Below are 55,617 nucleotides of genomic sequence, written 5' to 3' on the forward strand. Positions count from 1 at the left end.
GGTCGACCACTTCCAGCACAGCAGAGTCCCGCTGATCGCCTTCGACACGGACGGCGATCTGGCGGTCAGCAATCTACGCGACGCCGACGAGCCGCTCGCCCTCCTGCTCGGGGCCGAGAAGACGGGCACGTCGCGGTCGTTCGAGAGCATCGCCAGCAGCACCGTGTCGATCCCCCTCAACCCGGACGCGGAGTCGCTGAACGTCTCGGTCTGCGCCGGGATCGCCCTGTACGAGCGGTCCTCCTGGAACCTCCCCGCACGAAGCCGCTCGCCACGCCCTGCGGGGGACAGCCGGCGAGGCATCGCCAGGCACAGCGGCCGACCCGTCCGGTCGGGACACCGAGGCCGCCCCGGCCGGTAACCGGCGAGCGGCCCCGCCATGATCCGTAATTCGGCGGTCTGCCCTCGAACGCACGGCCGACGCCACGAACAACTCGATGGCGCTGTCTCCTTCGGCGACCCGCTTCGCGAACTCGGAAACAATCATTGACGTCGGTGGGAAGGCGACCATCTCGATCGCACGGGCCGCCGACAGAACGTGCCTCCTGTACGGGGAGCCTCGATGGCACCGGCGTCGCCGAGGACCTCGAATCCAGTCGACACTCGCCAATTTGATCCCGAGGTCAGCACGCTGACAGCATCGTGGGCGTGACGTGGAATATCGGGGTGTTGACCGTCGCGGACCTTCCGCAGTGCCTCGCTTTGGCACAGGAGCGGGGGTGGCCTGCCGAGGAAGGAAAGTGGCGTCTGCTGTTCGAACTGGGCACCGTGTGGGGTGCCCGGGATGACAGTGGGGATGTGGTCGGCACGGCGATCGTGACCCGTTATGGGACCTCGCTAGCGGTACTCAGCATGGTGCTGGTCGCCTCGCGACACGGCGGCCAGGGACTGGGCCGACAGCTCGTGACCCAGGCCCTGGCGACAACCCGCACGCGGACAGCAGCACTGTTCGCGACCGAAGCGGGCCGTCCCTTGTACGAGAAGTTCGGTTTCACTGCCGTCGAGGATTTGCACACATACGTCGGAAGCGTCCCCGGCCATGCGACGGCGTGCTCCCGGCCGGCCACGCCGGAGGATGTCCCAGCGATCGCGGCACTCGACGCCGCGATCGTGGGCGCCCCGCGCGGGGAGCTGGTGCAACGGCTATTGTCGTTCGCCACCCGACTGCACGTGGTGGAGCTCGACGACGACATTGTCGGGTATGGCGCGGCGTGGCGGAACCTCGGCCAGCTGATGATCGGGCCGGTGGTGGCGGCGGATCGTCGGGCTGCGGCGACGCTGATTGGTGATCTTGCCCATGGTTCGGGAGGGTCCGTTCGGGTCGATCTGCTCGATCACGAAAGAGAGTTGCGTGACTGGGTGGAGAGCGCCGGAGCCACGCTGCGAGGCAGCACCACGCTGATGGTCTCCGGATCGTCAGCGTTTCCGGGAGATCGCGGCCGATGGTTCAGCCCAGTGATGCAGGCGCTCGCCTAGTGTCCTGAGTCGTTAATTCGGCGGCAGATAGTAGGCTGTCGGTATGGCTGGTCGTCCGCGTGGTGTGGTGGAACTGACTGATGACGAGCGTGCGTGTCTGAGCCGGTGGGCGCGGCGGGGTAAGTCGTCGCAGGCGTTGGTGCTGCGGTCGAAGATCGTGTTGTTGTGCGCCGACGGCCTGGTGAACACGCACGTCGCGCAGCGGCTTGGGGTGTCGCGGGACATGGTAGGCAAGTGGCGTAGTCGGTTCCTGGCGCGTCGGTTGGAGGGCCTTGTTGACGAGCCTCGGCCCGGGGCGCCTCGTCGGATCAGCGACGACCGGGTCGAGGAGGTGATCGTCAAAACCCTCGAACAGCAGCCGGCCAATCAGGACAGTCACTGGTCGACCCGGTCTATGGCGCGCGAGACCGGGCTGTCACAGACGGCGGTGTCGCGGATCTGGCGGGCATTCGGTCTCAAGCCGCATCTGGTCGACACCTGGAAGTTGTCGGCTGACCCGATGTTCGTGGAGAAGGTCCGTGACGTGGTGGGCCTGTACCTGGATCCGCCGGTCAAGGCGATGGTGCTGTGCGTCGACGAGAAATCGCAGATGCAGGCCTTGGAGCGGACCCGGCCGATGCTGCCGATGATGCCCACCGTCCCCGCGCGGCAGACCCACGACTACGTCCGTCACGGCGTGGCCAGCCTGTTCGCCGCGTTCGACCCGGCAACAGGCAAGGTCATCGGCCAGTTGCACCGCCGGCACCGCCATCAGGAGTTCCTGAAGTTCCTGAAGGTCATCGACGCCAACACCCCCGCCGACGTGGACCTGCACCTGGTGCTGGACAACTACGCCACCCACAAGACCCCGGCCGTGCACCGCTGGCTGGCCGCGCACCCCCGCTTCCACCTGCACTTCACCCCGACATCAGCATCCTGGCTCAACCTCGTAGAGCGCTGGTTCGCCGAACTGACCAACCGCAAACTCCGCCGGTCAAGCCACCGCAGCCTCGCCGACCTCGAAACCGACGTACAGACCTGGATCGAGGCATGGAACACCGACCCGAAACCGTTCGTCTGGACCAGAACCGCAGACGAGATCCTCAACAGCCTCGCCACATACTGTGGTCGAACTAACGACTCAGGACACTAGGTTCTTTCTTGCGAATCTTGGTGGTCGAGGGTGGCCTGGAAGCTGGTCGCGAGCTTGCTGTCCCCTATGGATGCCAAGCGGTCGATGTCCGGCTGTCGGGCTGAGGTGTCCGGGCGATGAGGTCGTAGGGCTCGCGCGCGACGTGGCGTTGGGACGCGTATCGCGAGGCGGCTGGCTGGCCGAAGGAGGGAAACTTCCATTCTCTACGCCACTCCTTCGCCACCACGTTGATGAGCGACGGCGTCGAGCCCCAGGAGGTGCAGAAGGCGCTCCGGCATGCCGACCTGCGAATCACCTTGGAGACCTACGTGCACTGGCTGCCGAAGAAGGACCAGCCGCGTGGCCTGGTCGGTGACCTCCTGCGGAACTCCGGCAGTGCCGGGCAGAGTAGCTACCGAGCCCAAGATCGGAGTTAGGTTGCGACCTGGCTGTGCCCGATGATCTTCAGCTTGCGTTTTCGCAGCTCAGGAGTGGCTTGGAGTGGCCGGAGGTACCACCATACGAACCACAGTGCGACGATTGTCGGTGATCCGCTTCCACTCAGGATGGTCGGTCCAAGGGCGTCAGGCCGATGATCCTCGGGCGGCCGCCGTCAGGACGCGGCGAGCAGTCGGATCTCGCAGCGGATACCGCTGGCCTTGGCGAGCCGACCATCACCGGTCACGAGTGGGCAGGCCATCAACTCCGCCGCCGCGACGTAAGCCGCGTCGTACGCCGTGACATTGCCCCGCATCTGCCACATCCGGTCCACCAGCATCGCGACGCCAACCTCGTCGATGGCCAACGAAGGCAGGGTGTCGATCGCCTCCTGAGCCCGGGCAAGGCCGAGCTTCCCACCGAGGACCTTGCCTCTGATCACGGACATGACCTCGACCAGAAGATGACTCGGCGCGGCCCAGTGCGGATCTCCGGTCAGTTCCGCCCGCGCCGCGTCCCCGGCCGGCCCATCATCGACCAGAGCGTCGGCCAGAACTGACGCATCCACGACGATCACGCGGCGCTTCCCCACGGTCCGCGCTGCTCCCGCTGGTCGTTCAACTCTGCGGCGCTCTCCCCCAGCAGAGAGCGAGCACCGTCGGATCGGCCGGCGAAGCGATCAAGGGCCGCCGTGTTGCGCAGCCGTCGAGCCTGCGTCTCCACCAGTTCCAGCAGGTATGCCTGGAGTGACTGCCCGCGCGCCCTGGCCTGGGCTGCCAGGGCGTCTCGCACTTCTTCCGGCACGTCCCGAATCTGGAGAGCAACCATGCATTCATTATGCATGCAGCATCGCTCGCTCGTCAGGAAAGACTCGGACCCTCGATCAACTGGTTCGCATGACGACTGCGGTACGGCCAAGAGCCGCAGGTCCGAGAAGTGTGTGGGCCGGAGGTACCACCATGCGAACCACTTCGCCACGATCACCGGCGATCCGCTCCGCTACGCCCACGCCGCTCCTGAGCCTAATCAACAGTTCAAAGTCAGACATCGGAGCATCTGACGAGCAGCACGGGCAGGCGTGTACATGCTCGACCGTGTCGTGGACGACGCCGAGGAAGTGGTGGTCACTCGCCACTGCCGGGAGGCCGCGGTCATCATCTCGCTGCGCGAGTACGAGTCGCTGAAGGAGACGGCCTACCTGATGGCCAGCCCCGCCAACGCGCGCCGCCAAAATGAAGCCGTCGAAGAGCTACGTAACGACGGCGGGGACGCACGACCTGACCGACCCCGACCCCAGTTCAGGCGAGGCCTCGGCGGCGTGAAAGTCCAGTTCGCCGGACGAGGCTGGGAAGCCTATCTGACCTGGCAACGAGATCGCCAGATGCTCAGCCGAGTGAACGCCTTGATCGAGGACATCCGATGCAACCTGACTTGGGCCAAGATCGGTTGATTCGGTGGTTGGTAGGCCTGTGACCTGCGGTGGCGTGTCGGGAGGCATGCACTAAACGGGGTCGGTTCTATCGTGGGTGGTCGTGGCGTACGTGCGGACGGTGAAGACGGCGTCCGGGGCGCGGGCGGTGCAGATCGTGCACTCCCAGCACCGCGGGTCGCGGGACATCGAGCACTGTCAGGATTCAAGTGGCTGGTCTGGGACTGGCTGGTCAGACTGGCTTCGGGTCTGCTGCACCAGTAGGTGACATCTGAGTTGGCTTGCCCTGTGGGCGGGCTGGAAGGATGTCGCTGTGCCCAAGCCCTACCCCCGAGAGTTCCGTGATGACGTCGTGCGGGTGGCCCGTGACCGCGAGCCAGGCGTGACGGTCGAGCAGATCGCGAAGGACTTCGGGGTCCACCCGATGACGTTGTTCAAGTGGCTGCGTCAGGCCGACATCAACGCCGGCGCGAAGCCCGGCACGCCCAGTGGCGAGTCAGCCGAGCTGCGCGAGGCCCGCAAACGGATCCGCTTGCTGGAGCAGGAGAACGAGGTCCTGCGTCGGGCCGCGGCGTATCTGTCGCAGGCGCATCTGCCGGGAAAAGGCTCTACCCGCTCGTGAGCGAGCTGGCCGCCGACGGGATCCCCGTCGCGGTGACGTGCCGGGTATTGAACATCGCTCGTCAGCCCTACTATCGGTGGCTCGGCCGGCCCGTCGGTGACGCCGAACTCGTCGCCGCTCATCGCGCGAATGCCCTGGTCGATGCCCACCGCGATGACCCGGAGTTCGGGTACCGGTTCCTGGTCGATGAGGCCCGCGCCGCCGGACAGGCGATGGCGGAGCGCACCGGGTGGAAGATCTGCTCGGACAATGGCTGGTGGAGCGCCTTCGGTAAGCGCAAGAAGCGCGGCAAGGGTGGCAAGGTCGGTCCACCGGTTCACGACGACCTCGTGCAACGGGACTTCACCGCCGACGGCCCGAACCGGTTGTGGCTGGCCGACATCACCGAACACCGCACCGGCGAGGGCAAGCTCTACTTGTGCGCGATCAAGGACGTGTGGTCGAGGCGGATCGTCGGCTACTCCATCGACTCACGGATGAAGTCCCGGCTGGCCGTCAACGCGTTGCACAACGCTGTAGCCCGACGCGGCCGGGTGGCCGGCTGCGTGCTGCACACCGACCGTGGGTCGCAGTTTCGCAGCCGAAAATTCGTCCACGCCCTGCACCAGCATCACCTGACCTGAGTTGTAGCGTTCTGGCGATCTTGTGATCACGGGTGCCGCTGACCTCGGCGTTTGCCGGCGGATTGGCGCCGATGTGGTCACTAACGCGGCTTGGCGGCGTGGGTAGTCTCGCGGGGTGGGCGCTTTCGTGCGGCGGGTGAAGACCGCCTCCGGAGCGACCGCGGTCCAGATCGTGCACAAGCGAGGCCGGCGGGTGCTGAGCATCGAGCACATCGGCTCGGCCCATACCGACGACGAGTTGGCGCTGCTGCTGCAGGTCGCTGAGGAACGCCTGCATGGTGGGCAGTTTGCCCTGGACCTGGACGGCGTCGGCACCGGTGCGGGCGGGGCGTCGGCGGTGGTCGAGGGCACGTCCTCGCTGATCTTGTGGGATGTCCTGAACAGCCTCTACGACGACCTCGGCCTGGATCGCCTCGGCGATGAGGCGTTTCGGGCGTTGGTTCTGGGCCGGGTGATCGAGCCGACCAGCAAGGCCGACACCGTGCGTGTGTTGACCGAGATCGGGATCGCCTCGCCGCATCGGGTGACGTTCATGCGCTGCCTCAAGCGGGTGGTCGAGCGGGACTACCGGGCCGTGATCGCGCAGGCCTGTCACCGGCACGCCACCCGCGGCGGCGGGCTGGCGGTCGTGCTCTACGACGTGACCACCCTGCACTTCGAGGTCGAACGCGAAGACCAGCTGCGCAAGGTCGGGATGAGCAAGGAACGCCGCGTCGACCCGCAGGTCACCGTCGGGCTGCTCACCACCGCCAACGGGTTCCCGCTGGAGATAGACCTGTTCGCCGGCAACAAAGCCGAGACCAAAACCCTGATCCCGGTGCTGACCCGATTCCGCGACCGCCACCAGGCCGACGACCTGGTCGTGGTGGCCGACGCCGGGATGCTGTCCGCGGCCAACCTGCTGGCCTTGGAAGACAACGGATTCCGGTTCATCGTCGGCTCCAAGACCAGCAAAATCCCCTACGAACTTGAGGCCCACGTCGAGCGGCACGGCAACCACCTGCCCGACGGCGCGACGATCGAGACCACCCGGCGCATGGGCACCGGGACCAAGGCCCGCGACCGGCGGGTGGTCTACCAGTACACGTTCACACGAGCCCAGCACGACAACCGCGCGATCAACGCCATGGTCGAACGCGCCGAAAAGGTCGCCGCTGGCGAACGACCGCTGAAGAAGGACCGCTTCGTCACCTTCACCGACAGCACCACCAGCGTGAACTGGGACCTCGTCGAACGCGCCCGATCCCTGATCGGGATCAAGGGCTACGTCACCAACATCGACCCCACCGTGATGGACGGTGCGGCCGTCGTGGCCGCCTACCACGACCTCTACCAGGTCGAACGTTCCTTCCGGATGACCAAGTCCGACCTGGCCGCACGACCGGTCTTCCACCGCCTCGAAGACAGCATCCAGGCCCACCTGACCGTCGTGCTCGCCGCCCTGGCCATCTCCCGCGAAGCCCAAGCACGCTCCGGGCTGAGTATCAACAAGATCCTCAAGACCCTGCGGCCCCTCCGCTCAGCCACCGTCACCATCGGCACCCAGCAAGTGACCGCCCAGCCACGCATCACCGCCGAGACCCGAACCCTCCTGACCACCCTCGGCTGGAGTGGTCACTAAATCGCTACAACTCAGGCCTGACCGGATCGATGGGCAGAGTCGGCGCCTCCCTCTTAACCGGCTAATCTTCGAGTTTCCCCTGGTCAGAGACACGCCGACGTTCTGGGGATTCCGGCAGGTTGCGGTCATTGCCGGTACATCTGTGTCTCATGAGCGAGGGCGGGCTGCGGCTCGAGGAACGAGATGACGGCTGGGTGCTGGCGGGGTCGGGCGCCGCGGCGTTCGCGTTGGTGGACGAGTATCTGGCGTATCTGGGCGACCGGAACTATTCACCGAAGACGGTCCGAGCCTACGGGTACGACCTGTTGGCGTTTTGCCGCTGGTTGGCCGGCGAGGACATGACGTTGACTGCGGTGGACACGGACGTGCTGTTGAAGTTCCTGCGGGCCTGTCGCGATGCCCGGGTGCCGGGGCGGCCAGGTCCGAACGTCGTGGCGTTGAGCGGGCGCAGGCTGGACAGGTATGCGCCGGCGACGATCAACCGCCGGCTGGCGGCGGTCTCCGGGCTGTTCGCGTTCCGGGCCATGCGCAACCCCGATGCGGCGAACCCGGTGCCGAAAGGACGTGAGGCGCGGTGGGTGGCGTCCGGGGAACGCACGGGGATGCTCGCGCACACCGTGCGCCGGCCGACGCGCCGCTCGGTGCTGCGGCTTCGCCAACCGCGCCGGCTGCCCCGGCCGCTGGACCAGGGACAGGCCGCCGAACTGCTGGCGAGCTTCCACACGTGGCGGGACCGGGCGATCGCCGGACTGATGCTCTACTGCGGGCTGCGCTCTGCCGAGGTTCTCGCGTTGGGCATTGTCGATGTGGACATCGGCGGCCGGTGGCTGCAGGTCGTCGGCAAGGGCGAGCGGGAACGGCGGGTGCCGCTGGATACCGACGTCGCCTCGGTGATCCAGGTCTACCTCCTCGCGGAGCGGCCGGAGACCGCCAGCGGCAGGCTGTTCATCGTGGCCAAGGGCCCCAACCGGGGCCGGGCGCTGACCGCGGCGGGACTGCGCACGATCTTCCGCTACCACCGCGGCATCTCCGAGATCACCGGCGGTCATCCGCATGCGCTGCGGCACACCTTCGGCACCGCGTTGGCCGAGGCTGGCGTCGACCTCGCGGTGATGCAGGCCCTACTCGGTCACGCCCATGTCGATACCACTGCCCGGTATATCCATCTGGCTCCCGCCCACGTGAAAGCCGAATTCGATGCCGCCCGTGACCGCATGCGCGCCCGCCCGTGACGCTGACGGCAACGCGCATCGCCACCGCGATGGCAATGCGAACGCCGCCTACCTGGAGTATCTGGAAGCCACAAGCCGCGGGAATGCTGCGTACTACCGTGCGGCCCGGGCGTTCTTTCGGCGGTGGCCCTGGCCGCAGGACTGGGCAGGCGAGCCGCTGGAGGTTCGGCTGTCGGCGAACTCGTCGACCCGGCCGCTGATCACGTTCCTGATGCTGCACCGCGGGCTGCGGCCCGGCTACGACTATCTGCTGGAGCGCAAGCTGTCCAGCATCTGGCGGGAGATCAAGGAGTCACCGATCGGCGTCGACCTGGACCGGTTCCTGACCGCCGCCGCCGAGTTGGGGTTCACCGAACGGGTCCGGTTCGCCACCGGCTCGCAGGTGCCGGCCCGCCTGCTGATCCAGACCGGCCGGAGACTGAACCAACTCACCGTGGACGATCTGGCCAAGTTCGCCACCGCATGCCGCGATCGCCAGGCCCGCACCGGCACCGACCACAAGCACTACCTCGCCGCGCTGAGCAACACCCAGCGAGTCCTGTTCCACATGGGCATCGCGGCCGACCTGCCCCGCTGCGGCGGGCCGATACCGTTGACCAAACGGCTGTCCGAGGTGGCGGCGCCGATCCGGGCGACGCTGATCGCCTACCTGGAACGCAAACGCGCAACCTGCGTCGCCAAGACGGTGTCGGCCCTGGCCACCCGGCTCAAGCACTTCGGTGTCTTCGTCACCGGCATCGACCCGGACCTGCCCAGCATCGCGTCGCTGCAGCGGTGCCAGCACATCGAGCCTTACCTGACCTTCCTCGTTGATGCCCGCAACACCAAAACCGGCGAGGTCATCACGGTCGCCGACCGGGCCCGACGGGTGCTGGCCCTGACGACCTTCCTGACCGACATCACCGAATGGGGCTGGCCCGAAGCGCCGCCTCGCAAACTGGTGTTCCGCGACGACATTCCCAAGCTGCCGCAGCCCCTGCCCCGCTACCTGCCCATCGACGCCGACCGGCGGCTCACCGACGCGCTGCGCGAGCACCCCGGCAACGAACTTGCCGCCTACGCCCTGCGGCTGCAACGGGCCTGCGGACTACGCATCGGGGAACTACTCGACCTCGAGCTGAACTGCGTGCACGAAGTCCCCGGCCAGGGCAGCTGGCTCAAAGTCCCACTCGGCAAACTCGAGACCGAACGCATGGTCCCGCTCGATGAGGAGATCCTCGACCTCATCGACCACATCACCGAGATTCGGTCGCCAGGCCGGCCACTGCCGCACCCCCGCTACCGCCGCCTGGCGCAGTTCCTGTTCACCCACCACGGGCGGCGCCTCGGCCAGCAAGCCCTCCGCACCGAACTCGACCGGGCCACCCAGACCGCCGGTCTCGGGCACATCACCTCCCACCAACTGCGGCACACCTACGCCACTGCCCTGGTCAACGCCGGAGTGTCCCTGCAGGCGCTGATGGCCCTGCTCGGTCACGTCTCCGCCGAGATGAGCCTGCGCTACGGCCGGCTATTCGACGCCACCGTCCGCGACGAATACGAACGCGCGCTCACCCTCGCCAAGCAGCAGGCCCGCACCCCCGCCACCAGCCGCACCAGCCTGCCGCTGGCCGATATCACCAGCGGCGCCAACTGGAAGACCACCCCGCTGGTCAAGTCCCGCCTGGCTAGCGGCTTCTGCCTGCGAGCTCCGGCCCAGGGCGCCTGCACCTACGCCAACATCTGCGAACACTGCCCCAGCTTCCACACCGAAACCAGCTCGCTGCCCATCCTCGCCGCCCAACGCGTCGACGCCGCGGCGCTGGCCACCGACGCCGAACAGCGCGGCTGGATCAGCGAAGCCGAACGGCACCGCAAACTCATCGCCCGACTCGACACCCTGATCAGCCAGGCGCAAGCCGGATGAGCAACACCGAGGACCTCAACCGCGTCGAGCGGGCCTGCGCCGACCTGCGCCGCGACGGGCAGCCGGTCACCTTCACCGCCGTCGCCGCGCACACCGGCCTGGCCCGCACCACCCTCTACCGCAACCCCCCGCTGCGAGCCGTCATCGACCACCACCGACACCAGGCCACCAACACCGGCACCCTCACCGCCATCACCGACGAGTTGGCCACCCTACGCGCCGCCGTCGGCGCCATCGCCGCCCGAGTACGACGCCACGAAGAACAACTCCGCCGAATCAACACCCGAGAACCGACCTGAAAGCGTTAACCGGCCAAACACCCAAGACCAAGATCATTAGCCGGATAAGCCGGCGACAACGCCGCCATGGAATCGTTCTTCGGGTTGCTGCAGAACAACGTCCTCGACCGGCGGACCTGGACCACCCGCCAGCAGCTCAGGACCGCGATCGTGACCTGGATCGAGCGGACCTACCACCGCCGCCGACGACACTCTCTGTCCCGGTTAACCCCTATCGAGTACGAGACCATCATGACCCCACCGGCCAGTCAGGCCGCCTGACTGAAACTGTCACCAATCGGTGCAGCAGACCCTGATGAGCCCCAGCGACGTGATCTCCAACTACCACGACCTGTGGCACATCGAGCAGTCCTTCCGCATGTCCAAAACCGATCTCGCCGCCCGACCCATGTTCCACCACACGAGGGCCGCCATCGAAGCGCACCTGACCATCGTCTTCACCGCCCTGGCCGTCACTCGCGAAGCCCAAACCCGCACCGGACTCGCGATCCGCAACGTCCTGCGCCAACTGCGCCCACTACGCTCCGCGACCCTCACGATCAACGGCGCCATCCAGACGTTCCCACCCGAGATCAACCCCGAACAACAAGCCATCCTCGACGCCCTCACCCAAGCAAACCTCAGGCACTAACCGAATGACCGAACTCAGGAGGGAGAACGGAAGCGGTGGCTCCCCATCCGCTCATACGTCAATGTGCATCCGGGCGTACATGTCAGCAGCTCCGGATGCGATCTTCGTTGGTGCAGCAAGTTGAACAGTCTGCCGGGGTCGCACGAGTGCGGTGACAGTAGAGGCCAGGGTGGGAGCCGCCGCTGCTATGAAGCAGATGGGCAGCGGAACCTGCCCCAGGAGTAGGCCCGCAGTCGTGGCCTGTCGCACTGGTCCAGTCGGGAGATGGCGGCCTACATCACCCGCACGGAGCGGGTGTCGGTCTCGTATCCATGGGTGGCCAAGCTGTGGCGCGAGCATGGCCTCAAGCCGCACCGCTCTGGCACGTTCAAGCTCAGTGAGCCTATCCGAGCAAGGATTTGAGAGGGTGGTTCGGAAGCGTATGTCCGGACTGGGTTTGACCGCTCATTAGGGGCCTTGGTGGTCGGGGTTACGTCGACGGTGGGGTCAGGGTGAACAGTCCGGCCTCGGGTTCGGTGAGGATCTGGCGGGTGACGAGGCGTTTGAGCTTGGCGCGGAGGTTCTCGGTGTCCTTCGCGGTGGTGCCGGTGCCCAGGGCCTGGCAGATGTCCTTGGCGCGCATCGGTGTGGTGGCGGTGTGGAACACGGTGAGGATCTGTTGGTAGGCGGGGCTGGCGATGGTCGGGTCAGCGGGTGGTGCCGCGTCGAGTGGGTCGCCGAGGCTCAGGAGCGTTTTGCGGGTGATGGCGAGTTCGGTGACTTCGGTCTCGGCCGTGGTGAGCTGTTCGTTGAGGGTGGCGATTTGGGCGCGGAGCCGTTCGACGGTGAGGCCGGCGGCGGTTTCGCGTTCGGTGAGCAGGGTCAGTAGCGACGGCGGGGTCACCGCTGCTGGCCTGTGTCGCGCCAGGACGTGGTGGCGGTGCCGGTGAGCCGGCGGATGAGGTTCGCTGTGGAGGCCCACCAGGTGCGGGACACCGCGGAGGCGGGTCGGCTCTCGTACTCGCGGACCAGGCGGCGGTGCAGCATCAGGGTGCCGTGGGTCTGCTCCACCACCCACCGGCGTTTCACCGGCACGAACCCGGCCGTCGTGTCGGACCGAAGGACCTGCTCGACGTCGATATTTCGGATGGCGCCGTGGATCTGCACGTCGTCTTTGAACCCGGCATCGACCCACGCCTTGGTAACCGTCGGGGTGTGCGCTACCACGTTGTCCAGCAGTTTCACACCGATCGTGTTGTCGGTGACCGACGCGGCGGTGACCACCACCGCGATGATCAACCCGAGGGCGTCGACCGCGAGGCCTCGCTTGCGCCCCGGGACCTTCTTCGCCGCGTCCTTGCCGGTCGTGGCGGCCGGGACGTGGTTGGCCGCCCGGATCGACTGGGTGTCCAGCGCCACCGCGGTCGGATCCTCCCGGCGGCCGGCCCGCTCCCGCGCCTGACAGCGCAGCAGATCGTGGATCACCTGGTCGGTGCCATCATCACGCCACAGGGCGAAGTAGTAGTAGGTGGCCGACTTCGGCGGCAGGTCGTGTGGCAGGTANGCCCACTGACACCCGGTCCGGTTCTGGTAGAAGATCGCGTTCACGATCTCCCGCAACTCGTAGCGGCCCTGATGCCCCGACACCGACGGATGCCGGTCCTTCCACGCCTGCAGAAACGGCCCGACCACCGCCCACTGATCATCGGTCAGGTCACTCGGATACGCCGCACGTCCATTCATGATCAGCCCAACGCGGCCGGGCCTCCCCGGTTACGACTACGGCTCACATTCACATGCCAACCCAAACCCACAAGGGACGAAAGCTACCGAACCACCCTCTGACTACTAACGGCAGGCGGCCCACTGCCAGATTGCCGCCAGGCAGTCACTACCGGCAACCGGCGTCCCGCACGCGGTCAGCACCAGGATCAGCACGAGGGAATTCCGCCGGCCAAGCGGATCATGCGGATCAGGCACCAGGGCGAGCCGCGCCACCCGCGACGACGCCACCTGGTGCGGGTCGGTGACCGCGGCTTCCTCTACCTGGCCACCGTCATCGACCTGAATTCCCGGCGCCTCGCGGGCTGGGCGATCGCCGACCATATGCGCACCAACCTGGTCATCGACGCCCTCCACGCCGCCCGTTCATTCAACGTTGCCGATCAATCCACCGAGCCCGTCACGCAGGCCAGTGGTTTCGTTCCTTCAAACGCGAAACCTCCAAGGCCGCCGCGCCTTGCCGACGAATGCGAGGAACACTCATCGCGTCCCGCTGGCTGCACCGCTACAACACCGTCCGACGCCACTCCCGGCTCCACCAGCAGTCCCTGATCACTACGAGAGGAACGCCGACCGGCGCAGGCTACGCTACCCCCGCCGCATAAGCCCCGTGTCCAGGATCAGGGGTCAAGCCCGCGCCTGATCAGCAACAAACCGACCACCGCCCGGCATGGGCTCACCCGCCTGAAGATCCACCGACATGAGCGCTCGAACCACGCTACTTGATCGCAATGATTGCGAGAAGGAATCCCAGCCGGGCAAGCGCTTGGACGCCGGTGGTCCCTGGCGTCACGGGGACCTTCTCGACGACAATTCGCTGGTAGTGCTTGTAAAGCACTTCCTGCTGAACCTCGTCGATAGTCGGCAGTACCCAAAACATCGCGACGGCAGCACCTGGCTTGAGGTGCGACGCCGCCGCAACAAGAAAGGAAACATTCTCATCGACTAAGGTTGTCACGTCCATTGCATAGGTGTCGAAGAAGACCCCGTCGACCTCCGCGAGGAGGCTCGTCTGGTTTTGCCAGTAGTCCTGCACAGGCCGGATATCAGCGTCGGGACACTCAGCTCGCCATTGCGTCAGGCGGCCGAACATGTCCGGGTGGGGCTCGATGATAGTATGACGCTCAATCTTTTGCCTTTGGAGAGCATTCGCAGAAATGCCCATTCCGAAGCCAACCTCAAGGATTCTAGTCCGCTTGACCGTTGCACATAAAATTTCCGCCATTCGATACATCAGCGGAGTTTCCCACCGCTTCATTACCTTATAGCAGTCATCGACGACAAGTTGATCGGCTTCAAGTCGTGAGGGAAGGCCATGCCAGCCCGAGTCGGGTTTCATACCAGCAACATAGCATTCGAAACAGCCTACCGCGAGGCCGAATCTCGCGCCAACCCGGATACCGACAGCAACGTCTCCTATCGACAGCCCATCCGCAAGGTGGACGCCGGCTCGAAAAGTCTATTCAAACAATCCAAAAATACCTGAATCACAGAACATGAGCAAGACAATATCACACTAAAGCCGCCAACACCACAGTTTCAATATAATGCCTTCCGAGTGCTTGAATTGACCACTATTTATCTACATTAGTCAAACTTCCGACTTCGCCGTCTCGAGGTTCCTCGCGGTAAACAATACCGGTCACACACCCGAGCCCGCCCGCCGCTCTGATCAGCTGCGGGCAGGGAGTTGTCGCTACGACTTCAACTCCATTGTCAGCAAACCACTGGGCAACGCTAGGCGCTCCGTCAACCATAATGACCCGCCTTGGCCCCAGGACAACGAAATTCATCGCCTGATCCCGAGTGACCGAGGGAACTTCAGACACGTGAACGACGCGAACACCATGCTCAGCGAGCACGTCGGGCACTCGGCGGTTGGTCAATTCGGTGCGTACCATGGCCAAATCGTGATCGACAAGCTGCAGGACACCCAAAAGATGCTGGATCCCAGCAGGAACTGGCACTTCAATAACGGTGACATTCTGCCGACCCAGGATCGCCCGAACCTGCTTCACCCCTTCCACGTTGGTGCGACTACCCGACCCGACGAGAACCAGGTCGGGGCGGAGCCACAAGGCGTCCGCTCCCTCGAATGTCCCGAATCCGCTAATCGTGGCAAGGACGGGAATACCCGCCCGAGCAAGATCAACAGCCACGCCGAACTCTTCGCCTGCGCGGGGGATGCTGGCCATCCGTGCCACCACGGCACCCTCGGGCGTCATGAAGAACTGGTCACGAACGAAGCATGAATTATAGAGAGTCAAGCCAGTTCTACTAGGCTGCAACTCTCGAATGATAACCTCAACATCGAATTCTTCCAAAACTCGCACGAATCCGATTAGCTCTGCACGAAGCCGCCCAAAATTGACGGGACCTAGATATTGCACTTCGTTCCAGCTGCCAGGGATGGGCCAGTCCGGCGAAGGTAGACCAATCATGGCGGTTCGTAAGACGCCAAATTCACCGACGTTGCCAGAAGTCCTCCACAGCCGACCCTCGCGAACATCTCCGGCAAGGTCGTTCTTTCGGGGCTGCCAGCCCGCTCCTTGATACGCGGCGGACGAGCCAACTTTCATTACAACCACTCCAACGTTGGCCTGCTACCGTACCCGAGAGCGCCAGCAACGTCTTGGGTCTCTTCCTCCTCGATAGCAGCAGCGATCCGCTCTGCGTTCGCCCGCCATCGTCCCGGACGGGGTGGCGCGGTGGCCATGACTACCGGCAGTTCACCGACCTCCGAAGCCATGGGTGAATCTACTCCTGCGAATTTCATGACCCGGTGTACCAAGGCGCGTTGCCGGCCCGAGCTGACATGTAAATCTTCTGCACGCACCTGAAGCCAAGTACCCGCCCCCTCAGCCTTCGCAGCGAGAATATGCTGGTGCGCCTGACGCCACTGGAAGGAACACACTCGAGGAAGCGAAGTCGCGGTGTTCGCATACCACTGAGGAGGCAGGTCAAAATTCCACCAGCCCTGACCCCACGGGAGATGCGAGTACCCCTCGATATTCATTGCGTAATTACGGTCGATTTGATGGGAAAAGAATCCACGGCTCAGCCAGCCATCCATCAACCCGTTGATAGAAGCAGCAGGATTTCGTGTTAAATGAACAAATCGCAACTCAGATGCTGGAAAGAGTCTGCGTATCAAGTTGATCCGGTAGACATCCAGAGACGCCTTGAGGAGCAGTGGCCTCCGTTGCGAAGATGCTAGGGCCGGTCTGGCCGGGAATGCCCTGGGAACTAGGAAAGGTGGCTCTTCGACAAGTGTGAAGCCGGCAGATGGAGGCCCGACTGGTTCCGGTTCGGCAGGAAACCAGCGGCTGATTACGTTAGCCGGCAAGTCGTAGTACCAGGGGTCAACGGCATACCCGATATCGCGAAGTTCCCGAATGATCGCCATGAGTAGTGCAACCGGATCATGACAACTTCCCTGCCGGTACACCTGGCGCCTTGCCGCCTCCAGCACTAGGTCCGGATCATCTGCAAGCATCGGCCACTGGGCCAGAAGCCGGCTGACAAAATGATAGGCGACAAGGTTGGCAGTCAGCACGCCAGAGATGGGACCAGTACATTCGGTTGCCAACGCTGAGAGCAGGCCATCGAGGTCGGCTCCTGGCCCGATCGATCCATCATGGGCTAATGGGTCGTCAGGTAGACCGAACCCGTGCAACTTGTACAGATACACATGCTCCCCAGGCAAGCACCAAAACACTTTCGTGGCGCGCAAGGCACTGAATAGCGCACTGCTTCCACCCCTGGAGGAAGATAGAATCACCACTACGACAGGAAAGTCATTGATTCGTTGCGAATCATCAATTTCACATAACTTCGCAATGCGCTTCCTGGCATCTCGCACGCTATCGAACGTCTTGAATGAAGCCGACTGCACCCCAGCCTTGTCCATAAGCCCCCCCGTGCGATAACCATGAACACCGCCGCCAGATTATGCAGATAATTTGACACCCTGTCAAGGCTTGCGATAGAGCAAGGCAGCGACTAGCATGCATCGATGAGTGGTCATACGGGGAGGCCTCAACTCGATCTGCAATAGGAGTGCACCCTCCTTGGGCACGCTGACTAGTCCAACCTGGGCGTGCCGAATGTCCACCTGGTTCCGGCGATATCGCGGTAGGCACCCTCGGGTATCCTGCCGCATCGCATATCCGAACCGTGGTCGACCCAGAGGGGAGGGAAGATGAACAAGATGGAGGCTCTGTCGGTCGAGCAGCTTGAGGTGCTCAAGACCGAACTCGAGAAGGCGCGCAAGGCGCGCACCGAGGCAACGCAGTCCGCCGGCGACAAGGTGTTCGCGGTGTACAGCAGGTGACAGTGAACTCCAGGGTGCCGAGCCTTGGCTCGGCACCCTGGAGCCTAACTCTGCGTCTTCTTGTCAGCATCGCGGGGGAGAGTATGATCTTCACAGCCTTAGGCCACAACAGCTTTATCATCTCGCATGACGAGAGTTCGCTACTCATCGACCCACTACTACAAACAGGTTTTGGTGATGAATATTCACCAAAACCCATTAAAATGTACCCGCCGCGCTCCATTGATGCTAGCGCACTGCAAAACGTCGATGCAATACTCATCAGCCATGAGCACTTCGACCATTTCAATCTCGCTTCGCTCAACTTGCTCCCGCGATCGATTCCGGTACTCGTCGGCGTAACAATGATTTCCGCTGTGGTGTCCGCTATCGAGTCCCTCGGCTTCACCGTCACCCGGGTGCCATTCGAAGAGCGACTACTGGTCGGTGCACTAAGCATCTGCCTGTACCCGCCGACTCCCGACACCGTGCATTGGGAAAAGCGAGTGACCCAGCTAATCGTCACCGATAGTGATGGGGTATCCCTACTTGTTGGCATTGATGCGATGGTCGGCGAGGCCATCATCGAGGCCGCGACCACCAATCTTGCAAGCGCAGTTGTGGTGTCCAATAACGCACAAATTACACCACCCGGCGTGATGGGCACCCTAACCAACTTCGGCGAGGCTGCGGATAGCACCCCCCAGGTTGCTGCACTGTCGATTGTCGATGCACTGCTGACCTACCTGGCCGGCAGTCCCGAATTACAGGCGCGCCCAATCCTCATAAGTGGCGGAGGGTTTCAAAAAGACTATGAGGAGATGGGTCCCTTCCCCTTCTCAGATCAAGATGAAATTGCCCGCCTAACCCGGGAGCTGACTGGCCGCGATGATGTGTTCGGCCCACTTCCGGGTGAAGTGCTTGAGGTGACCAAGGACGGTGTGCAGCCCGCCGGTCGAGTGAAGTGGATACACCTCGACAGGGAGGCTCTGGCGACTGCACAGCGCGGGCGTGATGAGTTCATCACATCTGGTCAACCCATCACGCGCCGGCCCTTGCTGCCGCCGGTGGACGATCCTGATGCGGCGCTTAAAAAGGTGGAGAACGAGCTCAACGCGTTCGCTCAGGCTGTTCTTATGTCCAAGTTGAGCGCGGAGATGCTAGAACGCTGGCACCCCGCCACGGGCTGCTTCTTCATACGCGTGGTGGACGAAGGAACATCGACTGTAGTCGACTACTCGCTAGATCTTGTCACCTCAGCGTTCGTGCGCAATGACCAGTTCATCCACCTCGACGACTTTTCCCTCGCCCAGACGTCCCCCTTCGGCTTCATCATCTCCCTGGGCGACTTCGTGGGCCTCATTGACGGCACAATCCAAATATGGGACCTGGCAGGGCTCGCGGTGAACACCTGGTTTAGAAATTCGCGAACTGAGGCAGTCATGCCTCTCATGTACAGCTGGTTCGGTGAACAGGCGGCACCGCATCTCGCGAACCGCCTCTTCCGCTTGCAACTCAACATGCTCGGCGTAAAGGCTTAGGGGAAACGAGGATGCTGAAAGCGACACTGCTTGGACACCAGTCCTGGGCCATCGCCGATGACAGCACAGCCCTACTGGTTGATCCAGTGATCACACGCACCTTCGGTAACTCTGAACTAGTGCGCTTCGAGATCTGGCCGCCCAGAGAGGTGATCTTAGACCAGATTCCTGACCTAGCAGCCATCGTAATCACTAACGAGCACCTGGACCACTTCCACCTGGAATCACTCGCGTTGCTGCGGGACCGCGTTTCTCAACTCTACGTTGCGCATCTATTCCCGGCTGTCGCCGAAGAGGCCGCGCGGCAGCTCGGCTTCGAGGTATGTCGTCTTCCGACCGATACTGAGGTATCTATCGGCACACTGAAATTGACGTTTCTGCCACCAGACTTCGCGCAGATACCGACCTGGGAATCTCGCTGCAGCAGCCCGCGAATCACAACGTCCGACCGGACCCAACAGGTGGTAGTACAGTCAGATACCCTGCTGAAGCCAGACGCGGCCCTGACGGCAAGCATCGTCATTGCAACGCACAATGGACAGCTCCGTCCCACTGGATGGAAAGGGGGCCTTGACAACGCGATTGAGAGTTCCCGGTCAACGGAATTGGACATCCTGCGGGAACTGGCCGTCTCGTATCTTGCGCCGTTCGAAAGGACAGGGTTAGTAACCTTTTCCGGAGGGTCCTACCGGCACTTGCCGCGGCGGCACGCCCCTTTCGAAATGTCCGACTTTGCCGTTCTAGCGGACAAACTCAACAGCTTGTCGTTCGGCCATCGGTTTCATGGGCTCCATCCCGGTGAGACGCTAGCCGCCGACGGAACGCTGTCGACGGTTAGCTGGATCGCACCCGCAAAGCCGTTGGTAAGCGATGGCACTTTCACCGATCGCCTCCCGGGCGATCTGAGCATTGGGCCGATAGTAGCGTCGACGGAACCCGCAGAAGATGTCCTTAACGTTGTCCTCACCGGTCTGTCCGGCCTTGACCGACTGATTGCGGCAACGGACTTCGGCCAACGTATCGTCGATGTAAACCACTGGATGGGCGCGAATGTCGCAGGCGATGAGCGCTTTGTCATCCACCTTAGGCAGCCTGACGGAAAGGATATTGCCTGTTTCTATGACATCAACGAGGCCCGGTTCCTAAGGCCTATCCCTTCTCCCTCGGTCGTCCAATTGGCGCTTAGTGTACCGTTCGGAATGAGCTGCTGGGTGCAGGACCTCGCCAAGGTGTTTGACGGAACCATCCAAATCTGGGAGCTTGCCACGACAGCGGCGTTGCAATGGTATCCGGGCGAGTCACGCTACAGTCCAATTGGGTTCCTATTCGAGGCATTGTCCGAGCCGCTCCGCCCTGCACTCACCCGAGTCACCTACGAACGAGTTCTGCGGCGCTGCTCCATGAATGCTACCCCGGCATGACTCCAGGGGCCGTCTTCATTGTAGGGCCACCGTGCGCCGGTAAGACCACCTATGCGAAGAACCTCGCCCAGGAGAACGGCATAGAGGTGTTGTCCACGGACGAGCTCAAGCACCTCTACTACCCTCGGTGGGACTTTGACCAACGCATCGCTGACGCAGCCTGGTCGGTATCGGGGGCGCATGGTCTTGCTGCCTATCTGGCTCCGTTCGAGCGACGGATGGCTGACTTCTGCATACGCCTGGCACCGCATCAGGTGGTGGTCGACATAGGCGGTCCCGTTGGGTTGGGACTTCCAGAGGATCTCGCCCGCTCGCGGGCTACCTGCCTGCTTCCACGGAAGACACGGGTACTCTTTGAGCGTGCACGTCGCCGCGCCGATCAGGACTCGTGGTTACGAGACTGGCACCAGCGCGGAGGTTCGGAACTTGTCCTCGCCTGGTACCAGCAATTTGCCTCTCGCTCCTGGCACCGAGTCCTCAGCACTTTTGGGGACCCCACATGACTGACTCGTCAGAGATACCCGAAAGATGGCCAGATCCAGCTGAATTGGTGCGAATCGACCGCATCCAGGTCTGGGAGATAGGCCTGCGCCTGGTATATCGAAGCCGAACGGCCACTGCCTACCGCCAGGCGCAACCGCACCTGACGAGCGACGAGAAAGAGGGACCGTGACCTCGGATGGCTACGCGACCTACCTCGGTCTGCACGGTTGGCTCATATCTTCACGGCAGCAGATTCTGGTCAATCCGGTGTTCTGGGGGGTGGCTGGACATGCAAAGGTGGGCTTCCGGTTCCAAGCGGGCCCGGTTGACCCCAGACAGCTAACACAAAGGATCGATGCAGTAGTCCTCACTGGAGACTCTTACCTGCATCTACACCTTCCGTCTCTAGACCTCTTGCCCAGAAGCGTGCCGATCTATGCCGCGTCACACATCAGCCACGCCGCCACCGATGCTGTGGAACTACTCGGCTTCGCGGTCCACCGCCCAGCGGTGGGCCGCACCTGGCAAGTGGGTCAGATTCCGATCGCCTTTAACGCTCCAGTCGGGGACAGCCAGGCGTTCCGCACCACCCCCATTAAGGTCGCCAACGTCCTTACGTTCGATGGTGCTGTCCCTGGGCTGGCCGCACCGAGCACCACACAGTCGACTTCGTCCGGTCCCTGCGTCTTGTCCAGGGTATTACTTCCGGGGGCACCTGCTGTAACTGAAGATAGCCTTATAGCTACGAGCCCTGTAGACATCTTCTGCGAAGATGCAATGCTGGCAGGCGAGGCGCTATCAAATGATAGTGCCGGCATTCGGCCAGGCGACCGTGTCTGGCTACCGGACGGCAGAGTGGAGCGGCTACCACGTAGCACTTCCGGCGGTGCGGCTACTGTGGCGCGGAATCGGGCTGAGCGCACTCCCAAGCAGCTCGCTGCGCCTTTCACTACCGATCGCGAAGCGATCACTGCGCTGCAGCATTGTCGCGCCTTCCTGCCGGCTTTCGGTCGAGAACTGTCCCGGCTTCTACCGGAGTTTGCCTCCGCCGCGAACAAGTGTCCAGCCGACGGTATCTTCCTGACCAACTTCCTACTTGGTCCGCGTGGATATCCTTTTCAATTCTCGTTCGATGCCACAAGGATGGACTTTCTGCCGGTGCGCCGCCGACCACTCCACGCCACCACCTCCTACCGTTTCGGCATGACTTGCCACCTTAATGACTTCATGGCGGCGCTGGGCGGCCATCTAGCGGTAGGCGATCTCGCTGCAGCCGGCATGTCGGCGTGGGGCCCCGTTCCACTGGTCGCGCATCATCTCGTCGAGCCATTGTCGGCTTGGTCACGGCCGGAACTGACATGGCGACACTTAGCGGCGACGGCCAACGAACTCATGGAGCATCGCGGGTTGGCCGCTCTTCTCGAAGAAGAGGTGGTGGGGCAGTGACCCTGATGCGCGGAATCCGCTCCGTACTGGTATTTGTTCCTGATCCGGCGGCAGCAGCGTTATTTTGGGCTGGCATGCTTGGCCATCCAGAAGTAATACGGACTCCATCGGTGGCAGTTGTTCAAATAGGTGAGGTCGAATTGATCTTCCGCCTCCCAGATGATCGCAACAATCCGGGCGGTTCGCCGGTTGTATATTGGACCGTCGATGATTTCGCCCGAGCCCGAGAGCATATCAGTGAGTGGGGATGCATTGAACTTCACTATCCACTGATGGCAACAGGGGACACGGTGATCACCCAGTTCCTGGATCCGTTTGGCGTGACCTTTGGCATCGAAGGCCCTGCGAGCACTGCAGGCACCCGGTTGGAGTAGCAGCAATGAAGATTCTTGAGCCGTTGCGACACAAAGATTTTCGCGCGGCGTGGCTGGGACAGACGATCAACATCTTCGGCGACGCGGTCTTCGGGGTCGCTATCGCGCTGTTCCTGCTACCACGGCCCGATGCTGCTCGCGCTATCAGTCTGGTGCTGGCGATGGTCGCCCTCGGCGGCGTGGTGTCCGTTCTCGTTGGCGGCGTCCTCGCTGACCGCCGCCGCCGCACCATCATGATCATAGTCTCCGACCTGATACGGCTTGCGGCCCTCGCGGCGATCCTCATTGCCGGCCCACAGGCTCCTTTGCCCACCTTGCTCGCCTCGGCGCTCGTGATGGGTCTTGGTCTCGGACTATACCGGCCTGCATACGGGGCGCTACTTCCGTCACTACTCCCGCCCGAGCTCATCCCACCGGGCAACGCGCTACGCGCGATGTCGAACCGCATCGCCGCAGTAGCCGGAGCCGCAGCCGCAGGGGCCATGATTGCTGCGACATCGGCGCGGACCACGCTCATCATTGACCTGGCGACCTTCTTGATCAGTATCGGCACGTTGCTGGTGATTCGCGATGCCGCACCTCAGCCGGGCCAACCGCAGGCGAGCGTCTGGCAAGACTTCCTCGAAGGACTGCAACATGTGCGAACCAGACCCTGGATGTCGTCCATCATGATTCAGGGTACGGTTCAGTTGGCATTAGTCAATGGCCCGATATTCATACTCCTACCCTTAGTGCTCGGCACCGGAAGTGAGCGGCTATATGGTCTGGTGGTAGCGGCAGAAGCCGCTGGCTCACTTATCGGGGCCACTGCGGCCGGCACCCGGCGCCCACGTCGACCCGGCTACGCGGCGATGCTCTGCCTGTTAGCTCAGCTACCCCAACTCGTAGGCTTGGCATTGGGCGCCTCCAGCCTTCTCATGGTGCCTCTCTCGTTTATCGCAGGCGCTGGTCTTGGCGGTTTCGCAGTGCTGTGGCTCAGTGCGCTGCAATCCTCGACCCCGAAGGAGAAGCTCGGGCGCGTCATGTCGGTCGATTCCCTGGCCAACACCTCATTCACGCCTATCGGTCTTGCCCTCGCCGGGTGGCTCTTCACGGTCGCGGGCCCGACCGTACTCGCTACCATCGCAGCCGTAGTACTCGCACTCTCCGTCGTCGCTGTCCTTCCCATTAAGGGTGTAGCGGATCTAGGTAGCCCAGCCACGCCTCGCTCAAGGAAAGAGGCCACTGTCGACGCCTCGGCCGCCTCGTGACCGCCGGCTACATCGTCTGCGCCACGCCGCGCAGCGGCAGCGGCCTGCTGTGCGATGCGCTCCGTAGCACTGGTGTCGGCGGGGACCCACAGGAATGGTATGCACGCGGTATGATCCACCACTGGCTGGGTGAATGGGGGATCAGAGGGGCCAGTTCGACGTGGGAGGAACCCGTCATGGCCGAAGGAGGCGACTACGCCTCCAGAGTACGAACCGCTGCCACCATCGGTGGAGTATTTAGCATGAAAATTCATTGGAACCAATGGGAACTATTCGGCAATACGCCTCTTTTGCCGAGCTTGGAAAGCGTGTGCGGTACGGCCGGAGAGCTGCCGCCAGCCGTACTGATCCGCCGGTTCGGCCTGGTGGAACAGGCCGTTTCGGGACAGATAGCACAGGCGACAAAAGTATTCCTCCGACGACGGGGGCAACCAGCTCGGCGGTCACTAGACTTCGCGCATGTCCCACCGGCCGGAGTTTTCTATGACTACTCTTTCATCCTTGACCAAATCATTCACATTCTTGAACACGAAGCCAGGTGGGCGCAATTCCTAAAGGAGTGTCGGATTCCTTGCCATGAAGTATGGTACGAAGATCTTGTAACCAACATTTCGAGGACTTGCGCTGACGTTATGAGCTTTCTAGGTATCAATGGCGGCATGCCCCCGAAACCCGAACTCGAACGGCAGGCTGACGACACTAATAGTTACCTGATTGATCGGTTTCGGCGCGACTTCACTCGCTCGGATGCCGCTCATATGTTGCCACAAGAAGCGCTCAAAAGATTAGGAATGTAGGGGAAGTCCAACTGCGGACAACAGCTCACTGAAATGACCTCAGTAGGGATCCGGCGTTCGCGGCGAAGGTCTATGACATCGTCGGTTTGTATCTGGACCCGCCTGGTGGGGCGGTGGTGCTCAGTCTCGACGAGAAGACCCAGATCCAGGCCCTCGACCGGACGCAGCCGCTGTTGCCGATCGAGTTCGATGCCGCCGAGAAGCGCACCCACGACTACGTCCGGCATGGCACCACGAACCTGTTCGCCGCGTTCAACGTCGCCACTGGCAAGGTCATCGGCGAGTGTCGGCCGTCGCGTAACGGGGCGCAGTTCCTGGCCTTCCTGAAGAAGGCGGTCGCCCCGCACCGTGGGCGTGACGTGCATGTGGTGTTGGACAATCTGTCCACCCACACCACCCCAGAGGTCCAGGCCTGGCTGGACGCGAACCCGCACGTGCACTTCCACTTCACCCCCAAGGGCTCCAGCTGGATGAACCAGATCGAGACCTGGTTCGGCATCGCCACCCGGCAGGCCATTCAGCGCGGCACCTTCTCCTCCGTGCAGGTCCTGATCCGCACCATCCGCGACTACATCGCGGCCTGGAACGCCAACCCCCGCCCGTTCCAGTGGACAGCGACCGCCGACGAAATCCTCGCCAAGGTCCATCTTGTACAGAAAGCCATGCCTCTGCGAGTCGACTACGTGATGGTTGCCGTCAGGGCGATGGTGACGGTGACCAGTGCGGCAACCAGTATCACACGTGCTGGTAGGCGCTTTCGTTGTCTCGGTGCTGTCGCGTAGAGCGGAGTCATGGGGAGAGTTCCTCATCGTCGGTCTGGGTGCGGCTGAGCGATTGACCTCTGCTGGGCCGGCTGCTGGGTCAGCTCGTCCTGGTGTATGGCGGCAGGAGTTGCAGGAGGTCGCGGACGGTGGGGTACCGGGGCACGGTCGCCGGCCGCGGCGGGGTGTCCGCCGGCTGCGGGGAGATCCAGAGCAGGGTTAGACCGGCTGCCCGGGCGCCTTGAACATCGGCCTGCCAGCTGTCACCGAGGTGGAGGCACCGGGTGGGGGCCACGTTCAGGGCCCGGCTGCACAGGAGGAAGGGCCTGGCGTCGGGTTTTGCGAGTCCGCTTTTCCGGGCCGCAGATGACGGCGGTGACGAACTCGGCGAGACCGGATCCGTTTAGCTTCTCCCGGATCGAGGCGAGTGGTCCGTTGCTGGAGACCGCGAGCGGCACGCGGTCGGCCAGCGTCCGCGGGAGGTCGCGTAGTTCCGGGTCCGGCTCGATCATGGCGAGCTGGGCGGCGGCGCAGGCGCGTACCAGCCGGTCGAGGTCGGTGTCGTCGAGCGTGACGCCGATGATCCGCAGCGCCGTGTGCCAGACGCCTCGGCGCAGGTCGTGCAGGCTGTAGGTGCCCGTGTCGGCGGGGTGTTTCCAGAAGACGCCGAACGCGGTGTGGTACTTGCCCGGGGTGCAGGTCGTGCATGGTGATCGGGAACGGCCCGAAGACCTGAAGCGGTTGGCCGAGCATGGTCCGTGGGAAGCCGTCATCGACACGATCGGCTACGTCCCGTCTCAGGTCCTGACCGCTGCGACCGCGCTGGCCCCGGTCGTCGGCGCTACGTGTACGTGTCCTCGGTCAACGTCTACACCGGCTGGCCGGACGAGCCCCTGGACGACGAATCACCGCTGTTCGACTGCCCACCCGACGCTGATGCGACCTTCGGGGCCGATCTTGGATATGCCGGCCAGTACGGGGCGCTCAAAGCTGGATGCGAGAACGCTGTCGTCCAAGCCGTCGGCCAGGAGCGGGCCGTCGTCCTGCGTCCCGGCGTGATTCTCGGCCCGAACGAATACGTTGGCCGCCTGACCTGGTGGCTGACCCGCGCCGCCCGTGGCGGCCAACTCCTGGCGCCCGGCCCAGCGGAGCGGCCTTGAGTTGCTGCGGGTCTAAGGGGGGGTACCTCCAGCGCGATCAGAGGAAGACGATCACCGCTTCTATATTTCCCTAACGGCATGTTGACATTAACGGATGTCAGCGACAGGGACATACCGGCGCCCGCAAGCCGAAGAGATTGACGAAGACGTACCGCCAGCGCCGCGACACCCGACCAGGGTGCGGGCCCACCTCGCCGTCTCGTTGTCTGGGCTCGTAGGCCGAGAGGGGGAAACATGATCAAAACCCATTGGTACAGGACTGGCTACCACCGGGACGGAGCGGGACGGAGGGGATGCCCGTCGCACGAGCACCCACCGAGCACCCAACCGTCCACTAGGGACGACAAAGCAAAGGCGCCTGACCCCTGTTCTTGCAGGTCAAGCGCCTTACGACCTTGCGCGCCCGAAGGGATTCGAACCCCTAACCTTCTGATCCGTAGGTCGATCAACTTCATGTTAGCCAGTCCCACTGAATAGTGAAGGGTGCCTATCAGACCAGGTAGGCACCCTTCTTCATGCCGACCGGTCCCACCGGCTGACGGCCGGTCCAGAGACATCCGGGCTCACACCGGGCTCACCATCCAGGGGTGAGGCGGGGAGCAAGAAGCCACATAGAAGACCGCCCGCAATACATCGTCACTGCGGGGCCGGCAGTACGGGCCCTGTGGACGCGCAACCCCGGCTACCGGGTGAGGAAGGCCGGGGGTTTCGTTGTGCGTGTAGCGCCTCAGCGGGCTACTCCCTCTTGGTCAAGATGGTGTGAGAACACCCTGTGTGAGTGGGGTGGCGGGCCTGCTGAGGGCGGGGATCGGAGATCCTTGTGTACGTGTCCACTTCTTCTGGCAAGCAGCCGGTGTCCGGCGACGGGGTTGATCCGGCGCCGAAGCCGTCGCGGCGGGTTTTCAGCCCGGAGTACAAACGTGCGATGGTCGCCGAGTACGAGAACGCCGCGAACGGGGAGAAAGGCGCGATCCTGCGACGGGAAGGTTTGTACTCGTCGCACATCATCGAGTGGGCACGGGCTCGGGATGCCGGGCAACTCGGACAGGTAGGGACTCCGGTCACGGGTTCCGGTGCTGCGGCGGGGTCGCGGGTGAAGAAGTCCGCGGAGCAGGTGGAGTTGGAGAAGCTGCGCCGGCAGAACGAGAAGCTGCAGGCGGATCTGAAGAAGACCCGTATGGCGTTGGACATCATGGGAAAAGCGCACGCGCTCTTGGAAGAACTCTCCGAGAGCGCGGACAACGACAACCCGCCGAAGAGATCCTGACCGCCGTGTTCGGGCAGTTACGCGGCGCGGATATCTCGGTGCAGCGGGCGTGCGCGTTGACCGGGACCTCGCGGGCGACGTACTACCGGCGGGTGAAGCCGGTCGGTCCACGGCACGGGCCGTGGCTGCCCCGGACCCCGCCACCGCAGGCACTCAGCCCGGCCGAACGCGGCCGGGTGCTGGCGGTGCTGAACTCGCCGGTCTACGCCGACCTGGCGATCCCGCAGGTCTGGGCGAGGGAACTGGATGCGGGCCGCTACCACTGCTCGATATCCACGATGTATCGCATCGCCCGTGCGGCCGGGCAGAGCCGGGAACGACGTCGACTGGCGGCCTATCCACCCCGGGTACGTCCGGAACTGGTCGCGACGGGGCCGGGTCAGGTGTGGTCCTGGGACATCACCGCGTTGAAAGGACCTGTCACAGGCCTCTGGTACCGGTGCTACGTCGTTATCGACATCTACTCGCGCTATGTTGTCGGGTGGCTCGTCGCGGCCGGGGAGGACGCGGTCGTGGCCCGCGACTTCCTGGCCGATGCGATCAGCCGTAACGGGGTCGAGCCGCACACCATCCACGCCGACCGTGGCGGCGTCATGGTGTCGAAGCCGGTATCGCAGATGCTCGTCGACCTCGGTGTCCTACGGTCGCATTCCCGACCTCGGACCTCGAATGACAACCCGTATTCCGAAGCCCAGTTCAAAACCATGAAGTATGTGCCGGACTTCCCGGAAAAGTTCGGGTCCCTCGCTGACGCGAAAGCTTTCTGCGACGGCTTCTTCACCGCCTACAACCATGAACACCGACATTCCGGGATCGGCTGGCACACCCCGGCGTCGGTGCACTACGGCACCGCCGAGCAGATCCGTGAGCGACGGCAGGACACCCTCGACGCGGCCCACGCCGCCCACCCGGACCGGTTCAACCGCAGGCCCCGCGCACCGAAACTGCCCGACCACGCCTGGATCAACAAGCCAACCCAGCAGGAACCAACCGTCTCAGTTTGACTTGACAACTACCGAAGGGCTGGCCTACCACCGATCCGGCTGCACGACCTCCGTCACGGTGCGGCAACGATCGCGCTCGCGGCCGGGGTCGACCGGAAGGTGGTGCAAGAGATGCTGGGCCACTCGTCCGCAGCCCTAACCTCGGACACATACACCTCGGTCCTGCCAGAGGTGGCGCACGATGCGGCGGAAGCCGCCGCGCGTCTGGTGCCCAGGCAGAAGCGCTCCCGGGCTCACCCGGGCTCACGCGAACCCAACAGTTCGACCAGTACCGATGGATGTGTCGCCTGAGGCGGTGGAAGCGTCCACCGCCTCATGGCATGGCAATACACCCCCGGGCTCACCTTGGGCTCACATCGGCCCCATTGATCGATGACCCTGGAAGAAGAAGATCGGTGACAACTCCAGAAACCCCAGTTCAAGGGGCCTTTCTTGGTGGTGGGCCGCCTGGGACTCGAACCCAGAACCTAAGGATTAAAAGCACTCTCGCTCCTAGCGCTGTGGCGACCAGCGAAAACGCAGGTCGACGACTATCGGTTTCGAGCGAATACTCCTCTGTCTGCTACAGCGCTAGCACCTGACTCACGCAGGCCGCCTGCGGCCTGATCGCCGGGTTCGGCGATACGGCTCCAGGTACTGCTGCAAGAAGGTCTCGATGGCAGTGCGATCCTTCACAGACAGCGGCGAGCTCTCCGCCAAGAGGTTGTCTAGCTCACGCGCCAAGGGGTGGCCGAGCACTTCTGGTGGCTCTGGCGTGGCATCCAGCCCTAGGTCCTCCGCCTCGACGCGACCCGCGAGCACGAGAAGCTCCCTTAGCGGAGCGCCGATAACAGGAGCCAGCCGCTGCAAGCTGCGCACGCTGGGCTGCTCGGAGCCGTTGAACCACTTGCTGTAGACGCTCGGTTTGATGCCCGTGGCACGGGCAAGGTCCGCGACACTCTCGATGCCGGTGTCTGCGTTGGCAGCATGCTGTAGCACGTACGCCCGTAGAGCCGCCCCGGCTTCTGACCCCCAAGTGGTGCTCACATGAACGCACCCTAAGTCATTTCGCGCGCGAAAGCGAGAGGCGGCCCTACTGGGCACCGGATGTCGGTCTAGCGGCATCACGATGAGTTCATGCATGCACGGGATCCTATCCCAAGATTTCGAGCACGAAAGTCACCCGAACGGATGACGGCATGGAGATTGCGTGCGTGCGATTTTACCGCTAGCTTGTGTTTCGTGCTCGAAACACAAGCTAGCCAGCGAACGTCCCGCCCTCGGGTTGTGCTCCGCCTCGACGAACTTGACCGCATCACTACCGCGCTCGGCTACGACACCGACGCAGCCCGCGCTGCCTTCCTAGGCATAAGTCCGGCCGCTCTCAGCAAGATCCGCAACGGTCACCACCTGCCATCGGCGGACCTCATCGCCGCAGTCCGCACGGCGCTGCCACGGGTGCCATACGAAGCCCTCTTCACGACGGAGGAACGATGAGAGGAACGATGAACCGCGCTGCCGCCGGCAGGATCGGCGCCCACGTCCGATGGGGACAAACACCGGACCGAAGGGCCGCAACTGAGCCAGCACGCCGGGCCGCGACTGCGAAGTGGCTTGTCGAGGTCCGCGCCGAGTTCCCCGACCTCGACCTGCCGACGCTCACCCGCCTGGCTGAGAGCCGCCGCAGAGCCCACATGACCCGCATAGCGCAACTTCCCCGGCAGCGCCGCACCAAGGGCTAACCCGCTCTCGCTGGGGAGCGTCGATGAAGTGAGCCCCCCGCCGACCGCAGATCGGCGAAGGGCTCGACACCCGCACCACAACTCACATCAGAAGGAGAAGTGCAGATGCAATCGCAGAGTAACCCAACCAACGACGCGCCGGAGAAGATGCTCCAGCGCATCCGCGCGTTGCTCAACAAGGCGGGAGACCCCGCTGCCACGCCTGCTGAAGCGGAAGCGTTCACCGCGAAGGCCGCAGACTTGATGGCCCGGTACGGGGTGAATCGAGCCATGCTCGCCGCCACGAACCCGGGCACCGATATGCCTGGTGATCGGATAGTCACAGTCGAAGCCCCGTATGCAGTGGACAAGCAGCGTCTGCTGTCGCAGATCGGCATGGCGTTGGGCTGCAAGTGCGTGCTCAAGCGCCGCGGAAGCACCTACTCGGTGCACCTGTTCGGCTACGGCTCCGACCTGGAGCGGGTCGACATGTTGTTCACGTCCCTGCTGTTGCAGGCGGTCAATGGGATGGCGCAGGCCCCGCCGGCGGTGTGGGAGTCCCCCGCCGCGTTCCGCCGGTCATGGCTGGCCGGCTTTACCGCAGCGGTCTCCCTTCGGATCCAGCAGGCGGAGGCCAAGGCCGCCCGGGAGGCCAGCCACCAACACGACACAGGTGCGGGCGGGTCGTCAGTCGCGCTGGTCTTGGCGGACCGCGCGGCGGTCGCGGCCCGCATGTTGCACGAGGCGTACCCGAAGATCGGCAAGGCCCGCCGACGATCCCTGTCGGGATCGGGGTATCACGACGGGGCAACTGCTGGACGTCGCGCTGACCTCGGTGGCACTCGCCTTGACCGGGGCGGTCGCGCCCAGGAGCAGCACCGCATCACTGGCGGTGCCCGATGAGCGCCCCGACCTGGCCGGTCATGGCCGACGACGCCGATCCGATCACGGTCCCGGACCTGGGCTGCGGGCATCTGCCCGGGGAGCCCCACGACGGCTCCTGCAGCTACTGGCGGGGTGTCGCGGCCGGCGAGTACCCGCCGCCGGAGTTGCCGGTGACGCTGCCGCCGCACTGCCCCGGCCTGGTGCCGCTGACTGATCCGGCGCTGCGGGGGGTGGCCTGACATGGCACGTCACGAGCAGACCCACTCGGGCCCCGGGGTGTGCCCCGGCTGCCTGACCGTGCCCGGCCGCACTCACGGTCTGGCCTGCCCGGCGGTGGAGGGTGCCCGTCACGCTGCCGCGCCGCATCCGCACGCGGACACCGTGCGGATCGTCTCTGCCCTGCTGGCCGGCGTGCCAATCGGCGTCGTCCTGTACCTGCTGTTCGCACTGCTGATCTGGAGCCTCACATGACCGACGACATGGTGCGGGAGCTGGCCGCCGCCCTCGACGCGGCATACCGCGAGCGGGCCCGCCTGCAGGACGAGCTGGACACCACCACGGCCGCCTACCAGCGGCGTACCCGGCAGGCACACCAGTGGCGGGATCTGGCCCGCGGGCTGTCCGACGACCTGCGGCAGGCACGGGCCGATCGGGACCGGGCGATCAGCACCTCCCAGCAGTTGCGGGTGGGTTTGGTGGCCGCGCGGGAGCGGCTCGGCGTCGGCCGTGAGGAGGCGGGCCGGTGAACCTCATCGACGCGATCGTGGACGTCATCTCGCCCCACGCCACGGACTGCCATGGCATCGACTGCAGCTCGTGCGCCGACGCCGTGAGCCGGGCCGACCTCATCCTCGCCACGCTGGCCGACTGGCTTACCGAGCCCGGCCGGGACTGGCGGGCAGGGCTAGCCCTCGCTGAGGCGTGCGCCGGATGCGCGGACGGCATCGACCCGGACCGGGCCGTCAACGCCGTACTCGTCGAGTTGGCCGCAGCGATCCGGCCGACCGCCCCTCCGGGCCGCCGGCCGACGTTGGCCGACCGGTACGCCGAGCTCCCGGACGGGGGCCCGTCGTGACCGTCAGTCGTCGGCTTACCTGCACCGCCGATTCCCGTACCGAGAGCATCCCGGTAGAGCAGGCCCGGGTAGCCGGTTGGCGCTGTGGCGTCACCGCTGGCGGGCGGTGGGTTGCCTACTGCCCCTCGTGTACCGGCGTGGACGCCGGCTACTGGGACCGGCGAACCCCCGACATTGCTAGCTGTGTCACCTGTGACCTGCCTGAGCACCGGTGGGATCCGGCTGACCGGCTGTATCTGTACGGCGCCAGCCAGTGTCCCGACTGCACGCGCGTCGACCTCGACGAGGAGCAGCGGCGTGATCATCTCGACGAGCAGGAGGCAGCGGTATGAGTGTGGACCAGGCGACCCTCGACGCGGTCATCGCGGCCCTGACCGGCGGCAAGACGCCGCAGCCGCATTGCCTTGCTCGGTGTGGGGAGCGTCTTGACCCGATGCTGGTCACTGACCCGGGTTCCGGCGCCGGCTGGCACATCGGGTGCGAACCGCCGGCGGTGCCGGAACCGACGCCGCCGCCGGCTGACCTGTTCACCACCCCCACCACGGAGTCGGCGGGAGAGCCGGCCGTCGATCCGCCGTCAACGGTCGGTGAGCTTCGGCGGGTGCTGATCGACTACGACGCCAGCCGTCCCCGCTCGGTGCAGCGGCGGCTCGGCCCGTCGGAGTTGGGCACGCCGTGTCAGCAGCAGATGGCCCGCAAACTCGCCGGGGCGCCGCGCCGCCCGGTCAACGCCCCCACGTGGGCGCCGTTTCAGGGCACCGCCGTGCACGCCGAGATGGAGCAGGTCGTCGCGTTCTGGAACGCCCAACTCGGCCGGGAACGCTGGCTGGCAGAGGACGACCTCGTGGTGGACCCGGGACTACCCGGGGTGGACGGTATCCGTGGTCACGGTGACGCGTTCGACACCGACCACCACATGGTCGTCGACTGGAAACACGTCGGCACCACCGCCCTGACCAAACTGCGCACCGCCAAGCGGTCCGGTAGGCCGCCGGCCGAGCAGGTGTCGCCCGACTACCGGGTGCAGGGCCACCTGTACGGGCTCGGCCACGAACGTAAGGGCCGGCCGGTGCGCTATGTCCGTCTCGTGCTGTTGGCCCGGTCGTGGCAGTACGACGACTCCGACGAGTGGACCGAACCCTACGACCCGGACATCGCCCACCGGGCGATCGACCGCTACTACGCCACCGTGCAACTGCTCCTCGACCTCGACGTGACCGCCAACCCGGCGTTCATCGCCGCTATCCCGGCCGCCCCCAGCGCCGACAGTTGCAAGTGGTGCCCGTTTCACCGGCCCGGCCAACCCACCGGCTGGGACGGGTGCGCCGGTGACACCGCCGCGCACAAGCGGCGCGTTGACCGCTTCACCGACGGGCTCATCGCCTCCTGAAACCTCCGGCCGCCTACTGGCGGCCGGTCAACCGAGCACCGGAACACCGGAACACCGGAACACCGGAGCAAAGGAGAACCACAGAATGAACGCCAACGAACTACTCATGGGCGGCGGCGTCAAGTCCGCTGCTTTCCCCACCGTCGGCACCTGCGTGTCGGGTCGCGTCGTCCGTGAACCGGAAGCCCGGCAGCAGACCACACCCGAAGGTGTGGCGAAGACCTTCGACAACGGCGACCCGATGATGCAGATCATCGTCCAGGTCCACACCGACGAGCGGGATCCGCAGGACGCCGACGACGACGGTGTGCGCGCCCTCTACATCAAGGGCAACATGCTGTCCGCTGTCCGCGACGCCGTCCGCAAGTCCGGCGCCAAGGGCATCGAGGTCGGCGCGACCCTGACCGTCACCTACACCGGCGACGGGGAGAAGAAACGCGCTGCGTGGAGCGCGCCGAAGCTCTACAGCGCCACCTACACCGCCCCACCCGCACCGGCGAGCAACATCCTCATGGGCCAGCCGACCACGCCAGCGCCCCAGGCTGTCCCGGCCGTGACGCCGCCGGCCGACACCGCGCCGGCCGGCGTGGACCCGGCGCTGTGGGCGCAGATGAGCACCGACCAGCGCGCCAAGCTCCGCGCCGCCATGGGCCAGTAGTTCCGGTGCCCCCGCGTCGCCGGCCAGCCCCATCACCTGGGGCTGGCCGGCGGCCCCGGAGCCCCGGCACCACCCCGACAGTAGTGACAGTCCAGGAGCTGATAGATGACCGAGGTACAGGACGCAGCGCTGGCGTGGCACGACGCCGGAGCCTGCGTACTGCCAGCCAAGACCGACGGCAGCAAAGCACCCGCTGTTGGATCCTGGGTTCAGTACCAGACCAGCCGGCCCACACGAAACCAGATCGAATCCTGGTTCGCCGGCAGCCACCCCGGCCTCGGGCTCATCTGCGGCGCCGCCTCCGGCAACCTGGAGATGCTCGAACTCGAAGGGCGTGCCGTGGCCGACGGCGCGCTCACCGAACTCACCAAGCTGGTCACCGACGCCGGCATGGCCGATCTGTGGCTACGCGTCACCGCCAACGGCTACGCCGAACGCACCCCCTCCGGCGGACTCCACATCCTCTACCGGCTCAGCGGCGGCCCGGTGCCGGGCAACACGAAACTCGCCAGCCGGCCCGCCCGTGACGACGAGCTCACCAACAACGAACGGGCCGTCCTCGAACGGAATCCGCACCACACCATCGTGCGTGGCCTGGCCGAGACCCGTGGGGAGGGCGGCTTCGTGGTCGTCGCCCCCTCCGCCGGCACCACCCACCCCACCGGCCGACCGTGGGAAATCACCTACGGCCACTACGGAGCGGTACCCACGATCAGTCGCGACGAGCGAGAGCAACTGCACCGTGCGTTTCGCTGCCTCGACCAAACACCCACCCCCGAGTCGCCCCCGCCAGCCCGACCCACGTTGCAACTCGTCCGCGACGCGGCGGCCCTCAGCCCTGGCGACGACTTCGAGCGCAAGACCGACTGGGCCGACAACCAGCTACTTGGCGGAGCCGGCTGGCAGGTCGTCGCCGGCCAGCACGGCGGCTACCGCACCTGGCGGCGGCCCGGCAAAGACACTCCCGGTATCTCCGCTACCACCGGCAAAGACCCAGACCGCGACCGGCTGTACGTCTTCTCCTCAAGCACCGAATTCGACACCGAAACCCCGTACACCAAATTCGGCGCCTACGCCGTACTGCACCACGGCGGGGACCACACCGCCGCCGCACGCCACCTCACTCGCACCGGGCACGGCACCCCCACCGAGAAAACCGACCCGGCCGCCGAGCAACGCGCCGCGATCGCCGACCTACTCCCACCCGGACAAGCCGCCCGCGTCCTAGCGGCGGTTGATGGCACCGCCGCGCGGGTGCTCGCTGAACCGTCACCGAATCCCGAGCAGTTCGGCCCCACCGAGGCGGGTATGGCCCGCGCCCTCGTAGCCAACCACGGCGATGTCCTCCGCTACTGCCCGCAGCGTGCCCGCTGGCTCATGTGGGACGGGCACCGCTGGGCGTGGGACGACGCAGAGCAGCACCGTGAACTCCTCCTGGCCCTCGCTGACCGGATTCCCAACGACAAGGAATGGGCCACCTTCCGCAAGCGAGCCATGTCCGCCGCCGGTGTCACCGGCATCGCCCGCCTTGCCCAGCACAACCCGCACGTCGTCGCCCACTTCGACGACCTCGACGCCAACGCGTGGGAACTCAACACCCCCGCCGGCATTGTCGACCTACGTACCGGCACCGTCCGGGCGGCTGAGCCCGCCGCCCTGCACACCCGTAGCACCGCGGTCCCTGTCGACCTCACTGCCGACCTGGGCCGCTGGAACGAATTCCTCGCCGACACGTTCGGCGACAACGACGAACTCATCACCTACTTGCGGCGGCTCGTCGGCTACTCCGCCGTTGGACACGTCGGTCCGCATGTGCTGCCGTTCTGCCACGGCTCCGGCGGCAACGGCAAAGGTGTCTTCCTTGAGGCCCTCGCCGGAGTCCTCGGCGACTACGCCACCACCGCCCCCGTCGGCTTCCTGATGGCCCAGTCCCACCCCGGCCACGAAACCGAGATCGCCCGCCTCGCCGGCTCCCGCATGGTCATCTGCTCCGAGGTCAACGACGACGACCGCTTCGACGAGGCCAAAGTCAAGATGCTCACCGGCGGGGACAGCCTCACCGCCCGCTTCATGCGCCAGGACCACTTCACCTTCACGCCCAGCCACCAACTGTGGCTGATGGGCAACCACCAGCCCGCCGTCCGCTCCGGCGGGCGCTCGTTCTGGCGACGCCTGCGACTCATCCCCTTCGAACACGAGGTACCCGAAGAAAAGATCGTTGACGACCTTCAGGGCATCCTCGTCCGCGACCACGGGCCGGCGCTGCTCGCCTGGATCACGGCTGGCACCACGCAGTACCACGCCAGCGGCCTCCAGGAGCCGGCCCGTGTGAAGGCCGCAACCGCCGAGTACGCCCACGACCAGGACTCCGTCGCGAAATTCGTGCAGGAGTGCTGCCACCTCGGAGGCGGCGAGCACGTCACCATCAAGACCGCGAAGGTACGCGAGGCGTACGAGCAGTTCTGCTACGCCGAAGGTGAGGCACCGGTCAGCGCCAAGGCCCTCGGCGCCGCGCTGGAGAAGCGTTTCAAGGTGCTGCGGTTGCGCACCCCCGCCGCCCGCTTGTACGGCAATCTGTCGCTTTTGATCGACGATGACGCGTCATCGGATGCGTCATCGGTTCGCGACGAGCAGGGCGGGTGGTGACCATGATCGCCTCGCCCGTCGCTCAAAACGCGTCATCGAATGACGCATGCGTCATGATCTTGTCAGGGCAAGTTTCCGCAGCTCAGGCAGTACGACTAGCCCACCACACAAGCAAGATCATGACACATGACGCGTTTTCTCCCGTTCCCCTCGAACGCGCGCGCACGCATGTACGCGCACATGGCAGCCCAACCGGAGAAGACGCGTCATGCGTCATGCGTCATCGGCAGGCCAGCAAATGACCGTCCACCTGATCACCACCCCCATCACCAGCGACACCCATCCCCGCTGCGGCGCCACCGTCCTCACCGGCCACGCCGAAGGACTCCACGCCCGCGTCGACCTCACCCCACTCAACCGGGCCGGCGAAATCGCCGCCCTGCTCGACAACCTCCAGACCTACACCCTCACCCGCGGCGGACTCGTCCACCGGGACGCCACCCGCATCGCCGGCACCGCCCTCACCGGACCAGTCCTCGCCGAACACCGCTGCCACCGCCTGGTGCCCGTTCACCACCGCCAGCCCAGCCCACCGACCGCCCCGGCCGTTGTCGCCGCCGGCTGCCCCTACTGAGGAGATCCGATGCCCCGTCCCCGCGACATCGGCACCCGAGCCGAAACCGCCGTCGTCCGCTACCTCCAACCCCACGGCTGGCCCCACGCCGAACGGCGCAGCCTCCGCGGCGCCCACGACGCCGGAGACATCACCGGCACCCCCGGTATCTGCTGGGAAGTCAAAGGCGGCAACGCGGCCCGCAACGCCTCCGACCTCACCATCAGCCGCTGGATGCTCGAACTTGCGGTTGAGGTCACCAACGCCCAAGCCAACATCGGCGTCCTGGTCGTGCAACGCGCCGGGATCGGCACCGCCAACGCCGGCCGCTGGTGGGCCGTCATGCCCGCCCACCAGGTCATCGCACTCGCCACAGGCGTCGAGCCGGCAATGCGAATGCACTGGCCCGTGCGGATGCTGCTCGGCGACGCCGTCACCCTTCTGCACGCCGCCGGCTACGGCCAACCCCAACCCACCACCTGAGGAGGCCGCCATGCCTGAGATCCGCACCGTCCGCACCGCCCGCACCGCCCACGACTGCCAGGCCCTCTACTGCGAGGCCACCATCCAGCCCGGCGAGCAATACCTCGTCACCGCCCTGACCCCCGGTGACGAATTTATCGGCAACCTGACCTGGCAACGGCTGAAGATCTGCGAGCCCTGCGCCACCCGCTGGGGCCAAACCCTGGCCGAACAGGCCACCCCACGCCGACCGCGCCGCCCCACGCCCAGCAAGCCTGAGGAGATGCCATGACCCAGCACGTCAACCTGCCAATCCACCGCGAGCACGACTGCGCTCCCCACCAGCTCGCCGACGTGCGGGCCGCCCTCGGCCGCGCCGGCTACAGCGACCCCGACACCACCGCTGCCGAGCTCGTCGACCAGCTCGCCGCGGAGCGCGATAGCTTCCGCCATGCCCTCTCCGTCGCGGGTGACCTCATCGTCGAGATCCGCGACGACACAAAGCGCACCGACCAAGAGCGCGTGTCTGCATGGGACATCCTCGGTTCCCGGCCCAGCAGCGCGCACGACGCGGGGACCCTGATCCGCTACTGCGTCTACCCGGGATGTCGCCGGAGTTATCGCGCGGATGTCGGCCCGTCGGATCGGGGCTGGATGCGTCTTCGCGGTTTGGCGGTGCTCTGCCCGGACCACAGCACCGCTGCCGGCGGCGCGCAGGATGCCGCGCCGCCCGCTGAGAGCCACGCACAGGCCCGTGTAGGCCCCGAGCGGGACCACGACACCACATACCCCCCAGCCGAGATGCAGGCGTTCCTCGACTACTCCACGGCGGAGTGGCGGGCCGCGCGTACCGCCGACGAACGCGTGGAGGTCATCCGTGACCTCCTGGAGGGCTGGCATGACCGCTGGGATGCCTACTACGCCACCGCCGTCACCGACGAGTACGACGGCATCGCCCGACACCTGGTCACCCTCATCACCGCCGCTGAAGCCGCGCCGTGAGTAGCAGCTGGCGCGGCGGCAGCACCAGCGCCTGGAGACGCACCCGCGCCCACGTCCGCGCTTCGGCCACCAGACCCTGACCGTCGCCCGCTGAAAGGCCCGCCCGTGACCTCCCCGCACCACCTGCACGCCACCGCCGCCGCTTGGTCCATCCACACCGCCAGACAACACCTGAACGCGCTCGCCACCACCGAGGCCCGGCACCGAGGCGACACCCTCACCGCCGCCGCCCCCATCCTGCGCAGCCCCATCCACGGCACCATCCACCCCATCGGCGGACACGCCGACCCTGTCGCCACGCTGACCGCCGACCGGCCCCCACCGCGCATCCAGACGTGGGCGCAGCGGACCCGATGCCTCCACGACCGGCTGACCTGGCTCGCCGGCATGTACCGGCTCCCGGCCGGGCGCGACCCGCTGGAGCGCATCCTCACCGCCCTACCCGGACTCGGCCTGCCGCCCCGCGCCCTCGGCCTCCTCGCGGTGCACCTCGCCGATGAGGACGAGCTGGCCCGCGGCTGGATCGACCAACCGCCCTACCGGCAACGCATCCCTGGCGACTGCCCCGGATGCCGGCGCCGCAGCCTGGAGGCGACCACCGTCGGGCCCGCCGCCGCCCGCACCGTCGTATGCTCCGCCGACTGCCGACACACCCCCGACTGCCGCTGCCCCGGCGGGCTGGAGGGCGTACGGCACATCTGGCCCCGAGACACCGCCCTCGGCGTGGTCGGGCGCGACGCTGGACGCGCGGCGTGATCCGTGACCCGAGCACCGGCCGTGAGTGGGGCACCGCCCCCCAACTCGCCGCCGCCCTCGGCAACGACGTCACCCCCGCGATGGTCCGCCGCTGGCGTGACCGCGACGGACTCACCACCCGCGCCGGCTACAGCCCACTGGACGAGGCCGCCCGCATCGAGGCCGCCAAGCGCCTCTCACCACGCGGACGGCCACGCCCGACTTGACCTTGCGATAGCGCGTCCGGCATGATTTGTTCACCAACTCCGCTAGGCGGAGTGTGCCCAAAGCCCGGTAGGACGCGTCAGCGCCACCGGGCTGTTGCGTACCCAGGGACCGGGACGCGACCAGGGGAATGCGGGCAGGTCGCAGGCTGGGATGGCCTGCCCGCACCAACCCCACGCGAAGCCCGCCCCTCCCCACCTCTGACCGGGCAAGGCCCGGGACGGAGCGACACACCATGACCGCTCGACCTGTCACCCAGGCCGACTACGACCGGGTCCGCGAACTGCACGGCCAGGGCCTGTCGCGCAACGAGATCGGCCGGACGATCGGCCGTTCGGGACGCACCATCAGTCGCCTAGCTCAGGAGCTGGGTCTGTCCTTCGAGCGGTCCGGCGCGACCGCCAAGGCCACCGAAGCGCGCAAAGCCGACGGCGCTGCCCGCCGCGCACAACTCCACGTTGACGCCCTCCAGGCTGCCCAGAAGCTCATGGCGCAGATGTTCGCTCCGGCCCTGGTCTACAACTTCGGTGGTCGGGAGAACGACTACAACTCGACCATGTTGGAAGAGCCGCCGTTCGCCGACAAACGCAACATCGCCAACGCGATCCAGGCCCTTGCGGGCACGGCGCTCAAGCTGGCCGAGTACGACAAGGCCGCCGGCAGCGACGACGAAAAGGGCATGCTGTTGGAGCTGCGCGACCAGCTACGCGCTGCCCGCGACCAGGCGAGGTTCACCGATGGTGGTTAACCTGCGCGCCCTGCCCCTGTCCGAGAAGCAGATCGACTATGTGGTTGACTCCGACGCGTTCGTGAACCTCGCCGAGGGTGCCGTCCGATCCGGGAAGACCGCCTCCGGGTTGCTGCGCTGGCTGATGCAGGTAGCCGATGCTCCCACCAGCGGCGATCTTGTGGTGTGCGCGAAGACCTACGACACAGCCGTACGGAACATTTTTAACCCGCTACGCGACTCCCGGCTGTTCGGCCCGCTGTCCAAGGCCACCACCTACACCCGGGGAGCACCGACAGCGACGATCCTCGGCCGCACCATCGAGGTCATCACCTTCAACGACGAACGCTCCGAAAACCGGCTCCGTGGCATGACCTGCGCGTCCGCCTACGTTGACGAGTGGTCGCTGATGCCGCAAAGCTTCCACGAACAGCTACTCGCCCGCTGCTCTCTCGACGGCGCCCAACTGTTCGGCAACACGAACCCGGACAACCCGCGGCACTGGCTGAAAGCCAACGGCATCGACGAAGCCCGCCCCGGTGGGCGGCTGCACGGTGACTGGGCGATCTGGCACTTCGGCCTCGATGACAACCCGTTCCTATCCGAGCGGGTCAAGGACCGGTATCGACGGCAGTACACGGGCCTGTGGTATCGGCGGATGATCCTCGGCCAGTGGGTCATGGCCGAGGGCGCGGTCTACGAAGGCTGGGACCCGGACCGGCACGTGGTCAGCGAGCTACCGNACATCACCCGNTGGGTTTCCCTCGGCGTGGACTACGGAGACGTCAACCCGTTCGCCGGACTACTACTGGGCGTTGGTGACGACGGCCGCCTGTACCTGTGCCGGGAGTGGCGGTGGGACTCGAAGCAGCGGATGCGGCAGCTCACCCAGGCCGAATACTCGGCGCGGCTACGTAGCTGGCTCGGCGATCTGCGTGTCCAGCCTGAGTGGGTGTGCGTCGACCCGGCCGCCGCCGGCTTCCGCCACCAGCTCTTCCGCGACGGCCTCATGCCGGTCGCCGCCGACAACGACGTACTCGACGGCATCCGACTCATCGCCTCACTGCTCGCCGAGGGCCAGCTTTTCGTGCACGACTCGTGCGAGGGCTGGATCGCCGAAATACCCGGCTATGTGTGGGACGACAAAGCTGCCCTCCTTGGCGAGGACAAGCCGATCAAGGTCGGCGACCACTCGTTGGATGCCGGCCGGTACGCGATCAAAACCCCTGAGGTGCTGTGGCGCCCGCTGCTGCGCTCCGTTCCGCACCTTGTCGCCTGAGCTGACCATTCGGACCTGAGGAGGGCCGCCCCGTGTCGCTGCCCAACCACGACGTCGAATGGCCACCCCGCCACCTCAAGCCAATCCTTAACCAGCTTGAGGAGTGGGACGCTTGGTATTCCGGCGACCCGCAACGCCTGCATACCTACTACGCGGCGAACGTCGCCCGCTGGAGTCCGCGCCCTACCCAGTACGCCGGAGGCGTCGGCGGGTGGCTCGCCCGCCTCTGGTGGGGACGCCCCGCCACGACCGGCGAGCCACCCGACAAGCTGCACATCCCGGTGGCCGCCGACCTGGCCACCACCAGCGCCGATCTGCTGTTCAGTGAGCCGCCGAAGGTCGTCACGGATGACAGCGGCACGACGGCGTGGCTGGAGCAGGCCGGTGACCGGTTCCAAGCCGTGCTGCTGTGCGCCGCCGACGTGCAGGCGGCGCTCGGCGGCGTCTACCTTCGCGTCGTCTGGGACCGCGATGTGTCCGACCGGCCGTGGGTTGCCTCCGTTCACGCTGACGCGGCCGTACCTGAGTGGCGCTATGACCAGCTGCACGCGGTCACGTTCTGGCGAGAGCTGCAAACAGACGGGCAGCAGGTGATGCGGCACCTGGAGCGGCATGAGCCGGGTGGCATCATCCACGGCCTGTACGTCGGCGGCTTGACTAGCCTCGGCCGGCGGGTGCCGCTGACCGAGCATCCGGAAACCGCGGGCCTCGCCGCGCAGGTCACCGTCAACGGCGACACGATCGAAACCGGCAGGCAGCTCACCGCTGCCTATGTCCCGAACCAGATGCCGTCACGCAGGTGGAGGGCGACACCGGCGGGCGCCAACCTCGGCCGCTCCGACTACGAGGGTGTCGAGCCGCTGATGGACAAGCTCGACTTCGTGTGGTCGGCGTGGATGCGAGACATTGACCTGGCCAAGGGCCGGCTGATCGTGCCGTCGTACATGCTTCAATCCCAGGGCCCCGGCGGAGGCGCGACCTTCGACGTCGACCAGCGGCTGTTCACTCCCGTGTATGACCTACCCGGGCAGAGCGGCTCCGGGGCCGGTATCACGGTCAGCCAGTTCGCGATCCGCGTTGAGGAGCATTCCCGGTCGGCGAACGAGCTGCTGGAGCAGATCCTCCGCGACGCTGGCTACAGCCAGCAGACGTTCGGCATCGCTGGTGAGGCCGCGGCGACCGCTACCGAGATCCAGTCCCGGGAGCGGCGCAGCCTCGTGACCCGGGCGAAGAAGGCCCTCTACTGGCGGCCGGGCCTGTCGTCCATCGTCGCCGCGCAGTTGGAGATCGCCCACACCGTGTTTCGGGCGAAGGTGACACCACAGCCACCGAAGATCACCTTCGCGGACAGTGTGCAAGAGGATCAACAACGGCTCGCGACCACCGCTGACCTGCTGCGCCGCGCCGAAGCAGCGTCCACGGAGACGCTGGTGCGGCTGATCAACCCGGACTGGGACGGACCCCAGGTCGAAAAGGAGGTCACCCGGATCCAAGCCGAGACAGGCCGGCAGGTACAGGATCCAGGCACGTTCACCGGGGGGTAAGCCATGCCAGAGCACCTCGCCGACCAGCTTGCCCGCACTCTCGTCGACCTGTACGGCGACCTGCAAACCCGGCTCGCCACCGACCTGGCCCGCCGGCTCGCCGCCGGCATGGACCGCCCCGACTGGGCCGACAACAAACTCGCCGCCACCGAGACGGTGCGCCGCTGGGCGCAGACCCTGCTCGACCGGCTCGATGGGCCCCTCGCCGACCGGGTCGCCCAGGCGGTCATCCTCGCCTACCAACGCGGCGGTCACGACGCGCTCGCGGAGCTGGCCCGGGTGCAGGACACCCACCCGGACTGGCTCGCCCGCGCCGAGCTGGCCGAACTGCCGCCAGGGCTGCCAGAGATGGTCAACGCCCGGCGGGCAGGCCTCGCCGCCGAGCTGGCCCGCGTCGCCACCCACATGCCCGGCGCTGCCGCGATGCAACGCCTCGTCTACGCGCTGGTGTCGACGTTGCGGGGCACGCACCTGCGGATCCTGCGCTGGACTCTCGACGCTTACCGGGATGTCATTGCCCGCGCCGCCGCGCCCGAGGTTCTCGCCGGCCTGGCCAGCCGCCGACGCGCCGCCCAGGTCGCCTGGGAGCAGCTACTCAACCAGGGCATCACCGGGTTCGTCGACCGGGCCGGCCGCCGCTGGCAGCTGGCCTCCTACGTGGAGATGGCCACCCGCACCACCGTCGCCCAAGCCCTCGTGGAGGGCCATCTGGACCGGTTGGGCGCAGCCGGCCTCGACCTGGTCATGGTCAGCGACTCACCGCAGGAGTGCTCCCGCTGCCGTCCGTGGGAGGGCACGGTGCTCTCCCGGTCCGGGCCGGCCGGGCGCCGCACCGAGCACGTCGCCTCGGCCACGGCCGAGGGCACCGTCGCCGTCGAGGTGGCCGGCAGCGTCGACGAGGCCATCGGAGGCGGTCTGTTGCATCCGAACTGCACGCATCGGCTGACCGCCTACCTGCCCGGCGCCACCCGCCGACCGGCCCACACCGCTAACCCGCAAGGCGACCGTGACCGGCAGCGCCTGCGGGAGCTGGAGCGTCGGGTACGCCGCGCCAAACTTCGCGAGGCCGCCGCGATCGACCCGGCCGCCCGTCGCGCCGCCGCGGTGAAAGTCCGCGCCGCTCAGGCCGCGATCCGCGCCCACGTCGACGCGACCGGGCTGATCCGGCAGCGCCCCCGCGAGCAGATCGGCGCCGCCCGATAGACGTCCCCCGGACCGTCCGGGGGCAGCACCACCCAACCCGAGGAGTCGATAGTGACTCAGCCCGCCCCGCAGCCGCCCGCCGCGCCGCCGCAGCAGCCACCCGCCCCGCCCGCGGGGCAGGTCGGTCAGCAGCCGCCGCCCGCCGCGCCGCCCGCGTCGCCGGCACCGCCCCTACCGTCCGCCCCGCAGCCGCAGCCGCAGCCGCAGCCGGGGCAGTCGTACGGCAGCCCGCCACCCACCCCTCCCCAGCATCAGTCACCCGCTGCGCCGCAAGGCTGGGCCCCGCCGGATCAGCCGCCCGCACCGCCGTATAACCCCACTCCGACCGGGCAGCGGGGGGCACCGCCGGACCTCGTCTCGCCCCAATCGCAGGCGCCTCCGCCGGCCGGTCAGCCTGACAACGACGGCGGCGGCTACGACCTGTCCCGGCTGCCCAAGGCCGCCCGAGAGGAGATCGAGCGGCTCCGGATCCAGGTGTCCGAACGGGACACGCAACTACGGACCGCGACCGTCTCCCAGCACGCCGGGACCGCCGCCGGGCAGGCAGGGGTCAACCCAGCCGCGCTGCTCGGCTCGACCGCATGGCAGCAGGCCGCCGTCGGCCTGGACCCGGCCGCCCCGGACTACGCGCAGCGTCTCGCCTGGGCCATCCAGACGATCGCCGCGCAGAACCCGTGGATGGCCCAGCCCGCCGGCCCGCCCCAGCTGCCGGCCCGCTCCGGCGGCCACTTCGGCGGCGCACCGACCGCTACAACGATGAGCCTCGACGAGCAGATCATCGAGGCACAGAAGGCCGGCAACTGGCGCAAGGTCATCAGCTTGCAGAACCAAAAGCTGACGGCCGCCCACCAACAGCAACCGCAGTAGGCCCCGGCCGAGTCCAGGGCTCTCTCGACCTAAGGAGCACACCGTGGCCGGAAGCATCACCGGGCTCGGCACCACCTACGACCTGCCCAACTACACCGGGGTCCTCTACCAGCTCACCCCGAGCGACACCCCGTTCTTCTCCGCGATCGGCGGCCTAACTGGCGGTGGGCAGACCGACGCCAACGAGTTCGAATGGCAGACCTACGACCTACGCGCGGCCGGGCAGAACACCGCACTGGAGGGCGCGAATGCCCCAACCGAGGAGAACCGAGTCCGCGCCAACGTGTCCAACATCGTGCAGATCCACCACGAAACCGTCGGCGTGTCCTACACCAAACTCGCCGCCGTCCAAGCCAAGGCCGGCGTCAACAACGCGCTAGCCAACCCGGTAACCAACGAGCTCGACTGGCAGGTCGAGCAGATGCTCAAGCAGATGGCGCGGGACATCGAGTACAGCTTCATTCAGGGCACATACGTGAAGCCGGCGGACAACTCGACCGCCCGCAAGACGCGCGGCATTCTTGAAGCGACCACCACCAACGTGGTCGCTGCGGCGGCTGCTGCGCTGACCGAGACGATGGTGCTCGACCTGCTCCAGTCGGTGTGGGAAAACGGCGGCATCCAGGAGTCGGAAACCGCGACCCTGATGTGCAACGCCGTCCAGAAACGAGCCCTGACGACGATCTTCGTTACGAACAAGAACTACCGGGAACAGTCGCGCAACGTTGCCGGAGTCAACGTGCAGACGATCGAGACGGACTTCGGTCGGCTGAACCTGATGCTCAACCGGCACATGCCCGTCGACGCGCTGTCTGCGGTGTCGCTGGAACAGTGCATGCCCGTCTACCAGGAGATCCCCGGCAAGGGGCACTTCTTCGCTGAGCCGCTGGGCCGCACCGGGGCGAACGACCGCAGCCAGCTCTACGGCGAGGTCGGCCTCAAGTACGGCAACGAGAAGACCCACGGCAAGATCACCGGCCTGGCGACGTCATGATGGCGTTCCGATGCGACCGGTACCCGCAGCTTCAGGTGTGGACCGAGGCCGGGACGGTGCGCTTCCGTGACGGGCAGGCCGAAGTGCCCAACATCGTGCAGGCCGAGACGCTGCGCGGCCTGGGAGACGAGTACGGCGTGGTCGAGGTCAGCCCACCCGAGCCCGACGCGCCGAACGAGCCGCCCGCACCATCGGCAGTCAAGGCCGAATGGGTCGGCTACGCGACCCGGGTGCACGGCGCCGACCCGGACGAGGTCGAGGCGCTCACCAAGGCCGACCTGATCGACAAGTACGGGCCGAAACCCGAATAGGGAGGGCAGCAGCGTGGCATACGCAACCGAGGCGGAGCTGACCGCCTACCCGGTGACGGTGCCGACCGGCGCGTCCGCCGCGCTGCTGCTCACCCGAGCTAGCAGGGATGTCGACCGGGCGCTACTCACCGCCGTCTACGACGCGACGGATGCGGAGGTGATCGCTGCCCTGCGGGATGCCACGTGTGAGCAGGTCGCCGGGATGATCGCCGCCGGGGACATCACCGGCACCGGTGCCATGCCCCCGACCGCGAGCTTCGCGATCGGGAAGGTCAGCGTGGTGCGTGGCGGGCAGGGTGCTGGTGGATCCAGCCAACAGGCCAGCAAGATCAACGGGCTGTGGCCGCAGGCATGGCAGGCACTCCAGGCCGCCGGACTGACCGGGCACGGACCGCAGGAGCCCTGGTATGGACTGGGCTGAATTCGTCGCCGTCCACATCCCCAGCCCGACAACGGTCAGCGTGCAGGCGTATGAGGGATCCGGCGCCTACGGTCACGCGCTCGCCGACCCGGCCGATGTCACGCCGTGCGTGGTAGAGCAGACCCGCCGCCTGGTGCGGGTGCAGACACAAGACGCCGCCGGCACCGAGCAGGTGTCGTCCACCACTGTCTATTGCCCACCGGACACTGTCTGCCCGCCCGGCTCCCGGGTCACCTGGGCTGGGCGCTCGTCGCGAGTGCTGGCCCGGTCGGACATCTCCGCACACGGCCTGGACTTGCCGGAGCACGTCGAACTGTCCCTGGAGTAGCCGGTGGCCGATGACGGGTTCGCACTGGAGTGGGACGGCGACAAGGTACTAGCCGCCCTATCAGACGCCAGCATGGACGGCCTGGAACTGGCCGCCGAACACCTACTCCAGGAATCCTCAACCCTCGTCCCGCACGAGGAAGGCGACCTGGAGCGATCCGGCGAGGTCACCATCGACCCCGGCTCCGGCACCGTCGCCGTGTCCTACGACAGGCCATACGCCGTCCGGCAGCACGAGGACATGACGTTGCGGCACGACGACGGCAGGCAGCCCAAATTCCTGGAGCAGCCGATGTCGACGGAGCGGGACGTGATGCTCGCCCTCATCGCGAGGGCTGCTGGGAAGCCACTGAAGGGATGACATGGCACTCGGTGACGGCTGGACCTCCCAACTCTTGACCGGCATCGCCGAACTGCTCCACGGCGGAGCTGCCGGAGCCTGGCGCACAACCGGCGCCTACCAGGCTGGCGAGACGGCCATCGTCATCCGCGCCATCCCGCAGCAGCCGGACCGGCTGATCACCCTTGCCGCCTACCCGCTCGGCGACGACCTGCCCGGCATGGCCGACCACACGATTGGCGTGCAGGTGCGCTGCCGCGGCGTGCCCGATGACCCGCGCGACGTCGAAGACATCGCCGACGCCGTGTACGAGCTGCTCGACAGCCTCGGCCGGACCGCCCTCGGCACGGTGCAGGTCGTGGACGTGACCCGCCGCAACCACACCTCCCTCGGCCAGGACGCCAACCGCCGGTGGGAGTCGTCCAGCAACTACTACGTCGAGGCGATGCGCCCGACGCTCAATCGCACCGACTGACGAAAGGCAGGGCCATCCCATGGCGACCACCCCGACCACCCGGGTCACCGAGCTGGCCCGCACGCACCGACTCGACATCGACACCGCCACCTACCCAGCCATCAACTACCAACAGCTCATGGGCGTCGAGGAGGCCAAGCTCCTCGAGGAGCTGCGCACCGAAGACGACGAGGTCTACGACGACACCGGGGCGATGCGGGAGGAGGTCACCGGCTACAACTGGCGGGTCGAAGTCAAGATCGCCTGGTCGACCAACTTGCAAGGCAGCGCCATCGACGCCGTGCAGGCTTTCCTTCGCACCCAGTTCAAAGCTCTCCGGACGTCCAGCGCCGGGAACGCCGAGTTCGGGATCCGCTGGTACAACCGCGAGGGCCTCGACGACGGCGAAAGCCACGAAGGCCGCTGCTACGTCAAAAGTTGGGCGCCGTCAGGCGGTAAGGGCCGCAAGACCATCGACATCGTGCTCCAGGGGCAGGGCCAGATCACCGACATCACCAACCCCGCCGGCAGCCTAACGCCGACCGTCACCAGCATTGCCCCGACAACGGGATCAACCGCGGGCGACGACCAGGTGGTCAACATCTACGGGCAGCACTTCAAGCCCAACGGCACGGCCTCCGTGACCGCGGTCGGCTTCGGGGCGAATCCCGCCACCGACTACACGGTCGTCTCCGACAGCCACATCGTGGCGATCCCGCCCGCCGGCCTCGCCGGCACCGTCCAGGTCCAGGTCACCACCACGACCGGGACCAACACGGACACGACCGCCGACGACTACACCTACGCCTGATGGGCACTCGTCTTCACGACCTGGACGCCTACTGGTCGCCAGGGCTCACGCTGACCGTCCGAGGCCGCGAGTACACGCTGCCGCTGCCCTCCGCCGAGCTGGGCCTGTGGTGCCGCCGCCTGGCCGAGGTCACCGGAGAGGTACACAACGTCAGCAGCGAGCAGGAGATACAGGCCGCGGTCGCCCGGATCGAGGCCCTACCGCAGCTGCCCGGCGACCTCAGCCTTCCGGAGCGGGTCCTTGGCGACGTCTACCAGCAGATGGCCGACAACGGCGTCGAGGACCCGTACATCCAGTTCTGCGGGCAGACCGGCTACATCTGGATCATCGGCGGCGAAGACGCCGCCGAACGATACTGGACCTCCGGGGGCCGCCCGGAAGCCCAACGCCCGACGAACCGGAAGGAACGTCGGGCGCAGAACCGGACCCGGACTGGCGGGAGCCGTACGGCCGAGGCCAACACGACCCCGCCACCGGCCTCTACGAGTGGTACGACATCCCCGCCGACACAAGGGCGCAAGAGCAGGGGACGTCGGAAGGCACGGTGAGCTGGCCTGAACTGCTCGCACAGTGGACGCTCATCGAGGCCGACCTACATGACGTGTACGGCATCGACGTCGAGGACCGGACCCTGATGCGGACCCGGTCCTGGCGGTGGCTCCAGACACGCATCTTCGGCCTACTCGCCGCGGACACCCGCACCTACCGGGCCTTCGCGCCCGAGCCTGAGTTCCCGAAATCCGTGTGAGCTATTCCGACAACTTCAGGTCAACCAACGTCCATTTGTCGTCACCGGAATCGGTAACAATGCAGTTGTACTCGGATCGGATCTTTGCCCCGAAGCCGTTTTCCGAGTCAACCGCACCATTCACCGTGTACGTTGCTCCGTCTTTCCTGGTTGTCGGATCCGTATATTCCGCCGTGGCTGGAGCCCTGAGCTCCCTTTCGATAAACTGCTCGCACATGATTTCGGCGGTAATGTCCCGATTGGCACTCACGGGGTCTTGTGGCTCGTCGTTGCCGCTGAGGACGACGATCCCGCCTATGCCGCAGAGCCCGGCGACCACAAGTAGCCCGACCGCGGCGACGACCGGATTGCCCTTCTTCTTCGCCGGAGGTTGAGGCTGTTGCATCGGCTGCATCGGAGGTCCCTTTCCGATCCGGTGGACAACCGCTGCACGGTAACGGCGCGGTATAGCCGCTGCAAGCAGCGGGGCATCGACTCGGCAGCGACCGTCCATGATCTGACAGGAGGCGATGGTGGCGCTGAAGCTCGGCGAGTTGGTTGCCTATCTCAAGGCAGACGACACGCACCTTGCCAAAGGCATGCAGGCCGCCGAGGGCAAACTGCGGCGGCTCGGTGACCGAGCCAAGCAGCACGGTCCCGTCCTCGGTGCCGCGCTCGCTGCCGGCCTCGGCGCCGGCCTGGTCGGGAGCCTTAACCTCGACGCAGCCCGTACGAAGCTGACCGCGCAGATCGGTGACCCGGCGCTGGCCGCGCGCATCGGTGAGGCCGCCGGGGCGGCCTATGGACGAGGATTCGGCGACACCGCTACTGCGGCGATGGACGCCGCACGCGCGGTCATGGCCTCTGGCTTGCTGCCAAAGGACGCCGACGCGCAGGTCATCGAGGACATCACTGTCAAAACACAGGCCCTGGCCACCACCTACAGCCAGGACGTCACACAGGCCGCACGGGCCGCGGGGCAGATGGTCAAGGCGGGGCTGGCGGGCAGTGCGGTCGACGCCTTGGACATGCTCGCCCGTGGCTTCGCTGGCACGCAGGATCTCTCCGACGACCTGCTGGAAACGATGACCCAGTACGGCACCCAGTTCCGGGCGGTGGGCCTGGATGGCGCCGCCGCGCTCGGCCTCATCCAGCAAGGGCTGCAGGGTAGTGCTCGTGACGCCGACGTGGTCGCCGACACGATCAAGGAGATCAACGACCGGGTGACACTCGGCGCCGCCGCCGAGGGGCTGACGGCACTGGGATTGAGCGCCGAGCAAATGTCCGCCGACTTCGCTGCCGGCGGCCAGCGCGCCGCAGGTGCGTTGGACACCATCCTCGACCGACTGCGGGGGGTGACGGACCCGGCGAAACGCGCGGAGATCGCCGCGGAGGTCGCCGGCGACAAGTTCGTCGACATGCAAGACGCCCTGTTCGCGCTAGACCCGTCATCGGCCACATCGGCCCTCGGCACGGTTGATGGGGCGGTGGGTCAACTCGGAGAAACTTTGGAGATGTCCGCCAGTCAGAAGCTGGAGGCATTTAAGCGGCAGGTCCAGGCCGCGCTGGTCGAGAGACTTGCCCAGGCCGTACCTCACATTGAGGCGACGTTTGGTTGGCTGTCCCGTAACTCGGGTTGGGTGGTGCCGCTGGCGACTGGGCTGGGCATCCTCGCCGGGGTGATCGGCACGATCGTCGTTGCCCTGAAGGCATGGGCGGCAGTGCAGACGGTACTGAACCTGGCGCTGTGGACTTCCCCAATCACCTGGATCGTCCTCGCGGTCGTTGGCCTTGTCGCCGTGATCGTGCTGATTGCGACGAAAACGACGTGGTTCCAGGACCTATGGCAAACCGCGTGGGGTGGCATCAAGACGGCAGTCGAATGGGTGCTGAACTGGATTGTTGACGGCTGGGAATGGGCGATAGGGATACTCGCTTCCGGGGTACGGAAGTGGTGGTCGTTGTTTTCGGGGACCTGGCGCAAGGTCGGTAACTTGGGCCGCGCCGTCTTCGACTGGATCGTCGATAAGGGCTCGGCGTGGCTGCGTTGGGTGACCGGGCTGCCCGGGCGGGTTGGACGGGCGACGCGGGGACTTTTCGACGGGTTCAAGGCTGCCTTCAAGAGCGCCCTGAACTGGATTATCGGCAAATGGAACCGGCTGTCCTTCCGCATTCCGGGCGTTAGCGTTCCGGGTCTGGGCCAGGTGTGGGGTGGCGCCACCTTGTCCACCCCGAACATTCCCTACCTGGCGAAGGGCGGTACTGCTCTCGCGCCAGGTCTGGCCGTGGTCGGTGAACGCGGCCCCGAGCTGGCGTACCTCAACCGCGGGGCCACGATCCAACCCCTCACGTCGGGGTCGGCCGTGGCCGGGCTGATCCGGCTGCTGCTCACCGGCGAGTTCCGGATTCGTGGCGGGGATCTGGTCCTGGCGCTACGGGAGCAGGTCGCCCTGCGTGGCGGCAATGCGCAGCAGGCCATCGGCAGTGATTTGTAGGAGGCGGTATGGGCTGGGCTGACGGTGACCCGCTCGCTGTACGAATTCGCGTCGCGTTCGGCGCTGACCTGTCCGCCGACCCCGCCACCTGGTCATGGACGGACCTGACTAACTACTGGTGGGCGTCGGATCCAATCGAGTTGGAATGGGGACGCCAGTCCAGCGCCACCCGCCCAGAGTCGTCCACGTGTGCGCTGACGCTACGCAACGGCGACGGCCGGTTCACCGTCGGGAATCCAACCTCTCCGTACTGGCCGTATGTGCGCACCTGGACACCAGTCAGTGTGGACGTGGACCTGGGAGACGGGACCGGGTGGCGCACCCGTCACTCCGGCTACGTGCGGAGTTGGTCGGTGACCTGGCCGGGGCGCTCCGGCAAACTCGCGGTGACTCGCATCGAGTCGGTGGGCGTCCTCGGGCGGTTGGGGCGCGGATCCCCGCCGGCCCGATCACCGATGTACCGGATAGTCGCCGCCAATGACGGATTGCTGGCCTACTGGCCATGTGAGGACGAGGCCGGCGCGACGCAGGCGGCATCCGGATTCCGCAGCGTAGCGCCGATGCAAGCAGCCGGGAACGTGAAGTTCGCCGCCGGGGACGTGGGCCGAGGCGTCCAACGGTTCGGCACCAAACCCCTGCCGCTGCTGGTCCTGGGCGGCTCCCTGTCCGGTCGGGTGCCGGCCGGGACCAGCAGCCCCACCTCATGGACGCTGGAGGCGTTCTGGCAGACGGGCAATCCGGTGGACACGGTGGTGCTGCTGAGGTGGACCACCCTCGCTGGGGCGACGTTCACACGCTGGGACTATGTGGATAGCTACGACGACGTTTACGGCACCTATCTGGTGGCCTACACCGCGTCAGGGTCGCCGACAGTCGTCTGGAGTATGCCGACACGCCACGTCGGGCCCTACAATCTCAGGATATCTGCCGTCCAGAACGGCGGGTCCATCGACGTGACGATCATGACCGGTCCGTTCACCGTTGGGTCGGTGACCGTCACCGGCACCCTGGGCCGGATCGACACCATCGCGCTCAACCCCGACCAACGCGTGATCTCCTCGCCTGCCCCGCTCGATTTCGTCGTGGGACATCTGCGGGTGTGGGACAGCGCGACGTCGCCACTCACGTACTCCCGGGTAGACGCCCACCCGGGCGAAGCGGCGCACCTACGGCTGGCCCGGCTGTGCGCCGAGGACGGCATCGCCCTGTCGGTGCCGACAGTCCCCGATGGGGGCGCGACTGCGATGGGCCTACAGCCAGACGGCACCCCACTCGACTTGTACCAGCAGTGCGAGCAGGTCGACCTCGGTATCATCTACGAGTCCGGACCCGGGTTGGCGTACCTGCCTCGCTGGTCCCGATACGCCGCCCCGGTCGCCCTGACCATCGATGCCGCCGACCGGCAGCTCGGCGGGAACCTGACTCCAACCGACAACGATCAGCAGCTGCGTAATCACTGGACAGTCACGCGAATCGGTGGCTCCAGTGCGGTCGCCGATGACAAGGAGTCGATCACCCAACGGGGCCTGATCCCGTCGAGTCCCCGTCTCAACCTGGCGTCGGATGACCAGTTGCAGGGTCACGCCGACTGGCGGCTATGGATGTACGGGCAGACAAGTACCCGGTATCGCCTCAGAGTGCCACTGCACACCCGCTCCGGGCGGGCGCTGACCGGGGACTGGGTGGCCTGCCAGCCCGGGTCACGGATACAGGTTGTCAACGCCCCCGATGCGGCGGGGATCGACCTGATCGACCAGACCATCGTGTACGCACGAGAGACGATTCGCGGCCGACGCAAGTGGATGGTCGAGCTGGCCACCGAACCCGCCGACCGCTGGGAGGTCGGCGTCTGGGACGACCCATCATTTCGGTGGGACTCGCGCACCACCACCCTGGACGGCGACCACAACGCTGCGGACACGTCAATGACGGTCTCAGTCGCAAGGTTCTACGACATATGGTCGACGACCGCAACACCCTACGACCTGCTTGTGGGCGGGGAACGCATCACCGTGACCAGTATGAGCACGCCCGGCGGCTCCGGTCCGTGGACCCAGACCGCCAATGTTGTCCGTGCGGTCAACGGGATTAGTAAACCGCAAGCGGCCGGCACAGCCGTGCATTTGGCCGACGCGAAACGATGGGGGCTGTGATGGCAGCTGGAGACCGTGCCTACTGGTCAGATATCGTTGGACGGCCGCTGTGTCTGATGACAACCATGGCCGCGGACCCCATTCCTAACGCCACCTACACGCAGGTGCCGCTTACTACCGTCAGTGAGGACACGGATGGGATGGCGAGTATTGTCGGCGGTGGCATCTATTGCAGAACGGCTGGCCTCTTCCGGGTAGGTGCCGCAGTCGGGTTCACGCTCCAGTCCAGCGGATCCCGTGCGCTGGTCGTGTATCGCGACGGCACTGCGGCCCGCGTCGGAGTCGCAGTCCCGGCGACGCCATCCGGGATTAGCTCTCGGCTGTCAGCGTCCGGGCTTATCAGGCTGACTGTTGGCGACTACCTCGAAATATTCGTGTGGCAAAACAGCGGCGGGTCGCTTTCGCTTTACAACCAATTCGGCTTCACGGCCGTGCTCGAAGCCGAATGGGTGTCCCCATGACAAGGAGCAAAATGCAAACCAATTCCGCGCATCCGATACCGGACGAGTACCCGGAGCAGCACATCGGGCTACAAATGCCCGATCCGTGGGTCGATCCCGCCCAGACCGACTGGCCAGAACTGGAGGTGAACACCGATGGCATGGACAGTAGTACCTAACCTGAATGAGGCCCGTGATCAGCTCAACCGGCGGTTTCCCAAGCGGGAC

66 protein-coding genes and 7 pseudogenes (2 of these 73 only partly in view) are annotated in these 55,617 nt (G+C 65.9%); 62 read left to right on the top strand and 11 right to left on the bottom strand.

What is annotated here, in order from left to right; translation table 11 throughout:
- The 4 genes and pseudogenes from nshR to SALPAC6_RS25955 form a co-directional block, all read left to right on the top strand.
- A protein-coding gene (gene nshR, locus SALPAC6_RS0113665) for an NshR/TsnR family 23S rRNA methyltransferase (protein WP_018253968.1) crosses the window boundary here: on the top strand, positions 1-361 show its end. 542 nt of this gene lie to the left of the window's left edge; only the last 361 of its 903 coding nucleotides appear in the window; its start codon lies off the left edge, out of view; it ends in the stop codon at positions 359-361.
- A 305-nt stretch (positions 362-666) separates the two neighbouring features.
- Entirely contained in the window at positions 667-1,476 is an 810-nt protein-coding gene (locus tag SALPAC6_RS0113670; RefSeq protein WP_018253969.1) for a GNAT family N-acetyltransferase, read from the top strand.
- A 43-nt stretch (positions 1,477-1,519) separates the two neighbouring features.
- Positions 1,520-2,608, top strand: coding sequence for an IS630 family transposase (locus SALPAC6_RS0113675; RefSeq protein ID WP_026189651.1), 1,089 nt, complete (start codon positions 1,520-1,522; stop codon positions 2,606-2,608).
- A 158-nt stretch (positions 2,609-2,766) separates the two neighbouring features.
- Positions 2,767-3,024, top strand: a pseudogene (locus tag SALPAC6_RS25955) (tyrosine-type recombinase/integrase); the annotation flags it as partial.
- Positions 3,025-3,200: 176 nt separating this feature from the next.
- Here SALPAC6_RS25955 and SALPAC6_RS0113685 read toward each other — a convergent pair.
- On the bottom strand, positions 3,201-3,617 hold the full coding sequence (locus tag SALPAC6_RS0113685) for a type II toxin-antitoxin system VapC family toxin (protein ID WP_026189652.1): 417 nt from the start codon (positions 3,615-3,617) through the stop codon (positions 3,201-3,203).
- A complete protein-coding gene (locus SALPAC6_RS0113690) occupies positions 3,599-3,853 on the bottom strand; it encodes a FitA-like ribbon-helix-helix domain-containing protein (RefSeq protein ID WP_018253973.1) in 255 nt (84 codons plus the stop codon). Before SALPAC6_RS0113690 ends, SALPAC6_RS0113685 begins: the two co-directional genes overlap by 19 nt.
- Positions 3,854-4,109: 256 nt before the next feature.
- Between SALPAC6_RS0113690 and SALPAC6_RS25960 the strand changes: the two are divergent.
- The 10 genes and pseudogenes from SALPAC6_RS25960 to SALPAC6_RS30995 all read left to right on the top strand — a co-directional run.
- Positions 4,110-4,347, top strand: a pseudogene (locus SALPAC6_RS25960) (type II toxin-antitoxin system Phd/YefM family antitoxin).
- Between the two features lie 420 nt (positions 4,348-4,767).
- A complete protein-coding gene (locus tag SALPAC6_RS31395) occupies positions 4,768-5,076 on the top strand; it encodes an IS3 family transposase (RefSeq protein WP_018253975.1) in 309 nt (102 codons plus the stop codon).
- A 305-nt stretch (positions 5,077-5,381) separates the two neighbouring features.
- Positions 5,382-5,693 (top strand): annotated as a pseudogene (locus SALPAC6_RS31400) (DDE-type integrase/transposase/recombinase); the annotation flags it as partial.
- Positions 5,694-5,814: 121 nt separating this feature from the next.
- Positions 5,815-7,320 (top strand): IS1634 family transposase, encoded by a 1,506-nt coding sequence (locus tag SALPAC6_RS0113710; protein WP_018253977.1) that lies wholly within the window; start codon positions 5,815-5,817, stop codon positions 7,318-7,320.
- A gap of 149 nt (positions 7,321-7,469) precedes the next feature.
- A complete protein-coding gene (locus tag SALPAC6_RS0113715) occupies positions 7,470-8,552 on the top strand; it encodes a tyrosine-type recombinase/integrase (protein WP_018251582.1) in 1,083 nt (360 codons plus the stop codon).
- A complete protein-coding gene (locus tag SALPAC6_RS30775; protein ID WP_018255396.1) occupies positions 8,518-10,458 on the top strand; it encodes a tyrosine-type recombinase/integrase in 1,941 nt (646 codons plus the stop codon). Before SALPAC6_RS0113715 ends, SALPAC6_RS30775 begins: the two co-directional genes overlap by 35 nt.
- Entirely contained in the window at positions 10,455-10,757 is a 303-nt protein-coding gene (locus SALPAC6_RS0113725; RefSeq protein ID WP_018251584.1) for a DUF6262 family protein, read from the top strand. Before SALPAC6_RS30775 ends, SALPAC6_RS0113725 begins: the two co-directional genes overlap by 4 nt.
- 51 nt (positions 10,758-10,808) lie before the next feature.
- Positions 10,809-11,018: pseudogene (locus SALPAC6_RS25970) on the top strand (IS3 family transposase); the annotation flags it as partial.
- 16 nt (positions 11,019-11,034) lie between these two features.
- A pseudogene (locus SALPAC6_RS0113735) lies at positions 11,035-11,388 on the top strand (IS1634 family transposase); the annotation flags it as partial.
- Positions 11,389-11,625: 237 nt separating this feature from the next.
- Positions 11,626-11,766 (top strand): annotated as a pseudogene (locus tag SALPAC6_RS30995) (IS630 family transposase); the annotation flags it as partial.
- A gap of 91 nt (positions 11,767-11,857) precedes the next feature.
- Here the strand turns inward: SALPAC6_RS30995 and SALPAC6_RS0113740 are convergent.
- From SALPAC6_RS0113740 to SALPAC6_RS29425, 5 genes are all read right to left on the bottom strand, one after another.
- Complete coding sequence (locus tag SALPAC6_RS0113740) at positions 11,858-12,271, bottom strand: hypothetical protein (RefSeq protein WP_018252728.1); 414 nt, start codon at positions 12,269-12,271, stop codon at positions 11,858-11,860.
- The gene (locus tag SALPAC6_RS0113745; RefSeq protein WP_018251394.1) at positions 12,268-13,110 is read right to left on the bottom strand and encodes an IS5 family transposase; all 843 of its coding nucleotides are present in this window, start codon (positions 13,108-13,110) and stop codon (positions 12,268-12,270) included. Before SALPAC6_RS0113745 ends, SALPAC6_RS0113740 begins: the two co-directional genes overlap by 4 nt.
- Positions 13,111-13,867: 757 nt before the next feature.
- Positions 13,868-14,488, bottom strand: coding sequence for a class I SAM-dependent methyltransferase (locus SALPAC6_RS26920; protein ID WP_162561526.1), 621 nt, complete (start codon positions 14,486-14,488; stop codon positions 13,868-13,870).
- Positions 14,489-14,723: 235 nt separating this feature from the next.
- Positions 14,724-15,728, bottom strand: coding sequence for a dimethylarginine dimethylaminohydrolase family protein (locus SALPAC6_RS31255; protein ID WP_080636050.1), 1,005 nt, complete (start codon positions 15,726-15,728; stop codon positions 14,724-14,726).
- Positions 15,728-17,059 (bottom strand): sulfotransferase, encoded by a 1,332-nt coding sequence (locus tag SALPAC6_RS29425; RefSeq protein WP_162561525.1) that lies wholly within the window; start codon positions 17,057-17,059, stop codon positions 15,728-15,730. The genes SALPAC6_RS31255 and SALPAC6_RS29425 overlap by 1 nt, the downstream gene beginning before the upstream one ends.
- A 291-nt stretch (positions 17,060-17,350) precedes the next feature.
- On the opposite strand from SALPAC6_RS29425, the gene SALPAC6_RS30785 reads away from it, so the two are divergent.
- From SALPAC6_RS30785 to SALPAC6_RS27780, 9 genes and pseudogenes are all read left to right on the top strand, one after another.
- Positions 17,351-17,482, top strand: a complete 132-nt coding sequence (locus tag SALPAC6_RS30785) for a hypothetical protein (RefSeq protein WP_018253983.1) — start codon at positions 17,351-17,353, stop codon at positions 17,480-17,482.
- An 83-nt stretch (positions 17,483-17,565) separates the two neighbouring features.
- The gene (locus SALPAC6_RS0113770) at positions 17,566-19,002 is read left to right on the top strand and encodes an MBL fold metallo-hydrolase (protein ID WP_162561524.1); all 1,437 of its coding nucleotides are present in this window, start codon (positions 17,566-17,568) and stop codon (positions 19,000-19,002) included.
- 11 nt (positions 19,003-19,013) lie between these two features.
- The gene (locus SALPAC6_RS0113775; RefSeq protein WP_080636052.1) at positions 19,014-20,423 is read left to right on the top strand and encodes an MBL fold metallo-hydrolase; all 1,410 of its coding nucleotides are present in this window, start codon (positions 19,014-19,016) and stop codon (positions 20,421-20,423) included.
- Entirely contained in the window at positions 20,420-20,926 is a 507-nt protein-coding gene (locus SALPAC6_RS31260; protein WP_162561523.1) for an AAA family ATPase, read from the top strand. The genes SALPAC6_RS0113775 and SALPAC6_RS31260 overlap by 4 nt, the downstream gene beginning before the upstream one ends.
- Before the next feature lie 166 nt (positions 20,927-21,092).
- Positions 21,093-22,352, top strand: coding sequence for a hypothetical protein (locus SALPAC6_RS29430; RefSeq protein ID WP_162561522.1), 1,260 nt, complete (start codon positions 21,093-21,095; stop codon positions 22,350-22,352).
- A 5-nt stretch (positions 22,353-22,357) separates the two neighbouring features.
- A complete protein-coding gene (locus SALPAC6_RS29435; protein ID WP_397539825.1) occupies positions 22,358-22,726 on the top strand; it encodes a VOC family protein in 369 nt (122 codons plus the stop codon).
- Between the two features lie 5 nt (positions 22,727-22,731).
- Positions 22,732-23,976, top strand: a complete 1,245-nt coding sequence (locus SALPAC6_RS0113785) for an MFS transporter (protein WP_018253987.1) — start codon at positions 22,732-22,734, stop codon at positions 23,974-23,976.
- Entirely contained in the window at positions 23,973-24,773 is an 801-nt protein-coding gene (locus tag SALPAC6_RS27775; RefSeq protein WP_080636054.1) for a Stf0 family sulfotransferase, read from the top strand. Before SALPAC6_RS0113785 ends, SALPAC6_RS27775 begins: the two co-directional genes overlap by 4 nt.
- 38 nt (positions 24,774-24,811) lie before the next feature.
- A pseudogene (locus SALPAC6_RS27780) lies at positions 24,812-25,453 on the top strand (IS630 family transposase); the annotation flags it as partial.
- Positions 25,454-25,634: 181 nt separating this feature from the next.
- Here SALPAC6_RS27780 and SALPAC6_RS30215 read toward each other — a convergent pair.
- Both SALPAC6_RS30215 and SALPAC6_RS30220 read right to left on the bottom strand, forming a co-directional pair.
- Positions 25,635-25,829, bottom strand: a complete 195-nt coding sequence (locus tag SALPAC6_RS30215; RefSeq protein WP_263404715.1) for an HAD family hydrolase — start codon at positions 25,827-25,829, stop codon at positions 25,635-25,637.
- On the bottom strand, positions 25,798-26,307 hold the full coding sequence (locus tag SALPAC6_RS30220) for an HAD family hydrolase (RefSeq protein ID WP_018253989.1): 510 nt from the start codon (positions 26,305-26,307) through the stop codon (positions 25,798-25,800). The genes SALPAC6_RS30215 and SALPAC6_RS30220 overlap by 32 nt, the downstream gene beginning before the upstream one ends.
- Positions 26,308-26,379: 72 nt before the next feature.
- Between SALPAC6_RS30220 and SALPAC6_RS25995 the strand changes: the two genes are divergently transcribed.
- The 4 genes from SALPAC6_RS25995 (at position 26,380) to SALPAC6_RS27785 (ending at position 29,256) form a co-directional block, all read left to right on the top strand.
- Positions 26,380-26,694 (top strand): Rossmann-fold NAD(P)-binding domain-containing protein, encoded by a 315-nt coding sequence (locus tag SALPAC6_RS25995; protein WP_018253990.1) that lies wholly within the window; start codon positions 26,380-26,382, stop codon positions 26,692-26,694.
- 826 nt (positions 26,695-27,520) lie between these two features.
- Positions 27,521-27,961, top strand: a complete 441-nt coding sequence (locus SALPAC6_RS29440; protein WP_162562054.1) for a transposase — start codon at positions 27,521-27,523, stop codon at positions 27,959-27,961.
- 5 nt (positions 27,962-27,966) lie between these two features.
- Complete coding sequence (locus tag SALPAC6_RS0113810) at positions 27,967-28,965, top strand: IS3 family transposase (RefSeq protein WP_018253992.1); 999 nt, start codon at positions 27,967-27,969, stop codon at positions 28,963-28,965.
- Positions 28,966-29,034: 69 nt separating this feature from the next.
- Complete coding sequence (locus tag SALPAC6_RS27785; protein ID WP_263404749.1) at positions 29,035-29,256, top strand: hypothetical protein; 222 nt, start codon at positions 29,035-29,037, stop codon at positions 29,254-29,256.
- A gap of 291 nt (positions 29,257-29,547) precedes the next feature.
- On the opposite strand, the gene SALPAC6_RS0113815 is transcribed toward SALPAC6_RS27785, so the two are convergent.
- Positions 29,548-30,087: a helix-turn-helix domain-containing protein gene (locus SALPAC6_RS0113815; protein WP_223874440.1), complete on the bottom strand. Its 540-nt coding sequence runs from the start codon at positions 30,085-30,087 to the stop codon at positions 29,548-29,550.
- A 99-nt stretch (positions 30,088-30,186) separates the two neighbouring features.
- Between SALPAC6_RS0113815 and SALPAC6_RS0113820 the strand changes: the two genes are divergently transcribed.
- The 30 genes from SALPAC6_RS0113820 (at position 30,187) to SALPAC6_RS0113965 (ending at position 50,322) form a co-directional block, all read left to right on the top strand.
- A complete protein-coding gene (locus tag SALPAC6_RS0113820; protein ID WP_162561556.1) occupies positions 30,187-30,441 on the top strand; it encodes a hypothetical protein in 255 nt (84 codons plus the stop codon).
- A gap of 350 nt (positions 30,442-30,791) precedes the next feature.
- On the top strand, positions 30,792-31,568 hold the full coding sequence (locus SALPAC6_RS0113825) for a DUF2786 domain-containing protein (protein ID WP_018253995.1): 777 nt from the start codon (positions 30,792-30,794) through the stop codon (positions 31,566-31,568).
- Complete coding sequence (locus tag SALPAC6_RS0113830) at positions 31,565-31,789, top strand: hypothetical protein (protein WP_018253996.1); 225 nt, start codon at positions 31,565-31,567, stop codon at positions 31,787-31,789. The genes SALPAC6_RS0113825 and SALPAC6_RS0113830 overlap by 4 nt, the downstream gene beginning before the upstream one ends.
- 1 nt (position 31,790) lies before the next feature.
- The gene (locus SALPAC6_RS0113835; RefSeq protein ID WP_018253997.1) at positions 31,791-32,021 is read left to right on the top strand and encodes a hypothetical protein; all 231 of its coding nucleotides are present in this window, start codon (positions 31,791-31,793) and stop codon (positions 32,019-32,021) included.
- Complete coding sequence (locus SALPAC6_RS0113840; RefSeq protein WP_018253998.1) at positions 32,018-32,296, top strand: hypothetical protein; 279 nt, start codon at positions 32,018-32,020, stop codon at positions 32,294-32,296. Before SALPAC6_RS0113835 ends, SALPAC6_RS0113840 begins: the two co-directional genes overlap by 4 nt.
- Positions 32,293-32,625, top strand: a complete 333-nt coding sequence (locus SALPAC6_RS0113845) for a hypothetical protein (RefSeq protein WP_018253999.1) — start codon at positions 32,293-32,295, stop codon at positions 32,623-32,625. Before SALPAC6_RS0113840 ends, SALPAC6_RS0113845 begins: the two co-directional genes overlap by 4 nt.
- Complete coding sequence (locus SALPAC6_RS0113850) at positions 32,622-32,957, top strand: hypothetical protein (RefSeq protein ID WP_018254000.1); 336 nt, start codon at positions 32,622-32,624, stop codon at positions 32,955-32,957. Before SALPAC6_RS0113845 ends, SALPAC6_RS0113850 begins: the two co-directional genes overlap by 4 nt.
- Positions 32,954-34,015: a hypothetical protein gene (locus tag SALPAC6_RS0113855; protein ID WP_018254001.1), complete on the top strand. Its 1,062-nt coding sequence runs from the start codon at positions 32,954-32,956 to the stop codon at positions 34,013-34,015. The genes SALPAC6_RS0113850 and SALPAC6_RS0113855 overlap by 4 nt, the downstream gene beginning before the upstream one ends.
- A gap of 85 nt (positions 34,016-34,100) precedes the next feature.
- Positions 34,101-34,673 (top strand): hypothetical protein, encoded by a 573-nt coding sequence (locus SALPAC6_RS0113860; RefSeq protein ID WP_018254002.1) that lies wholly within the window; start codon positions 34,101-34,103, stop codon positions 34,671-34,673.
- A 105-nt stretch (positions 34,674-34,778) separates the two neighbouring features.
- Positions 34,779-37,319 carry a phage/plasmid primase, P4 family gene (locus tag SALPAC6_RS0113865; protein WP_018254003.1) on the top strand — a complete coding sequence of 847 codons (2,541 nt, stop codon included), beginning with the start codon at positions 34,779-34,781 and terminating at the stop codon, positions 37,317-37,319.
- Between the two features lie 238 nt (positions 37,320-37,557).
- Entirely contained in the window at positions 37,558-37,893 is a 336-nt protein-coding gene (locus SALPAC6_RS0113870) for a hypothetical protein (protein ID WP_018254004.1), read from the top strand.
- A 9-nt stretch (positions 37,894-37,902) separates the two neighbouring features.
- Positions 37,903-38,355 carry a hypothetical protein gene (locus SALPAC6_RS0113875; protein WP_018254005.1) on the top strand — a complete coding sequence of 151 codons (453 nt, stop codon included), beginning with the start codon at positions 37,903-37,905 and terminating at the stop codon, positions 38,353-38,355.
- 10 nt (positions 38,356-38,365) lie between these two features.
- Positions 38,366-38,626 carry a hypothetical protein gene (locus SALPAC6_RS0113880; RefSeq protein WP_018254006.1) on the top strand — a complete coding sequence of 87 codons (261 nt, stop codon included), beginning with the start codon at positions 38,366-38,368 and terminating at the stop codon, positions 38,624-38,626.
- A complete protein-coding gene (locus tag SALPAC6_RS27790) occupies positions 38,623-39,336 on the top strand; it encodes a hypothetical protein (RefSeq protein ID WP_018254007.1) in 714 nt (237 codons plus the stop codon). Before SALPAC6_RS0113880 ends, SALPAC6_RS27790 begins: the two co-directional genes overlap by 4 nt.
- 105 nt (positions 39,337-39,441) lie before the next feature.
- The gene (locus SALPAC6_RS0113890; RefSeq protein WP_018254008.1) at positions 39,442-40,092 is read left to right on the top strand and encodes a hypothetical protein; all 651 of its coding nucleotides are present in this window, start codon (positions 39,442-39,444) and stop codon (positions 40,090-40,092) included.
- Positions 40,089-40,298 (top strand): hypothetical protein, encoded by a 210-nt coding sequence (locus tag SALPAC6_RS0113895; protein ID WP_018254009.1) that lies wholly within the window; start codon positions 40,089-40,091, stop codon positions 40,296-40,298. The genes SALPAC6_RS0113890 and SALPAC6_RS0113895 overlap by 4 nt, the downstream gene beginning before the upstream one ends.
- A 233-nt stretch (positions 40,299-40,531) precedes the next feature.
- Complete coding sequence (locus tag SALPAC6_RS0113900; protein ID WP_018254010.1) at positions 40,532-41,044, top strand: hypothetical protein; 513 nt, start codon at positions 40,532-40,534, stop codon at positions 41,042-41,044.
- A complete protein-coding gene (locus tag SALPAC6_RS0113905; RefSeq protein ID WP_018254011.1) occupies positions 41,034-42,302 on the top strand; it encodes a PBSX family phage terminase large subunit in 1,269 nt (422 codons plus the stop codon). The genes SALPAC6_RS0113900 and SALPAC6_RS0113905 overlap by 11 nt, the downstream gene beginning before the upstream one ends.
- Positions 42,303-42,334: 32 nt before the next feature.
- Positions 42,335-43,846: a phage portal protein gene (locus SALPAC6_RS0113910; protein WP_018254012.1), complete on the top strand. Its 1,512-nt coding sequence runs from the start codon at positions 42,335-42,337 to the stop codon at positions 43,844-43,846.
- A 3-nt stretch (positions 43,847-43,849) separates the two neighbouring features.
- Positions 43,850-45,049 carry a phage minor capsid protein gene (locus SALPAC6_RS0113915; RefSeq protein WP_018254013.1) on the top strand — a complete coding sequence of 400 codons (1,200 nt, stop codon included), beginning with the start codon at positions 43,850-43,852 and terminating at the stop codon, positions 45,047-45,049.
- A 474-nt stretch (positions 45,050-45,523) separates the two neighbouring features.
- Positions 45,524-45,916 carry a hypothetical protein gene (locus SALPAC6_RS31265; protein WP_018254014.1) on the top strand — a complete coding sequence of 131 codons (393 nt, stop codon included), beginning with the start codon at positions 45,524-45,526 and terminating at the stop codon, positions 45,914-45,916.
- A 43-nt stretch (positions 45,917-45,959) separates the two neighbouring features.
- Complete coding sequence (locus SALPAC6_RS0113925; protein WP_018254015.1) at positions 45,960-46,910, top strand: SU10 major capsid protein; 951 nt, start codon at positions 45,960-45,962, stop codon at positions 46,908-46,910.
- Positions 46,910-47,221: a hypothetical protein gene (locus SALPAC6_RS0113930; RefSeq protein WP_026189657.1), complete on the top strand. Its 312-nt coding sequence runs from the start codon at positions 46,910-46,912 to the stop codon at positions 47,219-47,221. The genes SALPAC6_RS0113925 and SALPAC6_RS0113930 overlap by 1 nt, the downstream gene beginning before the upstream one ends.
- 13 nt (positions 47,222-47,234) lie before the next feature.
- Entirely contained in the window at positions 47,235-47,642 is a 408-nt protein-coding gene (locus SALPAC6_RS0113935) for a hypothetical protein (protein WP_018254017.1), read from the top strand.
- Positions 47,629-47,970, top strand: a complete 342-nt coding sequence (locus tag SALPAC6_RS0113940) for a hypothetical protein (protein WP_018254018.1) — start codon at positions 47,629-47,631, stop codon at positions 47,968-47,970. Before SALPAC6_RS0113935 ends, SALPAC6_RS0113940 begins: the two co-directional genes overlap by 14 nt.
- 3 nt (positions 47,971-47,973) lie before the next feature.
- Positions 47,974-48,330, top strand: coding sequence for a hypothetical protein (locus SALPAC6_RS0113945; protein WP_018254019.1), 357 nt, complete (start codon positions 47,974-47,976; stop codon positions 48,328-48,330).
- A gap of 1 nt (position 48,331) precedes the next feature.
- On the top strand, positions 48,332-48,784 hold the full coding sequence (locus tag SALPAC6_RS0113950; protein WP_018254020.1) for a minor capsid protein: 453 nt from the start codon (positions 48,332-48,334) through the stop codon (positions 48,782-48,784).
- 19 nt (positions 48,785-48,803) lie between these two features.
- Positions 48,804-49,574 (top strand): phage tail tube protein, encoded by a 771-nt coding sequence (locus tag SALPAC6_RS0113955; protein WP_026189658.1) that lies wholly within the window; start codon positions 48,804-48,806, stop codon positions 49,572-49,574.
- On the top strand, positions 49,574-50,122 hold the full coding sequence (locus tag SALPAC6_RS0113960; protein WP_018254021.1) for a DUF7426 family protein: 549 nt from the start codon (positions 49,574-49,576) through the stop codon (positions 50,120-50,122). The genes SALPAC6_RS0113955 and SALPAC6_RS0113960 overlap by 1 nt, the downstream gene beginning before the upstream one ends.
- Positions 50,119-50,322, top strand: coding sequence for a hypothetical protein (locus SALPAC6_RS0113965; protein WP_018254022.1), 204 nt, complete (start codon positions 50,119-50,121; stop codon positions 50,320-50,322). Before SALPAC6_RS0113960 ends, SALPAC6_RS0113965 begins: the two co-directional genes overlap by 4 nt.
- Before the next feature lies 1 nt (position 50,323).
- Here the strand turns inward: SALPAC6_RS0113965 and SALPAC6_RS0113970 are convergent, their stop codons facing one another.
- Positions 50,324-50,716, bottom strand: coding sequence for a hypothetical protein (locus SALPAC6_RS0113970; RefSeq protein WP_018254023.1), 393 nt, complete (start codon positions 50,714-50,716; stop codon positions 50,324-50,326).
- A gap of 118 nt (positions 50,717-50,834) precedes the next feature.
- On the opposite strand from SALPAC6_RS0113970, the gene SALPAC6_RS0113975 reads away from it, so the two are divergent.
- The 5 genes in view from SALPAC6_RS0113975 to SALPAC6_RS0113990 are tightly spaced (at most 56 nt apart) and all read left to right on the top strand, a layout consistent with a single transcriptional unit that may run on beyond the window.
- A complete protein-coding gene (locus tag SALPAC6_RS0113975) occupies positions 50,835-52,796 on the top strand; it encodes a phage tail tape measure protein (RefSeq protein ID WP_026189659.1) in 1,962 nt (653 codons plus the stop codon).
- Between the two features lie 8 nt (positions 52,797-52,804).
- A complete protein-coding gene (locus SALPAC6_RS0113980; RefSeq protein WP_018254024.1) occupies positions 52,805-54,949 on the top strand; it encodes a hypothetical protein in 2,145 nt (714 codons plus the stop codon).
- A 56-nt stretch (positions 54,950-55,005) separates the two neighbouring features.
- Positions 55,006-55,410 carry a hypothetical protein gene (locus tag SALPAC6_RS0113985; RefSeq protein WP_018254025.1) on the top strand — a complete coding sequence of 135 codons (405 nt, stop codon included), beginning with the start codon at positions 55,006-55,008 and terminating at the stop codon, positions 55,408-55,410.
- Between the two features lie 11 nt (positions 55,411-55,421).
- Positions 55,422-55,568 (top strand): hypothetical protein, encoded by a 147-nt coding sequence (locus SALPAC6_RS29700; RefSeq protein WP_188117300.1) that lies wholly within the window; start codon positions 55,422-55,424, stop codon positions 55,566-55,568.
- Positions 55,546-55,617: the beginning of a peptidoglycan-binding domain-containing protein gene (locus SALPAC6_RS0113990; RefSeq protein WP_018254026.1), read on the top strand. It continues 747 nt past the right edge of the window; only the first 72 of its 819 coding nucleotides appear in the window; its start codon is at positions 55,546-55,548; its stop codon lies beyond the right edge, outside the window. The genes SALPAC6_RS29700 and SALPAC6_RS0113990 overlap by 23 nt, the downstream gene beginning before the upstream one ends.

Source organism: Salinispora mooreana (assembly GCF_000379065.1).
GTDB lineage: Bacteria > Actinomycetota > Actinomycetes > Mycobacteriales > Micromonosporaceae > Micromonospora > Micromonospora mooreana.

Coding starts and splice junctions, on each gene's coding strand:
- SALPAC6_RS0113675 (WP_026189651.1), top strand. CDS start 1,520: ATGGCTGGTCGTCCGCGTGGTGTGGTGGAACTGACTGATGACGAGCGT.
- SALPAC6_RS0113690 (WP_018253973.1), bottom strand. CDS start 3,853: ATGGTTGCTCTCCAGATTCGGGACGTGCCGGAAGAAGTGCGAGACGCC.
- SALPAC6_RS0113715 (WP_018251582.1), top strand. CDS start 7,470: ATGAGCGAGGGCGGGCTGCGGCTCGAGGAACGAGATGACGGCTGGGTG.
- SALPAC6_RS30775 (WP_018255396.1), top strand. CDS start 8,518: ATGCCGCCCGTGACCGCATGCGCGCCCGCCCGTGACGCTGACGGCAAC.
- SALPAC6_RS0113725 (WP_018251584.1), top strand. CDS start 10,455: ATGAGCAACACCGAGGACCTCAACCGCGTCGAGCGGGCCTGCGCCGAC.
- SALPAC6_RS26920 (WP_162561526.1), bottom strand. CDS start 14,488: ATGAAACCCGACTCGGGCTGGCATGGCCTTCCCTCACGACTTGAAGCC.
- SALPAC6_RS31255 (WP_080636050.1), bottom strand. CDS start 15,728: ATGAAAGTTGGCTCGTCCGCCGCGTATCAAGGAGCGGGCTGGCAGCCC.
- SALPAC6_RS29425 (WP_162561525.1), bottom strand. CDS start 17,059: ATGGACAAGGCTGGGGTGCAGTCGGCTTCATTCAAGACGTTCGATAGC.
- SALPAC6_RS30785 (WP_018253983.1), top strand. CDS start 17,351: ATGAACAAGATGGAGGCTCTGTCGGTCGAGCAGCTTGAGGTGCTCAAG.
- SALPAC6_RS0113770 (WP_162561524.1), top strand. CDS start 17,566: ATGATCTTCACAGCCTTAGGCCACAACAGCTTTATCATCTCGCATGAC.
- SALPAC6_RS0113775 (WP_080636052.1), top strand. CDS start 19,014: ATGCTGAAAGCGACACTGCTTGGACACCAGTCCTGGGCCATCGCCGAT.
- SALPAC6_RS31260 (WP_162561523.1), top strand. CDS start 20,420: ATGACTCCAGGGGCCGTCTTCATTGTAGGGCCACCGTGCGCCGGTAAG.
- SALPAC6_RS29435 (WP_397539825.1), top strand. CDS start 22,358: ATGCGCGGAATCCGCTCCGTACTGGTATTTGTTCCTGATCCGGCGGCA.
- SALPAC6_RS0113785 (WP_018253987.1), top strand. CDS start 22,732: ATGAAGATTCTTGAGCCGTTGCGACACAAAGATTTTCGCGCGGCGTGG.
- SALPAC6_RS30220 (WP_018253989.1), bottom strand. CDS start 26,307: ATGACGGCTTCCCACGGACCATGCTCGGCCAACCGCTTCAGGTCTTCG.
- SALPAC6_RS0113815 (WP_223874440.1), bottom strand. CDS start 30,087: ATGCATGAACTCATCGTGATGCCGCTAGACCGACATCCGGTGCCCAGT.
- SALPAC6_RS0113825 (WP_018253995.1), top strand. CDS start 30,792: ATGCAATCGCAGAGTAACCCAACCAACGACGCGCCGGAGAAGATGCTC.
- SALPAC6_RS0113830 (WP_018253996.1), top strand. CDS start 31,565: ATGAGCGCCCCGACCTGGCCGGTCATGGCCGACGACGCCGATCCGATC.
- SALPAC6_RS0113835 (WP_018253997.1), top strand. CDS start 31,791: ATGGCACGTCACGAGCAGACCCACTCGGGCCCCGGGGTGTGCCCCGGC.
- SALPAC6_RS0113840 (WP_018253998.1), top strand. CDS start 32,018: ATGACCGACGACATGGTGCGGGAGCTGGCCGCCGCCCTCGACGCGGCA.
- SALPAC6_RS0113855 (WP_018254001.1), top strand. CDS start 32,954: ATGAGTGTGGACCAGGCGACCCTCGACGCGGTCATCGCGGCCCTGACC.
- SALPAC6_RS0113860 (WP_018254002.1), top strand. CDS start 34,101: ATGAACGCCAACGAACTACTCATGGGCGGCGGCGTCAAGTCCGCTGCT.
- SALPAC6_RS0113865 (WP_018254003.1), top strand. CDS start 34,779: ATGACCGAGGTACAGGACGCAGCGCTGGCGTGGCACGACGCCGGAGCC.
- SALPAC6_RS0113870 (WP_018254004.1), top strand. CDS start 37,558: ATGACCGTCCACCTGATCACCACCCCCATCACCAGCGACACCCATCCC.
- SALPAC6_RS0113875 (WP_018254005.1), top strand. CDS start 37,903: ATGCCCCGTCCCCGCGACATCGGCACCCGAGCCGAAACCGCCGTCGTC.
- SALPAC6_RS0113880 (WP_018254006.1), top strand. CDS start 38,366: ATGCCTGAGATCCGCACCGTCCGCACCGCCCGCACCGCCCACGACTGC.
- SALPAC6_RS27790 (WP_018254007.1), top strand. CDS start 38,623: ATGACCCAGCACGTCAACCTGCCAATCCACCGCGAGCACGACTGCGCT.
- SALPAC6_RS0113900 (WP_018254010.1), top strand. CDS start 40,532: ATGACCGCTCGACCTGTCACCCAGGCCGACTACGACCGGGTCCGCGAA.
- SALPAC6_RS0113915 (WP_018254013.1), top strand. CDS start 43,850: ATGCCAGAGCACCTCGCCGACCAGCTTGCCCGCACTCTCGTCGACCTG.
- SALPAC6_RS0113930 (WP_026189657.1), top strand. CDS start 46,910: ATGGCGTTCCGATGCGACCGGTACCCGCAGCTTCAGGTGTGGACCGAG.
- SALPAC6_RS0113940 (WP_018254018.1), top strand. CDS start 47,629: ATGGACTGGGCTGAATTCGTCGCCGTCCACATCCCCAGCCCGACAACG.
- SALPAC6_RS0113950 (WP_018254020.1), top strand. CDS start 48,332: ATGGCACTCGGTGACGGCTGGACCTCCCAACTCTTGACCGGCATCGCC.
- SALPAC6_RS0113955 (WP_026189658.1), top strand. CDS start 48,804: ATGGCGACCACCCCGACCACCCGGGTCACCGAGCTGGCCCGCACGCAC.
- SALPAC6_RS0113960 (WP_018254021.1), top strand. CDS start 49,574: ATGGGCACTCGTCTTCACGACCTGGACGCCTACTGGTCGCCAGGGCTC.
- SALPAC6_RS0113970 (WP_018254023.1), bottom strand. CDS start 50,716: ATGCAGCCGATGCAACAGCCTCAACCTCCGGCGAAGAAGAAGGGCAAT.
- SALPAC6_RS0113980 (WP_018254024.1), top strand. CDS start 52,805: ATGGGCTGGGCTGACGGTGACCCGCTCGCTGTACGAATTCGCGTCGCG.
- SALPAC6_RS0113985 (WP_018254025.1), top strand. CDS start 55,006: ATGACAACCATGGCCGCGGACCCCATTCCTAACGCCACCTACACGCAG.
- SALPAC6_RS29700 (WP_188117300.1), top strand. CDS start 55,422: ATGCAAACCAATTCCGCGCATCCGATACCGGACGAGTACCCGGAGCAG.